Source organism: Enterobacter sp. 148H3, assembly GCF_034107425.1.
Lineage (GTDB): Bacteria > Pseudomonadota > Gammaproteobacteria > Enterobacterales > Enterobacteriaceae > Enterobacter > Enterobacter vonholyi.
In genome coordinates this window covers 1-53,436 of record NZ_JAWNEI010000002.1, presented here as the reverse complement: position 1 = coordinate 53,436, position 53,436 = coordinate 1, and the positions used below count along the sequence as shown (strand labels likewise).

At 52.1% G+C, this 53,436-nt stretch carries 69 protein-coding genes and 1 tRNA gene (1 of these 70 only partly in view); 22 read left to right on the top strand and 48 right to left on the bottom strand.

Going from position 1 to position 53,436, the window contains the following annotated elements; genetic code table 11:
* The 5 genes in view from ureC to ureG are tightly spaced (at most 9 nt apart) and all read left to right on the top strand, a layout consistent with a single transcriptional unit that may run on beyond the window.
* Positions 1–1,481 carry the 3' portion of an urease subunit alpha gene (ureC, locus tag USH94_RS02500; protein ID WP_111963301.1) on the top strand. 223 nt of this gene lie to the left of the window's left edge, so only the last 1,481 of its 1,704 coding nucleotides appear in the window; its start codon lies beyond the left edge, outside the window; its stop codon occupies positions 1,479–1,481.
* A 9-nt stretch (positions 1,482–1,490) separates the two neighbouring features.
* Positions 1,491–1,955, top strand: a complete 465-nt coding sequence (ureE, locus tag USH94_RS02495; RefSeq protein WP_111963302.1) for an urease accessory protein UreE — start codon at positions 1,491–1,493, stop codon at positions 1,953–1,955.
* Positions 1,956–1,964: 9 nt separating this feature from the next.
* A complete protein-coding gene (locus USH94_RS02490; RefSeq protein ID WP_111963303.1) occupies positions 1,965–2,504 on the top strand; it encodes a HupE/UreJ family protein in 540 nt (179 codons plus the stop codon).
* The gene (locus USH94_RS02485; RefSeq protein WP_111963304.1) at positions 2,504–3,178 is read left to right on the top strand and encodes an urease accessory protein UreF; all 675 of its coding nucleotides are present in this window, start codon (positions 2,504–2,506) and stop codon (positions 3,176–3,178) included. Before USH94_RS02490 ends, USH94_RS02485 begins: the two co-directional genes overlap by 1 nt.
* Positions 3,179–3,187: 9 nt before the next feature.
* The gene (ureG, locus tag USH94_RS02480; protein WP_014071813.1) at positions 3,188–3,805 is read left to right on the top strand and encodes an urease accessory protein UreG; all 618 of its coding nucleotides are present in this window, start codon (positions 3,188–3,190) and stop codon (positions 3,803–3,805) included.
* Between the two features lie 44 nt (positions 3,806–3,849).
* Here ureG and tsaD read toward each other — a convergent pair whose 3' ends face one another.
* The gene (gene tsaD / locus USH94_RS02475; RefSeq protein WP_111963305.1) at positions 3,850–4,863 is read right to left on the bottom strand and encodes a tRNA (adenosine(37)-N6)-threonylcarbamoyltransferase complex transferase subunit TsaD; all 1,014 of its coding nucleotides are present in this window, start codon (positions 4,861–4,863) and stop codon (positions 3,850–3,852) included.
* Between the two features lie 236 nt (positions 4,864–5,099).
* Here tsaD and rpsU point away from each other — a divergent pair, with 236 nt between their 5' ends.
* From rpsU to rpoD, 3 genes are all read left to right on the top strand, one after another.
* Positions 5,100–5,315: a 30S ribosomal protein S21 gene (gene rpsU, locus USH94_RS02470; RefSeq protein ID WP_001144069.1), complete on the top strand. Its 216-nt coding sequence runs from the start codon at positions 5,100–5,102 to the stop codon at positions 5,313–5,315.
* Between the two features lie 115 nt (positions 5,316–5,430).
* Positions 5,431–7,176 carry a DNA primase gene (dnaG, locus tag USH94_RS02465; RefSeq protein ID WP_003862574.1) on the top strand — a complete coding sequence of 582 codons (1,746 nt, stop codon included), beginning with the start codon at positions 5,431–5,433 and terminating at the stop codon, positions 7,174–7,176.
* Between the two features lie 165 nt (positions 7,177–7,341).
* Positions 7,342–9,189: an RNA polymerase sigma factor RpoD gene (gene rpoD, locus USH94_RS02460; RefSeq protein ID WP_023309228.1), complete on the top strand. Its 1,848-nt coding sequence runs from the start codon at positions 7,342–7,344 to the stop codon at positions 9,187–9,189.
* 101 nt (positions 9,190–9,290) lie between these two features.
* Here the strand turns inward: rpoD and mug are convergent, their stop codons facing one another.
* On the bottom strand, positions 9,291–9,797 hold the full coding sequence (gene mug / locus USH94_RS02455; RefSeq protein ID WP_008503183.1) for a G/U mismatch-specific DNA glycosylase: 507 nt from the start codon (positions 9,795–9,797) through the stop codon (positions 9,291–9,293).
* 124 nt (positions 9,798–9,921) lie between these two features.
* On the opposite strand from mug, the gene USH94_RS02450 reads away from it, so the two are divergent.
* Positions 9,922–9,997, top strand: a tRNA-Ile gene (locus tag USH94_RS02450).
* Between the two features lie 120 nt (positions 9,998–10,117).
* Here the strand turns inward: USH94_RS02450 and USH94_RS02445 are convergent.
* The 8 genes from USH94_RS02445 to USH94_RS02410 all read right to left on the bottom strand — a co-directional run bounded on the left by USH94_RS02445 (position 10,118) and on the right by USH94_RS02410 (position 16,965).
* Positions 10,118–10,333, bottom strand: coding sequence for an ogr/Delta-like zinc finger family protein (locus USH94_RS02445; protein ID WP_032681944.1), 216 nt, complete (start codon positions 10,331–10,333; stop codon positions 10,118–10,120).
* A gap of 68 nt (positions 10,334–10,401) precedes the next feature.
* A complete protein-coding gene (locus tag USH94_RS02440; protein WP_111963306.1) occupies positions 10,402–11,502 on the bottom strand; it encodes a phage late control D family protein in 1,101 nt (366 codons plus the stop codon).
* On the bottom strand, positions 11,499–11,984 hold the full coding sequence (locus USH94_RS02435; RefSeq protein WP_111963307.1) for a phage tail protein: 486 nt from the start codon (positions 11,982–11,984) through the stop codon (positions 11,499–11,501). The genes USH94_RS02440 and USH94_RS02435 overlap by 4 nt, the downstream gene beginning before the upstream one ends.
* Positions 11,981–14,785 carry a phage tail tape measure protein gene (locus USH94_RS02430; protein ID WP_111963308.1) on the bottom strand — a complete coding sequence of 935 codons (2,805 nt, stop codon included), beginning with the start codon at positions 14,783–14,785 and terminating at the stop codon, positions 11,981–11,983. The genes USH94_RS02435 and USH94_RS02430 overlap by 4 nt, the downstream gene beginning before the upstream one ends.
* Positions 14,778–14,897 (bottom strand): GpE family phage tail protein, encoded by a 120-nt coding sequence (locus USH94_RS02425; protein WP_071842818.1) that lies wholly within the window; start codon positions 14,895–14,897, stop codon positions 14,778–14,780. The genes USH94_RS02430 and USH94_RS02425 overlap by 8 nt, the downstream gene beginning before the upstream one ends.
* Positions 14,898–14,911: 14 nt before the next feature.
* The gene (locus USH94_RS02420; RefSeq protein ID WP_007848877.1) at positions 14,912–15,214 is read right to left on the bottom strand and encodes a phage tail assembly protein; all 303 of its coding nucleotides are present in this window, start codon (positions 15,212–15,214) and stop codon (positions 14,912–14,914) included.
* Positions 15,215–15,267: 53 nt separating this feature from the next.
* A complete protein-coding gene (locus USH94_RS02415) occupies positions 15,268–15,783 on the bottom strand; it encodes a phage major tail tube protein (RefSeq protein WP_111963309.1) in 516 nt (171 codons plus the stop codon).
* A gap of 9 nt (positions 15,784–15,792) precedes the next feature.
* The gene (locus USH94_RS02410) at positions 15,793–16,965 is read right to left on the bottom strand and encodes a phage tail sheath protein (protein ID WP_111963310.1); all 1,173 of its coding nucleotides are present in this window, start codon (positions 16,963–16,965) and stop codon (positions 15,793–15,795) included.
* Between the two features lie 181 nt (positions 16,966–17,146).
* Here USH94_RS02410 and USH94_RS02405 point away from each other — a divergent pair, with 181 nt between their 5' ends.
* A complete protein-coding gene (locus USH94_RS02405; protein WP_111963311.1) occupies positions 17,147–18,136 on the top strand; it encodes an acyltransferase family protein in 990 nt (329 codons plus the stop codon).
* Between the two features lie 23 nt (positions 18,137–18,159).
* Here USH94_RS02405 and USH94_RS02400 read toward each other — a convergent pair whose 3' ends face one another.
* The 6 genes from USH94_RS02400 to USH94_RS02375 are packed head-to-tail and all read right to left on the bottom strand — an operon-like array spanning position 18,160 to position 22,469.
* Positions 18,160–18,756, bottom strand: a complete 597-nt coding sequence (locus USH94_RS02400) for a tail fiber assembly protein (RefSeq protein WP_111963312.1) — start codon at positions 18,754–18,756, stop codon at positions 18,160–18,162.
* Positions 18,756–20,045, bottom strand: coding sequence for a phage tail protein (locus USH94_RS02395; RefSeq protein WP_111963313.1), 1,290 nt, complete (start codon positions 20,043–20,045; stop codon positions 18,756–18,758). The genes USH94_RS02400 and USH94_RS02395 overlap by 1 nt, the downstream gene beginning before the upstream one ends.
* Positions 20,042–20,647: a phage tail protein I gene (locus tag USH94_RS02390; RefSeq protein ID WP_111963314.1), complete on the bottom strand. Its 606-nt coding sequence runs from the start codon at positions 20,645–20,647 to the stop codon at positions 20,042–20,044. The genes USH94_RS02395 and USH94_RS02390 overlap by 4 nt, the downstream gene beginning before the upstream one ends.
* Entirely contained in the window at positions 20,640–21,548 is a 909-nt protein-coding gene (locus USH94_RS02385) for a baseplate assembly protein (RefSeq protein ID WP_111963315.1), read from the bottom strand. Before USH94_RS02385 ends, USH94_RS02390 begins: the two co-directional genes overlap by 8 nt.
* Positions 21,535–21,894: a GPW/gp25 family protein gene (locus USH94_RS02380; RefSeq protein ID WP_029741006.1), complete on the bottom strand. Its 360-nt coding sequence runs from the start codon at positions 21,892–21,894 to the stop codon at positions 21,535–21,537. Before USH94_RS02380 ends, USH94_RS02385 begins: the two co-directional genes overlap by 14 nt.
* A complete protein-coding gene (locus USH94_RS02375) occupies positions 21,891–22,469 on the bottom strand; it encodes a phage baseplate assembly protein V (protein WP_111963347.1) in 579 nt (192 codons plus the stop codon). The genes USH94_RS02380 and USH94_RS02375 overlap by 4 nt, the downstream gene beginning before the upstream one ends.
* Positions 22,470–22,569: 100 nt before the next feature.
* Here USH94_RS02375 and USH94_RS02370 point away from each other — a divergent pair, with 100 nt between their 5' ends.
* On the top strand, positions 22,570–23,265 hold the full coding sequence (locus tag USH94_RS02370) for a DUF6216 family protein (protein WP_111963316.1): 696 nt from the start codon (positions 22,570–22,572) through the stop codon (positions 23,263–23,265).
* A gap of 1 nt (position 23,266) precedes the next feature.
* Here the strand turns inward: USH94_RS02370 and USH94_RS02365 are convergent, their stop codons facing one another.
* The 11 genes from USH94_RS02365 to USH94_RS02315 form a co-directional block, all read right to left on the bottom strand.
* Complete coding sequence (locus tag USH94_RS02365; RefSeq protein ID WP_111963317.1) at positions 23,267–23,716, bottom strand: phage virion morphogenesis protein; 450 nt, start codon at positions 23,714–23,716, stop codon at positions 23,267–23,269.
* On the bottom strand, positions 23,709–24,140 hold the full coding sequence (locus tag USH94_RS02360) for a phage tail protein (RefSeq protein ID WP_111963318.1): 432 nt from the start codon (positions 24,138–24,140) through the stop codon (positions 23,709–23,711). Before USH94_RS02360 ends, USH94_RS02365 begins: the two co-directional genes overlap by 8 nt.
* Positions 24,103–24,351 (bottom strand): Rz1-like lysis system protein LysC, encoded by a 249-nt coding sequence (gene lysC, locus USH94_RS02355; RefSeq protein ID WP_258525014.1) that lies wholly within the window; start codon positions 24,349–24,351, stop codon positions 24,103–24,105. Before lysC ends, USH94_RS02360 begins: the two co-directional genes overlap by 38 nt.
* Positions 24,236–24,664, bottom strand: coding sequence for an Rz-like lysis system protein LysB (gene lysB / locus USH94_RS02350; protein ID WP_111963320.1), 429 nt, complete (start codon positions 24,662–24,664; stop codon positions 24,236–24,238). Before lysB ends, lysC begins: the two co-directional genes overlap by 116 nt.
* Complete coding sequence (locus USH94_RS02345) at positions 24,661–25,176, bottom strand: lysozyme (protein ID WP_014884901.1); 516 nt, start codon at positions 25,174–25,176, stop codon at positions 24,661–24,663. Before USH94_RS02345 ends, lysB begins: the two co-directional genes overlap by 4 nt.
* On the bottom strand, positions 25,157–25,372 hold the full coding sequence (locus USH94_RS02340; RefSeq protein WP_014884902.1) for a hypothetical protein: 216 nt from the start codon (positions 25,370–25,372) through the stop codon (positions 25,157–25,159). Before USH94_RS02340 ends, USH94_RS02345 begins: the two co-directional genes overlap by 20 nt.
* 3 nt (positions 25,373–25,375) lie before the next feature.
* A complete protein-coding gene (locus USH94_RS02335) occupies positions 25,376–25,579 on the bottom strand; it encodes a tail protein X (RefSeq protein WP_000868184.1) in 204 nt (67 codons plus the stop codon).
* The gene (locus USH94_RS02330; protein ID WP_014884903.1) at positions 25,579–26,046 is read right to left on the bottom strand and encodes a head completion/stabilization protein; all 468 of its coding nucleotides are present in this window, start codon (positions 26,044–26,046) and stop codon (positions 25,579–25,581) included. The genes USH94_RS02335 and USH94_RS02330 overlap by 1 nt, the downstream gene beginning before the upstream one ends.
* A 98-nt stretch (positions 26,047–26,144) precedes the next feature.
* A complete protein-coding gene (gene gpM, locus USH94_RS02325) occupies positions 26,145–26,798 on the bottom strand; it encodes a phage terminase small subunit (RefSeq protein ID WP_111963321.1) in 654 nt (217 codons plus the stop codon).
* A 3-nt stretch (positions 26,799–26,801) separates the two neighbouring features.
* Positions 26,802–27,950: a phage major capsid protein, P2 family gene (locus tag USH94_RS02320; RefSeq protein ID WP_111963322.1), complete on the bottom strand. Its 1,149-nt coding sequence runs from the start codon at positions 27,948–27,950 to the stop codon at positions 26,802–26,804.
* A 15-nt stretch (positions 27,951–27,965) separates the two neighbouring features.
* Positions 27,966–28,793 (bottom strand): GPO family capsid scaffolding protein, encoded by an 828-nt coding sequence (locus USH94_RS02315; protein ID WP_059446323.1) that lies wholly within the window; start codon positions 28,791–28,793, stop codon positions 27,966–27,968.
* 149 nt (positions 28,794–28,942) lie between these two features.
* Here USH94_RS02315 and USH94_RS02310 point away from each other — a divergent pair, with 149 nt between their 5' ends.
* The 5 genes from USH94_RS02310 (at position 28,943) to USH94_RS02290 (ending at position 34,990) form a co-directional block, all read left to right on the top strand.
* On the top strand, positions 28,943–30,706 hold the full coding sequence (locus USH94_RS02310; protein ID WP_017382378.1) for a terminase ATPase subunit family protein: 1,764 nt from the start codon (positions 28,943–28,945) through the stop codon (positions 30,704–30,706).
* Complete coding sequence (locus USH94_RS02305) at positions 30,706–31,755, top strand: phage portal protein (RefSeq protein ID WP_111963323.1); 1,050 nt, start codon at positions 30,706–30,708, stop codon at positions 31,753–31,755. The genes USH94_RS02310 and USH94_RS02305 overlap by 1 nt, the downstream gene beginning before the upstream one ends.
* Positions 31,756–32,239: 484 nt before the next feature.
* Positions 32,240–33,241 (top strand): hypothetical protein, encoded by a 1,002-nt coding sequence (locus USH94_RS02300; RefSeq protein ID WP_111963324.1) that lies wholly within the window; start codon positions 32,240–32,242, stop codon positions 33,239–33,241.
* On the top strand, positions 33,241–34,320 hold the full coding sequence (locus tag USH94_RS02295; protein WP_063843684.1) for a hypothetical protein: 1,080 nt from the start codon (positions 33,241–33,243) through the stop codon (positions 34,318–34,320). The genes USH94_RS02300 and USH94_RS02295 overlap by 1 nt, the downstream gene beginning before the upstream one ends.
* Positions 34,307–34,990 carry a hypothetical protein gene (locus USH94_RS02290; RefSeq protein ID WP_111963325.1) on the top strand — a complete coding sequence of 228 codons (684 nt, stop codon included), beginning with the start codon at positions 34,307–34,309 and terminating at the stop codon, positions 34,988–34,990. Before USH94_RS02295 ends, USH94_RS02290 begins: the two co-directional genes overlap by 14 nt.
* 95 nt (positions 34,991–35,085) lie before the next feature.
* Here the strand turns inward: USH94_RS02290 and USH94_RS02285 are convergent, their stop codons facing one another.
* The 10 genes from USH94_RS02285 to USH94_RS02240 form a co-directional block, all read right to left on the bottom strand.
* Positions 35,086–35,319: a DinI-like family protein gene (locus USH94_RS02285; protein WP_111963326.1), complete on the bottom strand. Its 234-nt coding sequence runs from the start codon at positions 35,317–35,319 to the stop codon at positions 35,086–35,088.
* Between the two features lie 11 nt (positions 35,320–35,330).
* Positions 35,331–35,519 (bottom strand): hypothetical protein, encoded by a 189-nt coding sequence (locus USH94_RS02280; RefSeq protein ID WP_047352651.1) that lies wholly within the window; start codon positions 35,517–35,519, stop codon positions 35,331–35,333.
* Between the two features lie 216 nt (positions 35,520–35,735).
* Positions 35,736–38,039, bottom strand: coding sequence for a replication endonuclease (locus USH94_RS02275; protein WP_111963327.1), 2,304 nt, complete (start codon positions 38,037–38,039; stop codon positions 35,736–35,738).
* Between the two features lie 42 nt (positions 38,040–38,081).
* Positions 38,082–38,939: a DNA adenine methylase gene (locus tag USH94_RS02270; protein ID WP_111963328.1), complete on the bottom strand. Its 858-nt coding sequence runs from the start codon at positions 38,937–38,939 to the stop codon at positions 38,082–38,084.
* Positions 38,936–39,163 carry a TraR/DksA family transcriptional regulator gene (locus USH94_RS02265; protein WP_111963329.1) on the bottom strand — a complete coding sequence of 76 codons (228 nt, stop codon included), beginning with the start codon at positions 39,161–39,163 and terminating at the stop codon, positions 38,936–38,938. Before USH94_RS02265 ends, USH94_RS02270 begins: the two co-directional genes overlap by 4 nt.
* On the bottom strand, positions 39,163–39,396 hold the full coding sequence (locus USH94_RS02260) for a DUF2732 family protein (protein WP_111963330.1): 234 nt from the start codon (positions 39,394–39,396) through the stop codon (positions 39,163–39,165). The genes USH94_RS02265 and USH94_RS02260 overlap by 1 nt, the downstream gene beginning before the upstream one ends.
* Before the next feature lie 69 nt (positions 39,397–39,465).
* On the bottom strand, positions 39,466–39,666 hold the full coding sequence (locus USH94_RS02255) for a hypothetical protein (RefSeq protein ID WP_044704107.1): 201 nt from the start codon (positions 39,664–39,666) through the stop codon (positions 39,466–39,468).
* Positions 39,656–39,880: a phage filamentation protein Fil family protein gene (locus tag USH94_RS02250; protein ID WP_111963331.1), complete on the bottom strand. Its 225-nt coding sequence runs from the start codon at positions 39,878–39,880 to the stop codon at positions 39,656–39,658. The genes USH94_RS02255 and USH94_RS02250 overlap by 11 nt, the downstream gene beginning before the upstream one ends.
* 7 nt (positions 39,881–39,887) lie before the next feature.
* Positions 39,888–40,397: a phage regulatory CII family protein gene (locus USH94_RS02245; protein WP_111963332.1), complete on the bottom strand. Its 510-nt coding sequence runs from the start codon at positions 40,395–40,397 to the stop codon at positions 39,888–39,890.
* Between the two features lie 34 nt (positions 40,398–40,431).
* Positions 40,432–40,668 (bottom strand): hypothetical protein, encoded by a 237-nt coding sequence (locus USH94_RS02240; RefSeq protein WP_044865394.1) that lies wholly within the window; start codon positions 40,666–40,668, stop codon positions 40,432–40,434.
* Between the two features lie 129 nt (positions 40,669–40,797).
* On the opposite strand from USH94_RS02240, the gene USH94_RS02235 reads away from it, so the two are divergent.
* The 4 genes from USH94_RS02235 to USH94_RS02220 are packed head-to-tail and all read left to right on the top strand — an operon-like array spanning position 40,798 to position 44,525.
* Positions 40,798–41,391 (top strand): phage repressor protein CI, encoded by a 594-nt coding sequence (locus tag USH94_RS02235; RefSeq protein WP_258525013.1) that lies wholly within the window; start codon positions 40,798–40,800, stop codon positions 41,389–41,391.
* Positions 41,392–41,400: 9 nt separating this feature from the next.
* Positions 41,401–42,267, top strand: coding sequence for a hypothetical protein (locus USH94_RS02230; RefSeq protein ID WP_111963334.1), 867 nt, complete (start codon positions 41,401–41,403; stop codon positions 42,265–42,267).
* A 13-nt stretch (positions 42,268–42,280) separates the two neighbouring features.
* On the top strand, positions 42,281–43,300 hold the full coding sequence (locus USH94_RS02225) for a tyrosine-type recombinase/integrase (protein WP_111963335.1): 1,020 nt from the start codon (positions 42,281–42,283) through the stop codon (positions 43,298–43,300).
* A gap of 19 nt (positions 43,301–43,319) precedes the next feature.
* Positions 43,320–44,525: a hypothetical protein gene (locus tag USH94_RS02220; protein WP_111963336.1), complete on the top strand. Its 1,206-nt coding sequence runs from the start codon at positions 43,320–43,322 to the stop codon at positions 44,523–44,525.
* 254 nt (positions 44,526–44,779) lie between these two features.
* On the opposite strand, the gene USH94_RS02215 is transcribed toward USH94_RS02220, so the two are convergent.
* From USH94_RS02215 to USH94_RS02175, 9 genes are all read right to left on the bottom strand, one after another.
* Positions 44,780–44,980, bottom strand: a complete 201-nt coding sequence (locus USH94_RS02215) for an ogr/Delta-like zinc finger family protein (protein ID WP_029741756.1) — start codon at positions 44,978–44,980, stop codon at positions 44,780–44,782.
* Positions 44,981–45,047: 67 nt separating this feature from the next.
* Positions 45,048–46,202, bottom strand: a complete 1,155-nt coding sequence (locus USH94_RS02210) for a phage late control D family protein (protein ID WP_111963337.1) — start codon at positions 46,200–46,202, stop codon at positions 45,048–45,050.
* Positions 46,199–46,663, bottom strand: coding sequence for a phage tail protein (locus tag USH94_RS02205; RefSeq protein WP_023309232.1), 465 nt, complete (start codon positions 46,661–46,663; stop codon positions 46,199–46,201). The genes USH94_RS02210 and USH94_RS02205 overlap by 4 nt, the downstream gene beginning before the upstream one ends.
* An 11-nt stretch (positions 46,664–46,674) precedes the next feature.
* Positions 46,675–48,954, bottom strand: a complete 2,280-nt coding sequence (locus USH94_RS02200; protein ID WP_111963338.1) for a phage tail tape measure protein — start codon at positions 48,952–48,954, stop codon at positions 46,675–46,677.
* A complete protein-coding gene (locus USH94_RS02195; protein ID WP_023616176.1) occupies positions 48,947–49,066 on the bottom strand; it encodes a GpE family phage tail protein in 120 nt (39 codons plus the stop codon). Before USH94_RS02195 ends, USH94_RS02200 begins: the two co-directional genes overlap by 8 nt.
* A gap of 32 nt (positions 49,067–49,098) precedes the next feature.
* A complete protein-coding gene (locus USH94_RS02190; protein WP_033146681.1) occupies positions 49,099–49,407 on the bottom strand; it encodes a phage tail assembly protein in 309 nt (102 codons plus the stop codon).
* Between the two features lie 56 nt (positions 49,408–49,463).
* Entirely contained in the window at positions 49,464–49,982 is a 519-nt protein-coding gene (locus tag USH94_RS02185; protein WP_023309235.1) for a phage major tail tube protein, read from the bottom strand.
* An 11-nt stretch (positions 49,983–49,993) separates the two neighbouring features.
* On the bottom strand, positions 49,994–51,181 hold the full coding sequence (locus tag USH94_RS02180) for a phage tail sheath protein (protein ID WP_111963339.1): 1,188 nt from the start codon (positions 51,179–51,181) through the stop codon (positions 49,994–49,996).
* Between the two features lie 58 nt (positions 51,182–51,239).
* Positions 51,240–51,833, bottom strand: coding sequence for a recombinase family protein (locus USH94_RS02175; protein WP_111963340.1), 594 nt, complete (start codon positions 51,831–51,833; stop codon positions 51,240–51,242).
* Positions 51,834–51,958: 125 nt separating this feature from the next.
* Here USH94_RS02175 and USH94_RS02170 point away from each other — a divergent pair, with 125 nt between their 5' ends.
* The gene (locus tag USH94_RS02170) at positions 51,959–52,252 is read left to right on the top strand and encodes a hypothetical protein (protein WP_181574032.1); all 294 of its coding nucleotides are present in this window, start codon (positions 51,959–51,961) and stop codon (positions 52,250–52,252) included.
* 1 nt (position 52,253) lies between these two features.
* On the top strand, positions 52,254–52,697 hold the full coding sequence (locus USH94_RS02165; RefSeq protein WP_258525044.1) for a tail fiber assembly protein: 444 nt from the start codon (positions 52,254–52,256) through the stop codon (positions 52,695–52,697).
* On the opposite strand, the gene USH94_RS02160 is transcribed toward USH94_RS02165, so the two are convergent.
* Both USH94_RS02160 and USH94_RS02155 read right to left on the bottom strand, forming a co-directional pair.
* Complete coding sequence (locus USH94_RS02160; RefSeq protein WP_181574031.1) at positions 52,669–53,094, bottom strand: tail fiber assembly protein; 426 nt, start codon at positions 53,092–53,094, stop codon at positions 52,669–52,671. The genes USH94_RS02165 and USH94_RS02160 overlap by 29 nt on opposite strands.
* Before the next feature lie 13 nt (positions 53,095–53,107).
* On the bottom strand, positions 53,108–53,436 hold a 329-nt coding region (locus USH94_RS02155), incomplete at its 5' end, for a hypothetical protein (RefSeq protein ID WP_220123736.1).

Below are 53,436 nucleotides of genomic sequence, written 5' to 3'. Positions count from 1 at the left end.
TCGTCGATCACTGGGGGATCGTAAAAGCCGATATCGGCGTAAAGAACGGGCGGATCTTCGCCGTCGGCAAAGCCGGTAATCCGGACATTCAGCCCGGCGTGACGATCCCGATTGGCGCGGCAACGGAAGTGATTGCCGCCGAGGGGAAGATCGTCACCGCGGGCGGGATCGACACCCACATCCACTGGATCTGCCCGCAGCAGGCGGAAGAGGCGCTGGTCTCCGGCGTCACGACCATGATCGGCGGCGGCACCGGCCCCGCGGCGGGAACCAACGCCACCACCTGCACGCCGGGGCCGTGGTATATCGCCCGCATGCTGCAGGCAGCCGATACGCTGCCGGTGAATATAGGCCTGCTCGGTAAAGGTAACGGCTCCAACCCGGACGCCCTGCGCGAGCAGATTGCCGCCGGCGCTATCGGGCTGAAGATCCACGAAGACTGGGGCGCGACGCCTGCGGCGATCAACTGCTCGCTGGAGGTGGCCGAAGAGATGGATATTCAGGTGGCGCTGCACAGCGACACGCTGAACGAGTCCGGGTTTGTCGAAGACACGCTGGCGGCCATCGCAGGGCGCACCATCCACACTTTCCATACCGAAGGCGCAGGCGGCGGCCACGCACCGGATATCATCACCGCCTGCGCGCACCCGAATATTCTGCCCTCCTCCACCAACCCGACCCTGCCCTACACGGTGAATACCATCGACGAGCATCTCGACATGCTGATGGTTTGCCATCACCTCGATCCGGATATCGCCGAGGACGTAGCGTTTGCCGAATCCCGCATTCGCCGGGAGACCATCGCAGCCGAAGATGTCCTGCACGATATCGGCGCGTTCTCGCTAACCTCGTCAGACTCGCAGGCCATGGGCCGCGTCGGGGAAGTGATTATCCGCACCTGGCAGGTCGCGCACCGCATGAAGGTCCAGCGCGGCGCGCTGCCGGAAGAGACTGGCGATAACGACAACTTCCGCGTGAAGCGCTACGTCGCCAAATACACCATAAACCCGGCGCTGACCCACGGTATCGCCCATGAGGTCGGTTCGATTGAGGCGGGCAAGCTGGCGGATCTGGTGGTCTGGTCCCCGGCGTTCTTCGGCGTCAAACCCGCCACCATCGTCAAGGGCGGGATGATCGCCTGCGCGCCGATGGGCGATATCAACGCCTCGATCCCCACGCCGCAGCCGGTGCATTACCGCCCGATGTTTGGCGCGTTGGGCGCCGCGCGCCACGCCACCCGGCTGACGTTTATCTCGCAGGCCGCCAGTGAGAACGGCATCCCGCAGCAGCTCAGCCTGCAGAGCGCCACGGCGGTGGTAAAAGGCTGCCGGACGGTGAAAAAGGCCGACATGATCCACAACGGCCTGCAGCCCAATATCACCGTCGACTCGCAAACCTACGAGGTGCGCGTCGACGGCGAACTGATTACCAGCGAACCGGCTGACGTTCTGCCGATGGCGCAACGCTATTTCCTGTTTTAAGGAGTGATGATGATTTATTTGACCCAACGTCTGGACCACGCGCACCCGACTACCGCCAGCGTCACGCTGCCGATTGACGTGCGGGTGAAAAGCCGCGCCCGCGTGGCGCTTAACGACGGTCGTGAAGCCGGGTTGATGCTGCCGCGCGGTCTGCTGCTGCGCGGGGGCGACCTGCTGACCACCGACGACGGTAGCGAAGTCATCGAAGTGATCGCCGCTCCGGAGTCGGTCTCCGTGGTGCGCTGTGCCGATCCGTTCCTGCTCGCCCGCGCCTGCTACCACCTGGGCAACCGCCACGTGCCGCTGCAGGTTATGCCCGGCGAGCTGCGCTATCACCACGATCACGTTCTCGACGACATGCTGCGCCAGTTCGGGCTGGACGTGACCTACGCCAGCCTGCCGTTTGAACCGGAAGCGGGCGCTTACACCAGCGGTGCCCACAGCCACGGCCATTCTCACGCTCATTCACATTAAGGATTAATCATGCGCAAGTTACTCCCTCTGTTACTGCTGGCTTTTTCCGTTCCCGCGCTCGCGCATCCCGGCCACGGCGCCGACAGCTTCCAGGCCGGTTTTCTCCATCCGCTGACCGGACTCGATCACCTGCTGATGCTGGCGGGTGCAGGCGTGCTCTCGGCACTGAGCGGCCGCAAGCTCCTGCTGCCGTTTGCCACCCTCGGCATGATGCTCGTTGGCGCTATTGCGGGCAGCCTGCTCGGCGGCTTCAGCGGCATGGAGATGCTGATTATCGCCTCGCTGGCGGTCTGCGGCGTGATGATGTTTAAAACTGAAAATCGCTTGCTGCTGGCAGTGCCTGCCCTGGCGATGTTCCACGGCTGGGCGCACGGCGTGGAGATGTCCGGCCACAGCTTCTGGCTCTTCACCAGCGGCTTTATGCTCGCCAGCGCCACGGTGCTGTGCGCCAGCTTTGCCGCAGGGCTGCTGCTGCGCCGTCACGACGGCCTGCGTAAAACCTTCGGCGGCGGGCTGATCGTCTCCGCCCTGCTGGCACTGATGAGCTGATGGATCATTCCCGCCAGTTGCTGCGCCTGATGCAGCTCTCCAGCAGCAGCCTGCCGGTCGGGTCGTTTACCTGGTCACAGGGGCTGGAGTGGGCCGTTGAGGCGGGCTGGGTCACGGACGCCAACGCCTTTAAACGCTGGCAAATCCAGCAGATGGAGCAGAGCTTTTTCTGCGTCGACCTGCCGCTGTTTATCCGTATTTATCAGGCCTGTGAGCAACGCTCGCTTACAAATGCAAAACGCTGGACGGCATACCTGCTCGCATGTCGGGAAACGCGCGAGCTACGAGAAGAAGAGCGCAACCGCGGGGCGGCCTTTACGCGGCTGATTAAGAGCTGGGAACCTGACTGTCCGCCCGAATGGCTGCCGCTGTTTATGCAAAGCCAGCTCTGCGGCATGGCCTGGCTCGGCGTTCGCTGGGGCATTAGCGCGCGCGAACTGGCGCTGAGTCTGGGCTACAGCTGGATGGAGAGCGCGGTCATGGCGGGCGTCAAGCTGGTGCCGTTTGGGCAACAGGCCGCGCAGCAGCTGATTATCGAACTGAGCGACCACTACGCCGCAGGTTTTGAACAGGCATTTTTACGTAGCGACGACGCGCTGGGGGCAGCAACGCCGCTGTCCGCCATCGCCTCGGCGCGCCACGAAACCCAATATTCACGACTATTCCGTTCCTGAGGAGTCAACATGGCTGATTACAAACATCCCCTGCGCGTGGGCGTGGGCGGCCCGGTAGGGTCGGGCAAAACCGCGCTGCTGGAAGCGCTCTGCAAGGCGATGCGCGATACCTATCATCTTGCGGTGGTCACCAACGATATCTACACCAAAGAGGATCAGCGCATCCTGACCGAAGCGGGCGCGCTGGAGCCAGAGCGCATCGTGGGCGTGGAGACGGGCGGCTGCCCGCATACCGCTATCCGGGAAGATGCTTCGATGAACCTGGCGGCGGTGGAAGCGTTGAGCGAGAAGTTCGGCAATCTGGACCTGATCTTCGTTGAAAGCGGCGGAGACAACCTTAGCGCGACGTTCAGCCCTGAGCTGGCGGATCTGACCATTTACGTGATTGACGTGGCCGAAGGGGAAAAAATCCCGCGCAAGGGCGGGCCGGGGATCACCAAATCCGATTTTCTGGTCATCAACAAAACCGATCTCGCGCCGTACGTGGGTGCCTCACTGGAGGTGATGGAGCGCGATACCAACCGCATGCGCGGCGAGCGTCCATGGACCTTTACCAACCTGAAGGCGGGTGACGGTCTTGCGACGATTATTGCATTTCTGGAAGAGAAAGGGATGTTGCGGGTGTAGTCAAACGATCCCCTCTCCCTGTGGGAGAGGGTTAGGGTGATGGATTACGCCTCCGGCAGTTCCGCCAGCGGCCAGCGCGGACGCACGGACACGCTCAGGTCGGACGTTGCCCCCGCATTAAGGCGCACCATCCCGGCGTAGGCGATCATCGCCCCGTTATCGGTACAGAATTCCGGACGGGCATAGAACACTTCCCCGCGACGCTTTTGCATCATCTCGGCGAGCTTCGCGCGAAGCGTGCGGTTAGCGCTCACGCCGCCCGCCATCACCAGACGCTTAAAGCCGGTCTGTTCCAGCGCGCGCTTGCACTTGATCATCAGCGTGTCCACTACCGCATCTTCGAACGCGCGGGCGATATCGGCGCGGGTTTGCTCGCAGTCATCGTTATTACGGATCGTATTCGCCGCGAAGGTTTTCAGCCCGGAGAAGCTGAAGTCCAGCCCCGGACGGTCGGTCATTGGGCGCGGGAAGACAAAGCGCCCTTCCGTTCCCTGCGCCGCCATTTTGGACAGCATCGGGCCGCCCGGGTAATCCAGACCCAGCAGCTTGGCGGTTTTATCGAACGCTTCACCGGCGGCGTCGTCGATCGACTCGCCCAGCAGCTCGTACTTGCCAATGCCCGTTACGCTAATCAGCTGCGTATGGCCGCCGGAAACCAGCAGCGCAACAAACGGGAATTCAGGCGGATTCTCTTCCAGCATCGGCGCCAGAAGATGCCCTTCCATATGGTGAACCGGGATGGCCGGCACGTCCCACGCGAAGGCCAGCGAACGACCAACGGTTGCGCCAACCAGCAGCGCACCGACCAGGCCCGGGCCTGCGGTATAGGCCACGGCATCAATATCGGTTGAGCTCAACCCGGCCTCTTTCAGCGCCGCCTGAATCAGGGGAACCGTTTTACGCACGTGGTCACGAGAGGCCAGTTCAGGTACGACGCCGCCGTAGTCAGCGTGCAATTTCACCTGACTATACAGCTGGTTGGCCAGAAGTCCTTTTTCGTCGTCGTAAATGGCGATGCCGGTTTCATCGCAGGATGTTTCAATACCCAGTACACGCATGACTTGTTTTACCTCGTTTCAATACCGCGCAGTGTAGAGCCTGGGCGGGTTGATGTAAAACTTTGTTCGCCCCAGGAAGAAGGCTCGTGTATACTCCTCACCCTTATTAAAGTCCCTTTCAAAATCGCATCGGTGCTTTACAAAGCAGCAGCATTTGCAGTAAAATTCCGCACCATTTTGAAATAAGCTGGCGTTGATGCCAGCGGCAAACCGAATTTATTAAAGGTGAGAGTTACATGCCGGTAATTAAAGTACGTGAAAACGAGCCGTTCGACGTAGCACTGCGTCGCTTCAAACGTTCATGCGAGAAAGCAGGTGTTCTGGCTGAAGTTCGTCGTCGTGAGTTTTATGAAAAACCAACGACCGAACGTAAGCGCGCTAAAGCTTCCGCTGTGAAACGTCACGCGAAGAAACTGGCTCGCGAAAACGCACGCCGTACTCGTCTGTACTAATTGGTTGAGGGCCTCAGCCCTCAATTGACAGACAGAGTAATAGTCGTAAGGCCGTGCTTCCGGAAGGAATGCGCGGCTTGTTTTCGTTTATAAGTCGCTTAAATTTTTGGGGCATATGGCCGGAAGAATCCCACGCGTTTTCATCAATGACCTGCTTGCCAGAACCGACATCGTCGATCTCATCGACGCGCGGGTAAAGCTGAAAAAACAGGGCAAGAATTACCATGCGTGCTGTCCGTTCCATAACGAAAAAACCCCCTCCTTCACCGTAAACGGTGAAAAGCAGTTTTACCATTGCTTCGGCTGTGGTGCTCACGGTAATGCCGTTGATTTTTTAATGAACTACGACAAGCTCGAGTTCGTTGAAACCGTCGAAGAGCTGGCGGCAATGCATAACCTTGAAGTGCCGTATGAAGCAGGCAGTGGGCCAAGTCAGATCGAGCGCCATCAACGGCAAACGCTGTATCAACTGATGGATGGCCTGAATTCGTTTTACCAACAGTCTCTTAAGCACTCTGCGGCTGAGCCTGCGCGTCAGTATCTGAACAAGCGCGGACTGAGCGACGATGTCATTGCGCGTTTCGCTATTGGTTACGCCCCGCCCGGCTGGGACAACGTGTTAAAGCGTTTTGGCGGCAATAGCGAAGATCGTAAATCTCTCATCGATGCAGGCATGCTGGTCACCAACGACCAGGGGCGAAGCTACGACCGCTTCCGCGAACGGGTGATGTTTCCGATCCGCGACAAGCGAGGCCGGGTAATTGGTTTTGGTGGTCGCGTGCTGGGTGATGCCCTGCCGAAATACCTTAACTCCCCGGAAACCGATATTTTCCATAAGGGCCGCCAGCTTTACGGTCTTTATGAGGCGCAGCAGGATAACGCGGAACCTCCGCGTCTTCTGGTCGTCGAAGGCTATATGGACGTCGTTGCGCTGGCGCAGTACGACATTAACTACGCGGTTGCGTCGTTAGGTACGTCCACCACCGCCGATCATATTCAACTGCTGTTCAGGGTGACCAATAACGTCATCTGCTGTTATGACGGTGACCGTGCAGGACGCGACGCCGCCTGGCGTGCGCTGGAAACCGCGCTACCCTATATGACCGACGGGCGTCAGCTACGCTTTATGTTCCTGCCCGACGGTGAAGACCCGGATACGCTGGTGCGTAAAGAGGGCAAAGCGGCGTTTGAAGCGCGGATGGAGCAGGCTCAGCCGCTCTCCACGTTTTTGTTTAACAGCCTGATGCCGCAGGTCGATTTGAGTACCCCTGACGGGCGCGCGCAGCTCAGCACGCTGGCGCTGCCGTTAATCAGTCAGGTGCCCGGCGAAACGCTGCGCATCTATCTTCGTCAGGAGTTAGGCAACAAGCTCGGCATTCTGGATGACAGCCAGCTTGAACGTTTAATGCCTAAACAGGCTGAAAACGGCACGGTTCGCCCCGCGCCTCAGCTAAAACGCACAACCATGCGTATACTGATAGGGTTACTGGTCCAAAACCCCGAGCTTGCGCCGCAGGTGCCGTCGCTGGCGGGTTTGAACCACGAAAAATTGCCCGGACTTGGCTTATTTTCAGAACTGGTCAACACGTGTTTGTCTCAGCCAGGTCTGACCACCGGACAACTTTTAGAGCATTATCGCGGCACAAAAGAGGCCGCTACCCTTGAAAAATTGTCGATGTGGGACGATATAGCAGATAAGGACATTGCAGAAAAAACGTTCACCGACTCACTCAACCATATGTTTGATTCGATGCTTGAGCTGCGCCAGGAAGAGTTGATAGCTCGCGAGCGCACACACGGTTTGAGCAGCGAAGAACGCCGGGAGCTCTGGATGATTAACCAGGAACTGGCGAAGAAATAAGTCAAAGACAAAAGTATTTAACGGCTTAAGTGCCGAATATCGATCGGGAAGCCCCCGGCAGCCGCACTGAGAGGCAGCGGCAAAAATATAAGTACGCCCTCGCTTTAAAGGTTGGCAGCCCCATCGCCGACACCAATCAAACGAATTAAGTGTGGATACCGTCTTATGGAGCAAAACCCGCAGTCACAGCTGAAACTTCTTGTCCAACGTGGTAAGGAGCAAGGCTATCTGACCTATGCCGAGGTCAATGACCATCTGCCGGAAGATATCGTCGATTCAGATCAAATCGAAGACATCATCCAAATGATCAATGACATGGGCATTCAGGTGATGGAAGAAGCACCGGATGCCGATGATCTGTTGCTGGCTGAAACCTCCAACAACACTGACGAAGATGCGGAAGAAGCTGCTGCACAGGTACTGTCCAGCGTGGAATCTGAAATCGGGCGTACCACTGACCCGGTCCGCATGTACATGCGCGAAATGGGTACCGTTGAACTGTTGACCCGCGAAGGCGAAATTGACATCGCAAAACGCATCGAAGACGGGATCAACCAGGTTCAGTGCTCTGTCGCCGAGTACCCGGAAGCGATCACCTATCTGCTGGAGCAGTACGATCGCGTTGAAGCGGAAGAAGCGCGCCTGTCTGACCTGATCACCGGTTTTGTCGACCCGAACGCTGAAGAAGATATGGCGCCTACCGCCACTCACGTCGGTTCTGAACTGTCTCAGGAAGAGATGGATGATGACGAAGACGAAGATGAGGAAGAGAGCGACGACGACACCGCGGACGATGACAACAGCATCGACCCGGAGCTGGCACGTGAGAAGTTTGCCGAGCTGCGTACCCAGTACGAAGTGACGCGTGACACCATCAAAGCGAAAGGCCGCAGCCACGCTGCCGCTCAGGAAGAGATCCTGAAGCTGTCTGAAGTATTCAAACAGTTCCGCCTGGTGCCAAAACAGTTCGACTACCTGGTAAACAGCATGCGCGTGATGATGGATCGCGTACGCACCCAGGAACGCATCATCATGAAGCTGTGCGTTGAGCAGTGCAAAATGCCGAAGAAGAACTTCATCACCCTCTTCACCGGTAACGAAACCAGCGAAACCTGGTTCAACGCGGCTATCGCGATGAACAAGCCGTGGTCTGAAAAACTGCACGACGTGAAGGACGATGTGCATCGCGGCCTGCAGAAACTGCATCAGATTGAAGAAGAGACCGGCCTGACCATCGAGCAGGTTAAAGACATCAACCGTCGTATGTCCATCGGTGAAGCGAAAGCTCGCCGTGCGAAGAAAGAGATGGTTGAAGCGAACTTGCGTCTGGTTATCTCTATCGCCAAGAAATACACCAACCGTGGCCTGCAGTTCCTGGATCTGATTCAGGAAGGCAACATCGGTCTGATGAAAGCGGTAGATAAGTTTGAATACCGTCGTGGTTACAAGTTCTCCACCTATGCAACCTGGTGGATCCGTCAGGCGATCACCCGCTCTATCGCGGATCAGGCGCGTACCATCCGTATTCCGGTGCATATGATTGAGACCATCAACAAGCTCAACCGTATTTCCCGCCAGATGCTGCAGGAGATGGGCCGCGAGCCGACGCCGGAAGAGCTGGCCGAGCGCATGCTGATGCCGGAAGACAAGATCCGTAAAGTTCTGAAGATCGCCAAAGAGCCAATCTCCATGGAAACACCAATCGGTGATGATGAAGATTCGCATCTGGGTGATTTCATCGAGGATACCACCCTCGAGCTGCCGCTGGACTCTGCCACCACCGAGAGCCTGCGTGCTGCGACACACGACGTTCTGGCTGGCCTGACCGCTCGTGAAGCGAAAGTCCTGCGTATGCGTTTCGGTATCGATATGAACACCGACCACACGCTGGAAGAAGTGGGTAAACAGTTCGACGTTACCCGCGAACGTATCCGTCAGATCGAAGCGAAGGCGCTGCGTAAGCTGCGTCATCCAAGCCGCTCTGAAGTGCTGCGTAGCTTCCTGGACGACTAATCCGTCCTGACCGTGAAAAAGCTCCCTTCGGGGAGCTTTTTTTGTTTATTCCCTCTCCCTGTGGAAGAAAGTCAGGGGTGAGAGCATCAGGCAGCAGGGGATTAAAGCCCCCGCACCATCAGCGCCTCATCAAGCTCCCTGTAGGCCTCCACCAGCTTATCCAGCGTCGCCCTGTTGAGCCCGCTCGGGTTCGGCAACACCCACACCTGCGTAACGCCAATCATGATGCTCTGCTTACCCCACTTAGCCCCGCGCTGGCTGAAAGCCTGCTCGTAGGCCTGCTTACCGAGGATCGCCAGCGCGGCCGGCTGATAGTCTTCTATTTTCTTCACCAGCTCACGCCCGCCGCTTCGCAGCTCATGGAGGTTGACCTCACTTGCCTGTACAGTCGGACGTTCGACCAGCATGGTAATTCCGCAGCGCGTGTCCAGCAGGTGCTGCTCCTCTTCGGGCTTGAGTAACCTGTCGGTAAACCCGGCCTGGTAGATCACCTTCCAGAAGCGATTCCCCGGATGGGCGAAGTGAAAACCGGTGTGCGCCGAGGACTTGCCCGGGTTAATTCCGCAGAACACCACTCGCAGGCCAGGGGCCAGAATATCGTTGATCATCTTTACTCCCGCTGATACATCGTTATGGAAGTATAAAGGATTGATTATGCGTTGTTTATAAAAACAGCAGGCAGGTGCGAATGGCTGGATTGCTGCGGGGAGTTACTTTATAATTCACCGCCACGGCCCCTTAGCTCAGTGGTTAGAGCAGGCGACTCATAATCGCTTGGTCGCTGGTTCAAGTCCAGCAGGGGCCACCAAATTCAAGTAGTAAATACATATACTTAGGCCACTCTCGCGAGTGGCCTTTTTGTTTATTCAAATCCCATTGGCAGCAAAATGGCAGCAGTAGTTTCATTAAAAAACCCGCCAGCGGCGGGTTAGTACGAAAGTTGTTGCTGCAAACCCTTCGGATGCGGAGGTGCAGAACTGATTTTTTGAGGACGACAAACAGACCTGACGAACGTTTCATGAGTAACAAAAGTGTGCCCGCATTCAATATTTGTGCACTGGTTATAACGTTCTTTAGTTTGGCGGGAAACTTCAAAGCTGCTGCGTGTATGTGCGGCCTGGCCACACAACGGACAATTCATCATTTTAGTCTTATCCCCACTTTTGCTGTAATCGCAATAATGATACAACATAATTCCATTTTGTGAAGTAATCATTCCATTTCTAAATCATCAATTCTCACCTCAAGCTCTAGAGTGGTCGTGAAACCGCTATCTGCACTGACACTATGCGTCAGCGTGGTAATGGTCCATTCGCCATCATCAATGGGCTGTTTAAACCCGCTAACCTTCACCGGCATTTCGGTATACAGATCAGCCCTTCCCTCTGCGAGCTGCAGTGAAAATGTTGCTACCCCGCGCTGCAGGCGCTCCCACTGCATCTTTGCCGCTCGCTCTGCATTGCTGCGGTTTGCATAAGTTCTGTTGAGTACCAGCACGTTTTCATCCGTTCCCACCAGGTAATCGCCCTGTTTTGCTTCCGGCTCCTTTGCCGTGGTGGTTTTCTTTCGACGGCGCTTAACCTTTGCTGTCTCTTTTTTCTTTGGCTCACGGGTATAAAGCCAGCTGGCAATTACCCCCGTATAGGCATCGCGATCGGCCAGGGTAAAACGATGACCGTCACCGGCCTGGCGGGTTATGGTGATAACCGGCAGCGGCTTACCGCTCGCCGTTCTGCCCTGTCCCTGACGGATAAACAACAGATTGCCGTCCTTAACGGAGGCTATCGCACCATACTGCCGCGCTAGCTTCATCAGGAAACTCGCATCGCTCTCGTTGGTCTGGTCAAGATGATCCACAGGCTTGTCCATCAGGTCCTGCCCCAGCGCCATCTTTAATTTATGCCTGGCAGCTATTTCCTTCACCACTTCACCCACCGTTGTCTGGTGCCATGATTTTTCACGCCGCGTGTTCAGGGTTTCACGGAAATCTGCGCTACGTGCGCGAATTGTGAGACGGTCAGGCGCGCCGCTGTGCTCAATCTCATCGACAGTAAATCCCCCTTTCGGAAAAAGCGGCTGGCCTTTCCACCCCAGCGCAAACTGAATAATGGCCCCACGACGCGGCAGAACGATTTGCCCGTCCGAGTCGTCCAGCTCCAGCTCAAGCTGGTCAGCTTCAAAGCCCCTGTTATCCGTAAGCGTCAGACTCATCAGGCGCGAATCCAGTACGGTTGTGACATCCTTACCTTCAATAATGACGCTGAAACCCGGCGTTTTACTGTTCAGGTTCGTGAGATCAGAGGTGAAATTCACTGCAGTAACCCTCCCACCGTATTTTTAATATTCCCTATCACAGAGGTGGCGGTGTCCTGCAAATTGCTGAGCTGATCACTGAGGCTGCCGAACATATCAGACAGCGACTCATCCACCCGCTTCAGCGTCAGCGTGAATTCAATACGCCGCGGCATCCCGCTTTCAAAAAATTCAGTTTTGGTCTGACTCAGGCTCTCGATCACAAACATGCCGTAAATCGTCCCGCTCCCCTCAATCAAAGGCCACGATTTACCCAGCTCCGCCATCTGCTCAAGGGCCAGCAATGACAGCCTGCCGCCGGTGATTTCCGGTAGCAGGACGCCGGACAGCGTCAACGAATCGTTATCCGGCCCAAGAAACTGTGTAGACGGGCGCCGGTTTACCCGGCTGTTAGTGGCATGCCGCCAGCTGCGCTGATACTGCAGCTCCTGATACGGCACGGTGCGCAGCATGAATACATACAACCCCAGCACCATCATCATGATTCATACCCCCCTCGATCACTGAAATTACTTCGCGCTTTTGCCCTGGCCCTGCGCTCACGCTCATCAAGCTGCCTCGCCACTTCGCGGGCAATATCCTGTGCGCTCTGCCCCGGCTGAGCGGTGATATGAATAGGCGCGTTAATTTCATAACGAATTGCCTGCGGCGCACTGGCGGATTTTGCTGACTGGCTTTGTTTGTACTCTTTAGCTGGCAGGCTATATGGATGCATCGGCGAGGCTTCAGCAGGAGCCGCTGCCACACCCATGACGCCCGCAACAACGGAAGCCAGCGCAGCAGTCCGGCGCCTGCTGGTCACATTAGCCGGACCGTTCACAATCTCCGGGCCATTCTCCCCGACTATGCCAAACTGACCGCGCGGAATAACACCACCACTGTCATACAGTCCTGCAAACGGAACAGAAGCAGCTGCGGCACCACCAACCACCTGAACCTGAGTATTACCCGGCGCTTTATTTTTCCCTGTCATCCAGTCAGGCAGATAATCGGTAACGGATGACAGCTTGCTCTTGAGCGTTTCCCACTTCGCATTGATACCATTGAGAATGTTGTCAATTATGGCGCTGCCCATATCCTGGAATTTAGCTGGTAGCGCACCGACATCTGAAAGAATGGCGTTCCACTTGTCACTGATCGTCTGCCTGACACTGGCCCACGCCTCAGACACACCGGCCTTAATAGCCTCCCAATTTTTGGCTATAAGGCCCGGTAAGGTGTAATTGAAAAACAGAGATTTAATAGCTTCCCAGGCATTACTTACGGCCTGTTTAATCCACTCCCACGCCGCCGTGGTGGCCGCGCAAACCGCATCCCAAACGGCTTTGAACTTTGGCCCAAGCGTGTCCCAGTTTTGCCAGATATAAAGCGCACCTGCGGCTATCAGACCAATAACGGCCAGAATGGGGTTAGCAAACATCAGGCGCCCCAGCCACAATATCCCGCCGCCTACCCCCCTGAGGGCTTTAGTGATAAGCCCAAATGCACCACCACCTTTAATACCAAGAATAGAAAACTGCAGGCGCATCAGCGCCAGCGGGCCAAGCACAGCTGATACTGCCAGCATGACCGTACCCATAACTCCTGTAATCGACGCCAGTGCTGCCATGACTTTCAGCAATGAGCCAGCCAGCTTCGGGTTTTCCTCCACCCAGCGACGCAGCGCCCCCGTTACATTTTTCACGTAACTCATAATATCCATCAGCGGCTGGCGCAGGGTTTCACCCAGGCTACTGAACGCGTTCTGCGCGCCCGTCTTTACCAGCAACCACTGCGCGGAAAGTGAGTCCTTATTAATATCGGATTCTTTCTGCATGGAGCCGTTTGCCGCAGTGCCTGAGGTGAGTTTCAGCTGTCGCTGCAGCTCCGGCAGGTTGTTCGCAAGCTTCGCCGCATCATCGCCAAACTCCTTGCCGAATATCATCGTCATGGCGGACAGGCGTTTATCCTGCGGCAGCTTGTTGACCTTCTCCAGCACGCGCTGAATGGTCCCCATTGCGTCCTTTGTCATCTGCTTTTCAATCTCTTCTGGATTGAGTTTCAGCAGATCCATGCCTTCCATAAACCGCTTGCTTTGCATGGTCGCAATCGACAGTTCGCGCACCATGGCATTCGATGCACTGGCAGCAATTTCTGGCGCAGCGCCAAGAGACAGGAACGTTGAACCCAGCGCAGCCGCCTTGCGGAAATCAAGCCTGTCAGCCACGCCTCCCATTCGCTGCAGCACATTGATAATATCGCCGCCCTTAGACATGGCGTTATCGTCCAGGTAGTTCAGGGCATCGCCAAGCTGTTCAATATTGCGGGTCGGCACTTTATACAGCTGCGCGATTTTCCCCAGCCCTTCCGCCAGCTCATCAGCTGGCAGCTCGAATGCCGTTGCGGCCTTTGCTGCAGTGGATGCAAAGGCCAGCAGGTCACGCTTCTGGTCTTCGTAAGGATCATTCTGATTTGTCACACCCATACGCGCGCCACCTTCAACCAGCGCCGCATAGTCAATAGCGCCATTCTCCATCGGCAGCTGTTCACTGGCGGCCTTGATGGCATCCTGCATATTGTAATACTGTTTTGTCCGGTTGCCGTTGTCGTCCCGCAGACCGTTCATCTGCTTTGCCACCCCTTTCATGGCATCTTCCATGCTGGCATAGCTTTTCACGGCGGCCATAACCGGCGCCCCTATTGCCAGCCCTGCTGCTGAGGTAGTTGCTCCGGCGCCCGCAATACGATCCCGCACCTCAAGGCGCCGGGAATACTGATCGCGGACAGCGTGCATTCGCGCCTGCTGCGCACCCAGACGTTTAAGGGATTTCTGCTGTCGGTCCAGTGCCTGCCTGGTTTCTTCAGCATTCTTCCGCAGCTCCCTCTGGGCACTACTTAACTGTTTAGTATCGATCCCGGACTCTTTCAGCGCCTGTCGCTGCCTTTGAACTGAACCTAACAGACCGTTGTAAGTATGCTGCAGTTCCTGCACACGCGTTTTCGCCTGGCTAAATAGCTTAGCCTGCGCAGCTGTTGGACGGTTTGTTGCAGCAAACTGAGTGGCAAGCCTTGCAGCTTCTTCGCGGGCAGCGCTGAGATTTGTTGCAGTAATAGCAAGCTGCGACCTGGTTTTACGGAAATCATCAATGCGCCCGGCCTGTTTATTCAGTTCTTTCAAACTGTTCCGAGTGGTCTGAAGAGCAGTAGCCAGCTCTTTAGAGCTGGCCTGCGCGGATCGGAATGGGCGGGTGATCTTATCAACCGCATTTAGAATTACCTGCAAACGCAGGTTAGTGTCACTCATCGCTGGCCCCGCTTCTCTGAATCGCTTTATACCGCCACTCCAGCACTTCGGTCAGCGGCATAACGTCAGTGACGGACGGCGGCCAGTGAAAAATGGTGGCGATATCAGCCACCAGGTCTTCTACCGTCAGGCTGTCGGCAAACCGGCAAGCACCGATTTCTTCAACAAAAAAGTGACCACCTCAACCGACAGCGCGGTGAGATCGGCTGGGTCCATTTCAGCCATTTCCTGAGCGGTCAGCGCTGGCGTGGAGATGCGGGGAATAATCGTCATCATCGCGCCGACGTCCATATCCATGATCGCCTGTAGGCGGGTGCCTCGCAGCGCGCCAGACTGCGGCTTACGCAGCACAATTTCGGCAATTTCTGTTTTACCGCGTTTGATTGGGGTGTCCAGCTGTACGGTTTTTTCAGTCAGTTGTTCGCTCATCGTCATTTCCTGTTAATAGGTACTGGCGCGGCTGCCCGCGCCTTTAAAGTAGATCAGAGGCCCAGGGCGTTGCGGTGCTCTTCCATCAGATCCACGCCATCAACGATTTCAATCATGTTGATCACATCAACCTCGTAGAGCACCTCGCCGTTGATGGTCAGCTTCGCGTAGCTGTTGACGCTGCTGACTTTTGTTGTGTTGCTCTCGCCGGTTTTCCATTCGCCGGAATCGACTTCTTTATGTCGACCGCGCACAACCAGCTCAACGGCCTGCACTTCGCCGGTATCGTCACGCTGAATGGAGCCAGTGAAACGCAGCTGGATGCCGTCAACGGTGGCTTTACCCATCTGCTTGAATAACAGCAGTTCGGTGCCACCGATTGAAAATTCCGTGTCCAGCGCGCCATCATCCAGCCCCAGATCAACATCAGCCGAACCGGGCATTCCGCCGCCGCGATACTTTTCAAACTTGCGGGTGAATTTAGGCAGGGTCAGGGACTCAACGATCCCCTGATAGTTATTCCCGTCGTTAAAAAGGTTCAGGTGTTTTAACTTGCGTGGTAAAGCCATATTGTCCCCTTACGCGCTGACCTGGCTGGAGAAATCCAGCAGATACTGATCGGTGATGCGCTGGCGCAGCATCAGGTTTTCCAGTGGCGGTACCGGCGTATAGTCGTAATCGATAGTGAGCTTCCCGGCTTTCAGGGAATCTTTATCGTTTACGGACTCATCCAGCCAGCAGTCGGCGCCGATGATGTAGCCCTGCGTTTTCAGGTTGCGCAGTTTGGCGCGAATACCTTCGATAATGTCGCGGGCCAGCGACGGGTTAAGCACGCCATCAACCGCCCACATGTGCGCTTCGGCGATGGTGTCAGCCAGTACCTGCGCGGTTCGGGTGTAGTTTTCAAAGGCAAACAGAGGATCGTCACTGAGGCAGCGGGAGCCCCAGAAGCGGAAACCGTCTTTGCGGATCAGCGTGGTGACATCGTTCTGGTTCAGCAGCCCCGCATCGGTTGCCTGGTCCTGCAAATCCCAGAACACATCGGCAGAAATGCCGGTGACGCCGTTCACGCCCACGTTGGACAGGGATTTATGCCAGCCGGTCTGCTCGTCAATTTTGGCACGCAGACCAAGCGCACGGGCCGAGGCGTAAGCCGTTGCGTCAGCATTCAGCACGGTGTCAAAACTGATGAAATCAGGCCAGATCAGCATCCCCTCGCGCTGGCTGAAATTAGCGCGATAGGCAATAGCCTCTTCCACTGTTTTGCAGCCGTAGGCGGACAGATAAGCAAACCCGCGCAGACTCTGCGCCACGCTCAGCAGCTCAGTAGCTACCGCCTGCGTGTCATGCCCCGGCACGCCAAGAATGCGCGGCTTAACGCCGAGCTGGGACTGCGCAGATAACAGCGCTTTCATGCCCGTTTTTTTACCGTCAGCTGTCACGCCGCCGATAATGTTGGAGGTTGTCTCCGCTTCGGTTTCACCCTGCGCAACGCGCACAACGACGGTTACGGGTTTAGCCTGGTCGGCAATGGCATCCAGCGAACGGGCCAGCGTGCCGGACTCGCCCGCTTTACCGCTGGCGGTCAGCACGTCGGTAAGCAGGACCGGTTTATTGAGGGGGAACACGGACGCATCTGCATCATCTCCGGTACAGACCATACCGACAATTGCCGTGCTTACTGTTGAAATAGGGCGGGTGCCATCGTTGACCTCAACGACGCGCACACCGTGGTGATAATCCTGAGCCATAAGGCATTCTCTCCGGTTTAAAGGGATAATGCCTACTATGGAAACCAAACCGTATCAGGTCACGTTACGGACATTGTTTGATGAACAGCACAATTCCATGACGTTAATTTAATACCTTTAATTTAACCTTTATCCCAGATACTATCTCAACCAACCAGTTAGATGAACTGAAGGATTCTCCGTGGTATTACAAACTGATCATCGTAACAACACTATTGATACTCTCAAAGGAGCATTGATTTTTTTGGTGGTTATGGCGCACCTACTTGGTGGAAGCGCTGAACAAGGACAAGTGAAAAATATTTATAATTTCATTTATACATTTCACATGCCAGCCTTTGCATTAATCTCTGGCTTCCTGGGCAAAGGCCGAAACAATCTTGAACCGTACAAACTAACCAAGCAGATATTAATACCATTAATAACATTCAACATTATATATGAAATAATCAACTTCTTTTTAACTGGTGATATTTCCGGATATCTTAAAATTGGTGCACCATATTGGATAATGTGGTTTCTCTTAAGTTTATTATGCTGGCATGTGATCGCATCCATCCTTTTCTCTCTGCGCCACCCACTCATGATCTCAATAATATTAAGCTTAGGATTTCAATTTATTGACTTCAGCACGCAAACACTATCCATAATGAGAACCGTTAATTTCCTGCCCTACTTCATCATGGGAGGAGTCATATTTAAAAAAAACATCCACAACAATTCACACAACAGAAAAATATTAATACTCTCTTTATGTACTTCAATTCTTACATTGATAGCCCTATCAAAGCTTACACCTACCATCTTTTTATATGGCGCATTCCCTTTTTCTCACTTTGAAACTCCAACAGCAGAGCTCATTATATTCAAATTAATAAATTATATCGCCGTGCCATTTTTGGTATTGCCTTTAATTTTTTTAAAACCCACATGTAAAACCCTAGAACGCTTTGGCAGGAAAAGCATGAACATTTATTTAATTCATGGACTTTTCATACTCTACGCGTCTTCTTACTTGAATCAGCATGGATCTTTGCTCTTCATTTTAGCAGGCTCAGTTGCAATTAGCTTCGTAACATGCCATGTATTAAGCTCTACATTTATATCTGTTTTTGTTGATAGATTTTTCTCAGCCGTACAAAAAAATATGCTATCTAAAGCTAGCCATTAGTTGGCTAGCTCCTCATTATGCTATCATTCTGGTTTAGAAGGAAATGACTTAGATTCATCAGGAATAAAAGTCATTTTCTTTAACTCATTAATGTAGGCCAACCAATTCTGCAAATTTTCTTTGCCTTCCTCGGAAAGAACCCCCAAGAGAAGCTCACTCTGCAATGGTGAAATATAATTTAGCGCTTCACTAATCGCCGATTTTTTCTCCATTAAAAAAGCACATTCCAGAGCATTGTTTTTAGCCTGAATGTCAACAACCCATTTCTCCCCGTCCCATATATCATATGGTGAAGTTGGAGCCAATGGCGTCACCCCCTCTCCAACCCCACCAATAGTGTGAATTTCAATCGGTTTCGCATCGTATTTTTGATAATATAGCTCACCTCTATGGTCCTCCATTTTAACCCACTCCTTACTTTTCGAGTCACGACAAAAAACGAAACCTATTTCATAATCACCAGGAGGATCGATACAAGAATTAGCAGGTATACCGACTCCTTCGGCCAAAAACTCTACAGATGAGCAGGTATACTCACCCGTTTCGCCATCGAAATTATGAATCGTAACTATTCCCGCTGATGTTGCAATTCCGTACTCATTAAGTAATGCTTTATTCATTATGCCGCTCTCACTATGTAGTTAAATGCAGTGTTGCGAGGCCGAGTTTCAGATGCGGTTCTTGTCACGGTGCTCGAATCCAACCTAGCGCGACTAAATTGGGCTAAATCACTATTCACAGTAACTAGTCCATCAGAACCTGACCGTTTGATTCCTGAGAAAGCCCCATCTACATACGTAAACATCCCATTGCCACCATAGCCAACCTCACCTACTATTGGCTGCATTGCATCTGTTTGTGAGCTCAATAACTGCCTAGCATTATCAACTCCGCGCCCATCATCCCAACCACGAATAAATTCGCCGCGTAGATCCGGTAATTTTAAAGAAGGATAAACTTGCGCCAGTTTTGGATATTGCGAAGAACTGAATGATGCTCCATTACATTTTAACCAACCTTCTGGCGGTGTTGCTGCTGGCCATGGAACAGGGACCCCGACAGGTAGCGCACTCCCCTCCCCAAGGCGAAGATTTTTTACAAAAGCAGGAACATCAGCGATATCAGCGCCGTTGGCTGATTTATCCATCTTTCCCGCAAGCGCATTTGCCATGGTAGTGGCAAAGTTCGGGTCATTACCTAACGCCGCCGCCAGTTCGTTCAATGTATCAAGCGCTGCAGGTGAGGAACCAACAAGCCCTGCAATAGCGGCCTGCACAAAAGCAGTATTGGCAAGCTGAGTGGAATTGTTACCAGCTGCCGCCGTCGGGGCTTTTGGGGTGCCGGTAAACGTCGGGCTGGCTTTTTGTGCATATTGCGTATGCGGATCAGCGGCCGCAAGATGTGCCGCCATAAGCTCATCCACATACACCTTAAGCTCCAGCACCTTATCATCCACGTATTTACGGGTAGCGAGCACCACGGAAGGATCAATTTTCAGCGTAATATTATCGGTGCTGCTGGTAATTAACACCATGCGCACTGTCTGCGTGCGCCCGCTACCCTCTGCCAGCTGCGGCTTGTAGCTCTCCGGGCAGTTACCGACAGCAATCAGCGCTCCGGTTTCATCAAACAACCCAACTTCACGAATCCACCAACCGCCCTCTGTTTCGGGTATCACCTGCTCAGCGATCACCTGGCTGCTGTTCTGCGGATCGATATACAGCATATTCAGAGCTGCACGGCGTTTTTCACCGACCAGCTTTGTCTGTTGTGCGTTTGGCGTTGGCAGCACGCCGCCGCCATCCCCCACCGCCATCTGTGTAATTTTCAGCGGAACACCGAGCGCGGCGGCATTTGCCAGTTTCGCCGCGCCGATATCCGTCAGCAGGGTATAAAATTTTGCGCTCATGGGTTCACTCTCATTGTGTCAATAACATGGACGGCGCCGCCCTCGTAGGCAGAACCGCCGGAAATGATGGTTTCGTTGATATACGGGTAAATCGTGATTTCTTCGCCGCTATAGGTGGCAGCCCCCACGAAATATGGCCCGCTCGTCTGCAGATTTATGGACATGCCGATCAGATGCCTGCTGCAGGGTTTGGCGTCACCGATGAGGCGCTCCAGCTCCAGATAGGTTTCCTCTGTTATGCCCTGGTCCTGCACCCCAATATCCAGGCGAAACGTGCCCGGCGCCTCACCGGTCTGCCACCATTCAATGATGCGGATCAGAAAGCCGAACGGCTCCACCACACGCCGCACAGCGCTGGTTGTGCCCTTGTGCTGATGGATATAGAACGCATCCTGCACCACGCGGCGCTTCACGCTCTCCGCCCATCCTTCGTCCCAGCGATCAACCGAAAAGGCCCACGCCAGATACGGCAGAAACTTGACCGGGCATGTTGCCGGATTCCATAAATCGCGCAGCGGCACCGGCAGATCGGAAATTCCGCTGCAGGTCTGCGCCAGGCGGCGCTCAAGCGGCGATGAACCAGGAGGAAGCAGACTATTCATCCGTCCCCCCGTTGGTTACGCTCCATTCCGTACATGAAGCGGCTTGTGTCTTATCCAGCACCACATCAGCGAGCGGCGAGGCCAGTTCAACACGCTGCACACCTTCCACATGCAGCGCGGCATAAATAGCACTGCGGCGGATATCGCGCCCCAGCCTCGTCTGGCTGGCGATATATTTCTGCAGGCTGGCCTTTGCCGCCTCCATCACCGGCTCAGCTTCTGGCCCCGGGTAAAGAAAGATCGTTGCATCCACGCTGTACGGAATAATTTCAGCGCTGCGCACCGTCAGACGGTCAGCAACCGGCCGCACGTTCTCACTGTTAAGCGCCTGTTCAACCACCGCCAGCAGGTCCGCCGCCGCTGTTCCGTCGCCCTCACGGCTCAGTACGGTAAGCACCACCTCCGCCGGTGCAGGGCTGGTTGCGCTGGCGTCAGCTACTCGCCCGTCCGTGCTTTTAGCGTGAAACTCATAAGCCGCCGTTGGTCCCGCAACGGACAGCCCCTCAAATGCAGCAGGAACACGCAGGCGCAACGCCTCGTCACTTTCCATTACCGCTGCGACCGGAGGCACCGCGTCGTTATCGGCAGGTGTAACTGTCAGCCGCTTCACGTTGTAGTTGGCCGCCATCTGATCGAGATCTCCGCCCATGGCATAAGCCACCATGACCGCCTGTGCCGCCTCATTGATACGCTGGCGCAGCAGGATTTCCCGGTACGTGTTTTCCTGCAGTTGTTTGGTGATGGGTTCAGATTCCAGCTCAAGCGTGCGCCGCACCGCGTCCTGTTCGTTTGCCGGATACAGGGCCACAAAGGCGGCCTTACGCTCAGCCAGCAGGGATTCAAAGTCCGGCACGTCAACGATTTGCGGCGCGGGGAGCTGGGAAAGGTCAATGACTGCCATTGTCTGCTCCTGTTGATACCGAAAGAGAAACAGGCGCGCCGTTATTGCGCTTCCCGGTTAGCTCAACCACCATGGAGCCGTCAAAGCTGCTGTTGATGGTGATGGAATCCAGCGTAAGCCGAGGCTCCCAGCGACTCAGCGATACGTAAACAGCCGCCATAATCTGCAGGCGCAGCGCCGGGTTCTGGGGCTGGTCAATCAATGCTGACAGCAGGGAACCATATTCCCGGCGGGCTATACGGCTTCCCTGGGGAGTCAGCAGAATATCCCTGACCGACTGCCGCAAATGGTCTGCATCAGAAATGGCTTTGCCATTGTCCTGATTCATACCGATATACAGCGTCATACCGGGCCTCCTGATGTATCGCCGCCGGACTTAACGCCTGTATGACCGTGTTTATCGACTACGATCCCGTTAGAACTCATGGCGCCGCCGCCCTGGGTGACGCCACCATTGATCACCACCTCGCTGTTTATGCGCGTGTTACTTGCTTCCACCACAAACTCCCCCGTTTTCAGGGTTATGTTATCTGCCGCCTCGATCACCATGGATTTAATACCCCGGACGTGCCACCGCCCGGTGGCGGGTTCATACTCAAACCAGCCCCCGTCCGGGTACTCCGTCACGCAACCGTCCACGGAATCCGAGGGCGGCGCAAACTGATTGGAGTAGATGGCAGGCAACGCAAAAGCAGTTTCCAGATTGCCGCCCATGCTCAGCAGCACCACCTGCTCATCTGGCGACGGACACCACCATGTACGGGCACCACCGGCACGCAGCGTCAGCCAGTTAATCCAGTTGGTTTCAAGCTCGCCCACTCTCACCCGGCACAGCCAGTTTTCCCGGTCCACTTCGGTCACGGTGCCGGTGCGGATCAGGTTGGTGATAAGACGCATGATTTCGGTCAGTTGTGCGTTCATGTTGTCAGATTGCATGTGATGTCATTTTTTAAAAACAATGCTTCATTGTCTGGTCTTTGATACAAATACTCATGGACATTAAACTGTGAGGGAACTTGGAATGGAGTTTGATAAAATAAATGCATTCTTAGCCACAGCTATAGGTGGACTAATATTTAAATGGCTTGCGGGTGGAGTATCCTCTTTTTGGGCATGGCTAAATAAGTCCCATCCAGAAGAAGATTTTTTGGTGTCCAAAATCGGCATCCCAAAACCAGTTATCAGGCTTAGTTTTTGCAAGTACAAACGAAACACTAAACCGCACACTAAGAACAATAAAATATTTCTCACAATATTTGGTTCTATAGTCATAGCCCTATCCGCTGTTGGTTTTTATCAATTCACGAAACTTGTTATTCAAGGACCAGTACAGTGGATCGATTTTAAATATAAAGAAACAGGTGATTCGTTATGGATTAGACAGGATGAAGCAAGAAACAAGCCAAATAGTCCAAAATGGAATATATCTCCTGACACCTGCCTTAACCAAAAGGCATTAGATAAAATCACATCAATAAAGCCCAAAACCATTGAATTCATTTGCGGTTACATGCTAGATCCCAAAAGGCGAGAAGAATTAGGTGTAGCAGCCAATAAAAACTCTCTCGGTCTAATGGTTATGATTCCTATAGCTTATTTATCTCTTCTATTTTTCTTCATGCTTGGCACAGCCATGTTTATTGATTTATATATAAACGCAAAAATCACCTTATTCAATAAATCAGAAGCAGAGAAAAGTTATCAATACCTAACATGAACTAAAGCCTAACCAGCCAGCGCAGCAGAGTGTCACGGGTGATGGTTTCCACCTCATCATTCACGCCCAACAGGCGGCGCTCTGCGTAGCGGACCGCCGGGCCTTTTCGGCTGACGCGATCCCGCAGACCATAATGGTGAACACGGGCAATGCGCTGCACCTTGCCATCAAACTGCACGCTGGCGGAGTCCGCACTGGCGGCGGTTTTCAGGTATTTTGTGGTGCGCAATTTGGCGAACATCTGGCGCTTGATGCGCCCCTTTTTACTTCTGGCCGTCACCCGGCGTGGCTCAAAGGTGGTGCCGTCTGGATTGCGCTGCAGCCTGATATTTTGCTGTTGCGACCGGCGCAGCTCCTGCGCCAGTTGTCGCATCATACGGTTGCGGGCTGCCGCTTCCAGATTCGCCAGCAGGGCCGCCAGCCAGTCATCCACCCTCTGCAGGTCATCCACGTTTCACCGTCCACATTTCTTCTGGTACGTCGGGTTCCGGCACCGCTTCAACGCTCGATACGGTGCCGTCTGTGCTGACAATCACGCGCTCCGTGAGCTGCAGATTGAGGCTGATATCACACAGATCGTTGCTCAGGATATCGACGTCAAAGGTAAAAAGTTTTTCGCGCAGATCCGGGTTGTTAATAGCGTCCGGTTGATTGGTCATTAACCAGAGCAGCACGGGCGCCATCACTAAATTCTGGTTGCCGCTAAAATCTTCAATCACCACGTTCAGGGTGTAGCGGTATTCCCATGACATTGAACGGGCGCCGGTTGCAACCAGTGAACCGTTATCAACAAAAAGGTGCAGTTTGTCCGGGTTGTCACGGACATACGCCACCGATTTATTCAGGGCGTTGCGTAAGGATTGCGGCTTGTTCACTGTCTCGCTCCTGACATGCAATGATCGTGTCCACTTTGTCGGCACATGCCGCCCAGGCGGCCTCAGTCTCATCCAGCACCTGATTCAGATCCCCATTACTGCGCGGCGCTGACCTGTCCAGGCGGCACTGCGTCACTTTTGGACAACCACTCACGGTAAGCTGCACCTCCGGCGAGGGCCGGGCGGTCCCGCAGCCGGATAATGTCAGCAGGCAAAGGAATGTCAGCCCAGCGGCGTAAATCCTCGTTTTCACGTTTTAGCTCCTCGATCCGGCGCTGGCGACTCCGCAACAGCGCGGAAATCTCCTCCGCTGCAGCATAAAGTTGCATCTGAGCCCGGCTGTTGGTTTCGGTAAGAATGGACAGGCTGATGAGCTGGCTGTTTTTCTTCGCCAGCTCCTGCTTGTTCTTTTTAAGCGCCTCTGCCTGCGTCCCGATGGTGTGACCGGCATTGTTAAGCCGCCATGACTGCCAGCCCAGCAGTGCCAGCACCAGAGCCAGGATCACCGCCAGCGCGCGCGTCATGCCCCTGCCCCTTTAAGACACCAGGCAAGCTCACGGGCGCGCCGGTTTTCAAGCCCTTTATTCCGTTGACCATTTACATAAACCCAGCGGGGGAGCTGGTTGCACGCCTGCCACCATTGCTGGCGATTGATGTAAGAAACCATTGTTGACCGGCAGATTGCCCCCGTTCCGACATTGAAACCGATGCTGATCAGGGCATCGTAAACATGCTGAGGTGGCTTAACCTGCAGGCAGGCTTCAATCCTTTTTTCCGTCAGCAACACGTTATTAATCAGCCCCTGCGCAGCCTGTCGCTCCGTTATGGTTTTGCCCGGCACTACCCCGGACGTATTGCCGATCCCGTCAGTCCAGACCCCGGCGCTACACTGGTATGGCTGCAGGCGGCACCCTTCGAAATCAGCAATCAGTTTCAGCCCCTCGACGGAGGTATGAAGCGACTGAAAACCCGGCAGCGTGGCGGCAATCGCCAGCACCGCGCCGACCAGGCAACGCTTAACGATTGAAGGACTCATATTCCCCCCTGGATATTCTGCCGTCCCGCAGCAGCTGGTAGGCTTTCCAGCGTAAATAACAGGTCACCGCTGCAGTAATAATGCCCAGCGCAAGACCGGTGATAGTCGATACATCTTTAAGAGACAAATCGCCGAGCCATGCCAGAAGCAGGGCAACGCAGTAAGTGATAAAGGCGCTGATTCGTTCAAGCGTCATAGTTCAGTCCCATAACTGGACAGTCTGCGCAGTGGTTGATGCCGTGATATCCGGCAGCTCCACCTGCAGCCCGTGCGGTAAAAAGGGGCCATATTCAGCCAGCCCCGGATTCGCCTGCAGCACCTGCTCAGTGACTCCCTGCGTGCGCCCGTAATGGCGCCAGCAGAGTGCGTCCACCGTGTCATACTGATGCGCACGCACTTTCATCAAATCAGCTCCACCGTCATATGTGGCATATCGCGCAGGCGGGACTCCGCCCAGCGCACATCGCGCCACAGCTCGCCTAAGGTTGTTTCGATATCTTCGGCTTTCTTGCTTCCGTCACCGGTTGCGTCAAAATCGCGATAGCGCTCAACCAGGTTTGCTTTTGCCCAGCAAAACACCGCACGGCGATACAGCATGAGCCGCTGGCTTTCGCCGTCGATCACATCAGCAGGGACGTCGGCCAGGCTTGCATACCCCTGCGCCCGTTGTTTCTCGCGGAACTCATAAAGATCGGCGTTAACTTCAGCAATCGCTGTCAGCAACGCCAGACGCAGGCGCGGATCGGTGACACTCCCATCCATGCGCATATCACGGCGGAACTCTGAAACCCTGACATCAGGCCAGAAACTGGTGTTTTTAATAACGTCCTGGGTACTTTCCCCGGCCTGTTCCGGCGAAACGAATTGCATATTTCTGGCACTCCCAAATAGTTGGGCGGTGGACGGGGTTTTGACGCGGCATAAAGCCTGTCGCCACCCCGTGCCGCCCCGCGCGTTGGCACGATTCGTTAAGCCGACATTGCCTGTCGCAATCGGCTTTCAAGCTTGTTGATTTCGGTTTTGACGCCAGAACTGTTATCCAGTTGCAGGGCACGCTTCAGATGATTAAGTGCTGCCACTGCCTGATCGTTATCCCGCAGCGCATAGCCCATCGCCTTATGGAGTCGGGCGCGGGACTGATCCGGCATATCCTGACCTTCAACGATATCGAGCACCTGGGTAAGAATGGCGGCACTGAATGATTCACCGGCAGAAAAAGCACGCATTGCCGCGTCGGCAAACTCTTCCGCAACTGCGGTCCCGCAGGTCCGGTTGAAGCGTTGCGGCAGGACCCAGCTGTGTTTAATGGCATGGCGGGCAATGTCCAGCGCGCCGGTATAGTCTCCGGCATCAATGCGCCAGATCATGACGTACATCGCCACGTCGTCCTGGCCTGACGCGTCAGCATCCAGTAAACCGGCAATCCATGAGGCATAAGCGGGAAGAAACTCACGTTTGAGCTGAGCCTTGCGCTCATTTGACTGGACTGTTTTAAGGCGCCTGCGGTGTTCTGTCAGCTGTAACAGCATCTGGTTATAACCCGTCATACTGGCTTTACTGCCGCCCTGCCGGGCGGCATCCTGTGCCTGTACATACTGAGTGTGAGCACGGAACGGATTCATTTATCACGCTCCGGCGCCAGTGCCGCCCGTATTCTGAGCATCAAGCGCGCCCTGCACTGCTGCAGCAACGATGGTCTGAATATTTTCAGCCGTCAGCGCCGCGCCCGGATTGCCGTCTGCCTGCGCTGGTAACATCTCGATGTTCTCAACCAGGCAAACGCCATCGTAATCTTCGACAACATACGCCTCGTTAACGGATTCGTAGTTCTCCACGCGGTCACGCTTCGGATTGTCGATAACTGAACGACGACGGGTACCGGCTTGCCAGTAAATAGACAGGTTATCCAGACGGGTGATCAGCATGGCGTTAGCCGGGAAGAACGGCGCGCGAACGGCCGGGAGGTTGCCGATACGCTTCTGGCTGATGATGAGATCGGCCGCCATCGCTTCGCTGTTTGGCTGGTCGCGGTTGACGATCGGGAAATATTTATCCGCCAGCAACTGGCGCCCGACGATAACCACAAGCTCTGTATCTTCCTGATACCACGGCGCGATTTTCTCATTCACGGCGCCCATAACCAGCGCGTCCAGATTCAGGAAATCACCGCCTTTACCAACACGGATAGTCTGAGAAACCACCTCGCCTTCGGACACGATCTTATCCATTACCTGGACGGGTTTCTCCTGGCGGATTTTCTCCAGCCAGCCGATATTCACATCCTGCAGCAGTGGATAGGTCGCGCGGTCTGACGTTTTCTCACGCTTCACGCCGTTGAATCCGATCATGATGCGGTCAAGCGCCTGGCGGGTAATGATGGCGTCACGGATGCGCGTCTGGAAGTCTTGGAATTTGGCCCATAAATCCAGCTTCGCATAAGGCAGCGCCGTATCAGAGTTAGTCTGGGTACACTTGTACCCTTCACCGTCGATGTAAGTCGGATCAACGGGTTCACGGTCTTTTTGAGTGGTATCAGTATTTCCGGCAATACTGGAACCAATACCCAGCCCCAGACGCTCGCCGGACTGTTCATCAACCGGGATGATGTTGATTTTCTGCAGGAACGAGGAAGACTCCTGGATTTTCGTTTCCAGCGTCTGCGCAACGGACGGCTCAGCCGTATATTTCGAGGCGATATCGCTCACAGATACGCCGTTGAGTTTGGCGAGCTGCGTCAGATAGCCGTTGAATTTAAAACGTGTCTCTTTTTTCATTGTGCTTTTGCTCCGTCAGCAATCGGTGGTTTGTTCTGCGCCGTTATTGCCGGTCGCATTAGGGCGGCGTTCGCTGCGGCTGTCCTGGGTGGAAAGCTGCTCACGCAGGGTGGAGAGTGCGCTGGTTGTCTCATCAACAACCTTTTGCATATCGCTCAGCTTGTTACTGAAATCGGTCTGATGGGTGCCGACCTGCTCCGCCAGCGCCTGATGCTCACGCGCGATGGTTTCAACAGCCTGATTCACATCAGCAAAGCGGGCGTTATCATCGGCGCCTTTGCGGGACAGCAGCTCTTTCACGCGGGTAAACAGGCTGGTTTTTTCCGGCACGTCCTCAAACTCGATTAGCGTTTCAAGAGCAGCGGTAAACAGGTTGTCTTTGTCCAGCTTGCGGCGCGCCAGGGGGTTATGTTCTGCGCTGGCGCTGAACTGCAGCATTTCAGTGCCGAGGCTTGCCGGATCGTCAGTAACCGCCAGACCAACCAGATAAGCGGAGCCGGTATCGGCAAAGCTGGTGTTAACTTCCATTGAGGTGAAAAGCTTCTGCCAGTTACCGGTCATGGTTACCAGATCGTCCGTCGGGGCAATCCAGCCATACAGCGCCATCTTCCCGGACAAAGCCCCTTCGGTGATTTCTTCCGCTTCCAGTTTTTCCACCATGCCAAAACGACGGAAAGGCCCATCAGGGGTAAAACCCTTGATGTGTTCCATATTGATCAGCGCGGTGTATACCTGCGGGTTATAGCTCGCCGCCATCTGGGTGATCCAGTCACGTTCAATAACGCGCCCGTCAGTGGTGGCCCCTTCGACCCCAATACGAAAACGCTTAGATTTTTTTGCCATCGGTCCGGCTCCGGTTAGTTAGTTCGTAACACGTTCAGAGCCTTATGTTTGCGGTGATAGGCGCGTGTAAACAACGCGTTGGGCTTGTGCGAACTCCCACACAATGCGAAGCCGGGGAAAGTGCTGATTTGAGGCCGTATGTTTGTGCCATGACAACACTGACCCCCGCAGACCTCGATCCCCGTCGTCAGGCAATGCTGATGTACTTTCAGGGATACCGCGTAGCCCGCATTGCTGAAATGCTGGGCGAGAAAGTTGCAACTGTTCACAGCTGGAAAAAACGCGATAAGTGGGGCGAATATGGCCCACTGGATCAGATGCAGCTCACCACCGCCGCACGTTACTGCCAGCTCGTCATGAAGGAGCAGAAGGAAGGAAAGGATTTTAAAGAAATTGACCTGCTGGCGCGTCAGTCCGAACGACAGGCCAGGATCGGCAAATTTAACAATGGCGGGAATGAAGCAGACCTGAACCCCAACGTGGCCAACCGCAATAAAGGCCCGCGCAAACCGCCGGAAAAAAACCTGTTTACCGACGAACAGATCGAAAAGCTGGAAGAGATTTTCCGCGCCGGTATGTTCGAATACCAGCGCCACTGGTGGGACGCTGGTATCAAACACCGTATCCGCAACCTCTTAAAGTCACGCCAGATCGGTGCAACCTACTATTTCGCCCGTGAAGCGTTGATAGACGCCCTGACCACGGGCCGAAATCAAATCTTTCTGTCAGCGAGTAAAGCCCAGGCACACGTTTTTAAACAGTACATCATCGACTTCGCAAAAGAGGTGGATGTTGAGCTGAAAGGCGATCCGATGGTGCTGCCTAACGGCGCCTGTCTTTACTTCCTCGGTACAAATGCCCGTACCGCGCAGAGCTATCACGGCAATCTGTATCTTGATGAGTATTTCTGGATACCGAAATTCCAGGAGCTGCGCAAGGTGGCCTCCGGTATGGCGCTGCACAAAAAATGGCGCCAGACCTATTTCTCTACACCTTCCAGCCTGACGCACAGCGCCTACCCGTTCTGGTCTGGCGCCCTGTTCAATAAAGGGCGCCCGAAAGCCGACAGGGTAGAATTTGACCTTTCTCACAGTAGCCTGGCGCACGGCGTTTTATGCCCTGACGGCCAGTACCGCCAGATAGTCACCATTGAGGATGCCGTAAACGGCGGGTGTAACCTTTTCGACCTGGACCAGCTGCGCCTGGAGTACAGCCCGGACGAATACAACAACCTGCTGATGTGTCAGTTCGTTGACGACCTGGCGTCCGTGTTCCCGCTGGCGTTGCTGCAGTCCTGCATGGTTGACAGCTGGGATGTGTGGGACGATTTCGAACCGCTTTTACTGCGTCCGTTTGCATACCACCCTGTCTGGATCGGCTATGACCCGGCAAAAGGAACGCAGAACGGTGACAGCGCCGGTTGCGTGGTCATTGCGCCTCCCGTCGTCCCCGGCGGTAAATTCCGTATCCTTGAGCGTCACCAGTGGCGCGGGATGGACTTCCGCGCCCAGGCCTCAGCAATTGAGGAAATCACCAGACGCTACAACGTGACCTACATCGGTATTGACTCGACCGGCGTTGGCGATGGCGTTTACAAAACGGTTAAGCAGTTCTTCCCTGCCGCGCGCGAGTTTGTCTACAACCCGACCGTAAAAAATGCCCTGGTGCTTAAAGCCTACGACATCATCAGCGGGCGCCGTCTGGAGTTTGACGCGGGGATGCTGGATATCGCGCAGTCCTTTATGTCCATTCGCCGCTCAACCACCGCCAGCGGCAACCGGCCAACCTACGAAGCAGCCCGCACAGAAGAAGCCAGCCATGCGGATTTAGCCTGGGCAACCATGCACGCACTTTATAACGAACCACTGGCAGGAGCTTCCGCCAGTACCAGCAACATCGTGGAGATTTTTTAATGGCTAACCGCAAAAACCGCAGCAAGGCACCGCGCGGCAAGACCGCAGCCGATACGGCCAACATGGTGAGCAATGCAAATGCCGAAGCGTTTGCGTTTGGCGATCCGATCCCCGTAATGGACCGACGGGAGTTATTTGATTACCTGGAGTGTGTACAGCTGGACCGCTGGTATGAACCGCCAATCAGCATGGATGGTCTGGCGCGAACCTACCGGTCAGCGGTTCATCATTCAAGCGCCATACAGGTTAAACGCAATATTCTTACCAGTACCTATATCCCACACCAGTTGCTGTCAAAGCAGGCCTTTTCCCGGTTCGCCCAGGACTTTCTGGTATTCGGCAATGCCTACCTTGAAAAACGCATGAACCGCTTAGGGCAGATCATGGAACTGCGCGCCTCGCTTGCCAAATACACCCGTCGCGGCATTGAACCGGACACATACTGGTTTGCGCAGTATGGCTACAATTCGCAGCCCTATCAGTTCGATGAGGGGAGCGTGTTTCACCTGATGGAACCGGACGTTAACCAGGAGCTTTACGGGATGCCGGAATACCTCTCCGCCATTCCATCCGCCCTGCTGAATGAATCGGCCACGCTGTTTCGCCGCAAGTATTATCAAAATGGTAGCCATGCTGGTTTTATCATGTACATGAGCGACCCCGCAGCCAATCAGAATGAAGTGGACAGCATACGCGAAGCACTGAAAAAATCGAAAGGGCCTGGCAACTTCCGCAACCTGTTTATGTACAGCCCGAACGGGAAGAAGGACGGCATTCAGATCATCCCACTGTCAGAAGTCGCCGCGAAAGATGAATTTCTTAACATCAAAAACGTGAGTCGTGATGACATGCTGGCCGCTCACCGCGTGCCGCCGCAGCTGATGGGGATTATTCCAACCAATACCGGCGGGTTTGGCGATGTGGAAAAAGCGGCGCGCGTTTTCGTTCGCAACGAACTTACCCCCCTGCAGGGCCGCATCAAAGAAGTTAACGAGTGGCTGGGTGATGAGGTGATACGCTTTGACCCCTACCTGACCGATGAAGACTGACGCCCACCTGGCCAACCTTTGATATCAACCGCCCTTCCCCGGGCGGTTTTTTTATTCCCTTATGCCCTGCCTCGCCATCAGAGCGCCTCAGCGCCTCGCTGAGCGGTCCTGCGCTTTCGCCACCTGGCAGCTCACGACGAAACGCAGCGCCTCACCACGACGCAGGCGCGCACGACCAGCCCCAAAAAATGACCATGCCCGCCCGACATTGAGGGCCCAAAACCGCGATTAACCCCAAAACCGCGCGCTCGTAGCCCCGCCACGCCTGCCCGCTTTATGTAGTGGTTTTCATGCACCTGCATGACATGAGCAAAAGCCCGTCAGAACTGGCGGGCCTGAGCAAAAACGATCCTTTTGCGATCATTCATTTTCATGCGCTATAGTCATGCAACAAACGCATACGAACCATATGGTTAGATTACCCATCAAGTCAGATGGATTTTCAGGCAGATTGCCACAGCAATTGTAAAGGAGCGAGATTGAAATGGGTGGAGAGACTTCGGCTATACAACGAGTAGCGGGTAAGATTTCTGATGATATTTTCTCAGTGTTCAAATGGGAGCGTGCCGCTAGAGCGGACATGAATTGGGATTGTTGCCAAGAGGCTCATTCCAAGAAAACGCATCCAAGCGATGTTGTTTTTTTCTACATAGATCCATATGAGGAGGAAATGGTCTATCTCAACACAGACCTCAAAAGCTATGCGGAAGGTACTATTGGAAAAAAAATAGTCGAGGGAGCTTTAACATCGCTTGCTTTAGCTACCGAGTGTGCAAATGTGAGTGAAGAATGGCGATTAAAATATGTTCATGATGATTCTTTAGGTTATAACGTAAGAGGGTTATTGTTCTTATATAACCATTATAATTTATATGACAAAGACTTCTATGAAAATATTACAAAAAAACTAGACCACTCTTCTATAAATTGCCCCCCAAACATCAAACTACATTTGCTGGACCCTTATAAAATATCAGATTTGATAAATATATCTTCTGACATCACCAAATTAATTGGTTCAGGCAAGCTTCCTCAACCTGATAAGTTCACATATTATTACCCAGATCTTTCCCTAACAAGGATAAAACACCCTATTAATCAGACAACACCTGCAACAATTGAATTATTAACATCACCATACATCATAATAAAGCATGAGGCTTTTAGTTGGCTCAGAGATAAAAACCCTGAGGGATATGTTGTTTATTACAATCAACCAGGTGATTCAGTAGACGAATTTGTTTACTTCTTTGATATGTTATCAACTTATCAGATACTAACCGAAGGTAAACCAATTGTATTACGCCATTGTCACATTCATCCAAATGAAAATGCCATTCATCACTTCGAAAGAGCGAAAAAGAAATACAGTACAGACTGGCTTTTGGGCGAGGATGAAAGACTTTTCCTTAAAATTGACTTCGACAAGACGGACAAAATTGTTGTTGAATATAACCTTGAACAAATCGGCATGGAGCAACGATAATGGCTAAAAAACTATACTTCGCAACTGACAAAAATATTTATGATGCATTACATCATAAAAGGATAACCGCTGCAAAGTTGCATGAATTATTATTGAATAGAGGTGTGTTTTTATCCCCAGAACTCGACAAGGAAATACTAATTGAGGAAATATCCAAACTTCCTCACGGATTTAATGAATTAGAACACATAAAAAAACTGGTCAAAACATATGATCCTAGAGAAAGCACTACTAGTGTAAGCTTCCAAACATCAACAAATCAGGCCGAATTAAAAAGTGCTGCTGAAGCACTAAAAAAAACATGCTCCCCTAGTAAAGGTCAAAGCCTGAATATTGTAGCTAAAAAAGATGGTTCGCTTACAGTAGAATATAAGTATGAAGAAATAGACCTATCTAAAACTGCATTACGTCAGATCGACAAGCGGAATATTATAATTGAACTTCGCCCTGGAACTGACAAAGTTGAAGTACGTATGCCTCAAAACCCCGAGGCAAAAAAAGTTATTGAGAGCCTGCAAAACGAGCTATCTAAAATCAAGTCCGAGCCTATCGAACGCTTCGAGATCTCATTACTAGCAATAACTGACCCTACATTGCGAAGTCAGTTCTTTCAAGAATTAATGAATGGCCTACGTGGTTATGAGACTGATGACGTTACAAAAGTCGAATTAAACCGCAGCACTGATGCTAGTGAGGATGAAGACAAGGAAGAAACTATTGATACCGGATTTGTTAAGAAAGCAGTCCTTAATGGTGAAGGGGTAAATAGTTCGGCTATATTTTCTCAACTACATGAGAAAGGTTATTATATAGGTCGTATTGCGTGGTCTTCAAAGCCAACAAGTGGAATTGGAGATAGAATCAACGTCGAAGCATTTTTTAAAGACTCAGAAAAATGCTGTGACTTTGCCTATCAAATTAAAGGTATAAATAATCAAAAAGAAGACGGTTTCAATGTAACCATTCGCGCGGCAACGGCACAAGAGAAAAAACATATTAGTGAATTAATTGAGTCCGCCGCTGAAAATGCCTATAATATAATAATAGGATCAGAGGTGAACGAAGATGAAAAAGGTTAAATGGCTTAAGTTAAACATACGGCTTGAGTTTGAAACAGCCGTTAGACGTCTTTCTCTTGATTCTTTTACAGAGGAAAAAGGGAAAGGTTTCATTTTTGATAAAATACGCCATGATTTTGCAAGTGGGCGTTTTATCGAGCGTATTGTTTATCATGACAAAATATCAAGCTTTGACGGGAGTGAAACTACCGTTGAAAGAATCGAATATCGCACGACAAATTTTAGCGTGGCTTTAGACTCTCTTCCTGTAATGCAGATTACTAACCCACCCAGAACATTAAAGCCTTTTTCTCAGGCCTTGGTTAAAAATCTTGGCTTAGGTGTTAGTTTGGAAGAAATAGACATAAACCCTATAAACTGGCTTAATGAAATATCTTCAAGTGTAAATATTAATTTAACTCAACTTGATATTTCAAGGGTTAGAGTCTCTGATTACGCCACGGCTAAAATGCAAATAATTGGCAGCAGCGATCTTAGGAAATATTACAAAGAAGAGTTAGAGGGTAAAAAAATACGAATTGACAGGCTTGTATGCTCTGTTAATACATTAGAGTACTCCGGTAAGCTCAAGATCACTAATAGCGGCCTTGCTTATATTGATGTTAGAAATGAAAATGAGTTTACGAAAATCGTTTTTGATACATTAAAAAAAGTCACCATTCAATCATAGATGGCTTATTATGAGTTACTTCACCTAACGCCTCGCCTTACTCGTTGTTCAACCTCGCAGGCGTCAGAATCAAGTTCTGACGCCTGCAACGTTTCTTAATGCAGCCAGCTGTCGTCCTCCCAGACCTGCTGCAAAATCTCCATTACCCGCTTTTTATCTTCGTAAAGTTTTAAGCCGCTCAGCTCCAGGCCGTTAGCGCTTCCCTTACGTATGCGGATAGCCGTTTTTGGACAGAGAGGGCGCAAATTTCGGTAAAGCTCGAATTCAAGGGCTTCCAGTGTTGCCTGGCTTATCTTCTGCTCTTTATCGATCATTATTTCAATGCGCATAAAGCCCCCCTTTAGTTGATAACGTCCATCGCCCGGCCGTAATCATGGTTCCGAATTTTCACCATCAGCTCGTCCGTCAGTTCCGACACCCACTGGATCGCAAGGCGTTTCTCTTCTTCGCTACACTCACTAGCCGCTACAAGCTTGATAAAGAAATCAATACGCTGGAGTTTCAACGACTCCAAAAGATAGTCCTGCATTTTCCCTCCTATCCTCACTACGGGATAAACCAGCCAGCATCCCCAGGAAGAGATGCTGATAACTGTATGCATATCCACTGTTTATATATACAGTATATGAGGATTTCGGGGTTGTAAAATATTTTCTATCAATCAATCAGATGAGTCTGTTTGCTGAGGTTAATCATTACTGGAACTCGGTACCACACCGTCAGACCTGACAATGTTGATCACGGGCTAATTCCGCCCTGAGAATGCACGCCTCATTCGGTTCAGAAGGTCATCCGCCTGCTGTTTAATCTCCACAATCTGGGACGGCAGACGTTGAACACCTGCCGCAGCACGGTTTCGGACTGTAAGGCGGCCTTCATCAACCGTTAACACCTGATCGCCAAAAGCAACCACCGCGCCAGAAATCAACGAACGGACCATTCCGGCACTGGCATCCACGCCACGCAGAGCCAGCAGCTCACTAATTTGCTTTTCCTTCTCCGTCATAGGGCTGGCTTTTGGCCTCACTTTTACGCGCTTGTTGGATGCCTTTGCCGCTTCGCTCAGCCGCTGCGCTATCACCCGTTTTTCTTTCCGGGATAAAGAGTCCATATCCGCCCAGCTGGCACAGTCATTCATGACCGTGCCGCCAGGATCGGCGCGTTTTTTAACCTCCCGCGGCTCCCGCGTACAGTTATTGACAGAACTCCGAGGGGCGGCGGGGCCGCCTGAAAAATCAAGGTCAAAACCGGAAACGCCGTCGGCCTGACGTTTCGGCACAATTTTGTATTTGGTAGTGCGCGTATGAATCAGCGATTCCGGCCCACGGATCGGAGAGTAAACGCCGGAAATTTTGGAGACGTCATCCCCGTAAAGGTTGCCGTTTTCGGTGACTTCATAGCTGAGGCGCACGCGCAGGAGATCACGGGGAACCAGCGGGCCACCCTGAGCACTCACGTACAAATCCCACGCGCTGCTGTCGGCGGCCTGACGCACTGGCTCAATTTCGGGGTGCAGGACCAACTCACGATCACCGAGGCGGCGCAATTCACGCCACACTGTTACCGGTGCGCCGCCTATCTGCTGGAACTGACGGATCGCCCAGCGAGACGCCCAGGCACTTACGCGGCGCGCCATCTCTTTCAGAGGCTTGCCGGTTTCATCATCCAGATCGTCATCAAGCTGATATCCATCAATATTTTTTGAAATGTATTTGGCGATATAGCCCGTAGCGCTGCCCTTCTCTTTCTCGATGGGTTTCATTTCGAAGCGGTTTTCAGCGGCGCCAGGCTCATTCCCATCCTCACGCATGGCGTGCTTACGAAAGATTGCTGTTGCCGGTTCGATATGCTCCGGGCGCATGAAAAGCAGGAGGTGCCAGTGCGGGGTTTCGTCGTGGTGAGGCTCAACAACGCGAAAGCCAAACACGCGAATACCATTGCGCAGCCAGGCCGCACGCGTGCGCGCCCATACTTTGCAAAGATATTTCTGCGTTTCACGCGGTGACGCGCCGCTGTATTTGTTGTTCCGGCGCCCGTCGTACTGCATTGAGTGATATTTGGATGGAGCGGTAAGCGTGAAGAACGCCCCGGCTAGCCCTGCCTCACTCGCTAAATCTTCGAACCCACGCATACGCGCCATCAGCTCACGACGACGGTTAGCTGGGTTGGCAACGCTGCCGGCCACTTTATCAATCAGCGATACACGTTCTCCGGTGTCCTCATCTTCCAGCTCCATCGCTTTCAGAAATTCGCGGTTGGCTTTCTTTTGCGCCGTCCATTCCTGTAAACATGGGTCACTGCAGTACGGTGCGGATTTTTTGTGTACATACCCGGCCGCAACCATCAGATGTTCACGCCAGCGAGCGTGCATACGGCGCATACGATTAAGCCACCACTGCGGAGACTGCAGGCGGGCCACTGCTTTCAGTGCGTCTTCCGCCTCCAGCTCTTCTTTGCAGTAGGCCGTCCAGCACGGAACCGGTGTTTTGAGGTGATTGGCAAGAAACCCCATGCGGCCATAACCTGACAGGGTGGCGAAATGAGGATCGGACGTGCGGGCCATCTGGAAATCAAACTCGCGGTTAAACTCGCTACCCAACAGGTCAGCAAGATTATGCGCCAGCCGTTTCAGCTCTTTTTTTCCAGCCCAAAGCAGGCGCCAGAATTGTTCACGCAAAGGCAACAAAGCCGCAGGCATCACCCCCTGCGGCAGATACTGCTCATTGACCTGATCTATACGACTCAGAACAAATCGCTCAAAGGTATTGATAAGCCAGGCATCAGCCGCTTGCTTGCCTTTACGGTCTACCTGTTCAAGTTTTTGAGCATACATACGGCGGACAAAATGAGGCAGCGAAGCCAGACGACGACGAACCGCCCGGCCCCGGTCTGGTGCTTCATCCGCTTCTGCCAGTTCGGCAATCGACAAACGCTTGCGATTACCGTCCGGCGTCAGATACATGATCCCCGGCGCCGCATCGGCTTGCTTAAAACAGCCGATTGCAGGACGCGGGGCATTCCATGCGTAGGGGAAAACGGTGTCAGACATTCTGACACCCCATAATGTAAGCACGAATAAACTCCGTTGCCCTCACGCCTGCACCTCATACTTCACGCTGCAGTCAGGACCGGTTGCAGGATCAAATCCAAGCCAGTGACACGATTTTGAGGTAGCAATGATTTCCACGGCAGACTTACCGTCACCAGCCGCAACACCCATACTGCGGTTTGCGGTAAGGCGGTGATGGGTGAAATTCCGATAAAGGGAGCGAGTAAGTGAGGTGTCACTGTTTGAAACGATGACCGGATGGCCTTCTGACGAGCGGCGCTCAAGAATAGACGCTAGGCGATACTGATCGTCCTCTGTAAAACCGGCAGTGTGGTAATTACTAAAAGTCCCGTCATAAGGAGGGTCGCAATAAATCACATCGCCCGTCTGCAACAAAGACAACGTTTCTTCGTAGTTAGCGCAAACAAAGGTGGCTCGCTTCGCTTTCTCAGCAAATGCGCGGATTTCACTCTCAGGAAAATACGGCTTTTTATAATTACCGAAAGGGACATTGAATACACCGCTTAGGTTGTAGCGGCATAACCCACGATAACAATGGCGGTTTAGATACAGAAAATATACAGCGCGGTGCAGTCGGTCTAATTGCGGATCGTGGTTAAACGCTTCACGCACACGATAATAATTTTCAGCAACAATAAAACTTTCAAAGACCGCCTTAGCAAGATTAATAAAGTTTTCTGTATCTTCTGCAATAGTACGGTACAGATTAATTAAATCTGGATTGATATCTGCGACAAGATAATGAAGATAGTCTGTTGCCATCATCACAGCGCAGGAACCCGCGAAAGGTTCAACCAATCGCGGGCCAGCGGGAAGGTGTTTTTTCAGTTCGGACATAATGGCGGTTTTGTTTCCCGCCCATTTCAGGATAGTGCTCATACAACGCCTCCGTTGTAGTGCTTACCTTTAAGCTCTGCGATTTCCTGACAGGTCACACAGCACTGCACGCCCGGAATGGCGCGGTGGTGAGCTGGCGGGATTGGAGCATCACACTCCACACAAAGAACACGGGAAACGCCCGGCACTTTGGCGCGGGCATTGTTAATATGGCGCTCACGATCTTCCTGTTCGCGCAGCTGGGCGAGGTCCATTGAATCAGCCATTAATGCAGCTCCTGCGCTTCGTTCTGGATGCGAACCGCTTCAACGCGAAGCAGTTCGGCCGCCTCGATATGGCTCAACTGACGGGAAACGATGCGCACGGCCAGACTGTCCAGACGAGCGGCCATTGCATCAGCGCGGCAACGGCGCTCATCCAGGCGCGTTTCATTTAACAAAGCGAACAGGCCAGCATCGTCTGGGCCTATTTTCGTTGAGTGGGTTTTAGTATTTTTCATATTCATTTCCTCAGAATTCGGGCAAAAAAATGCCCGGCGGGTTTACGCCATAAAAAACGGGTTAGTTACTTAGATATAGCCAGAAACAGGGACAGGCATACTTTTAAGCTGGGTAATGATTTCAGTCTGCAATCCTTCTTTAAATTCCTTGCAGCAATCCCATTCAGGATCAACACGCAAAACAGCACCATCACGGGTTTTAATTTCAAAACCGTCTGCCATATTTGGAATGATCACACCCAGAATAATTCTCAACTCATTACGAGACATTTTTCACTCCTTTAAGAATCAAGCGAACAATGCGAATAATTAAAAAAGCTGACGGCTTAGCCATTTTAGATTTCAGCCCGTTTAATAATTCGGACTGATCACGGCACGGGTGCCAGCGTTTACCGTTTTCCCCAATAATCCATCCATGACCGTAGTGCATTGCCGGGCTTTGCTTTACCAGCAGCGAAGCGAATGAAGGTTCTTTATTAAGCATAAGCACCTCAGATCAGACCAAATGAAGCGCTGAGGCCCGTCACTGTATCAACAGCGCTTGCCATAGCTGGGTTGTACTGTAGGCGCGCGTGCATGGAAACAGCTGTAAGTGCCATCAAACGAGTGACAGAATTAATGCTTTCGATAACCTGACGGCGCTCCGTTGTTGTCTGGTGTTCGCCAGAAACAGCGCTTGCTGCAACACGACCAATCTCTGCTGTAGCATTCAAAACGTAATGAGGCATTTTCTCGCTGGCTACTTCGTTCAGCGGCACACATGGCAGGCAATGGATTTGCGCCAGAAAACCATCAACTAATGTTGAATCCTCTGTAATATCGGTAAGCATCCAAATTTCCGGCGCCGTGAGTTGATGCGGTTGCTCCGGGTTCAGTTTGTTGCGCAGAGTCTGGACATTCATTCCTGCGCGGTCTGCCAGCTTCGCCATATTGTGACGAAGTGCAAAAGTGCGGCAGGCTTCATCAAAGTGAGGATGTTTGGAAATGCGAAAATCAAACATGTTCTAAATCCTTATTCATCCCAAAATGGAACTATCAGGCTTGCATTGCGATTTCGCAGCCTTGAGCCGCTTCCATCGTCAATGCAAACATGTTTACTTCGATGAGGCTGTTTACCCCTTCTTTTTTGCGGATAGGTAAACGACCTTCACGGATCATCTGACGGGCATAGCTAAGCTTGTAGCCGGTACGACGACAGAACTCATCAAGGGTTATGAATGGCTCAGACACCACAAGATTGATGCTGGGACGCATTGAAAGTTGACGATGCATGATGCAATATTCCTCAGTTTGGGTTGTCTCAACACTATTCGAGACTGTTAATCACTATTCGTTGCTTCACACAACGGAGAATAGGATCACAAAACGCCAATGTCAACACGAAACATCACAAATCGCCACATGCCACAAAAATTGCAAAGTAACATCATGCAAAATACTGGCGGCCAGCCGGTCATTGAGCGAATTCTGAAAGCCTACGGTTTTACAACTCGACAGTCCCTATGCAACCACTTGGGGATTTCTCAAAGTACGATGGCGAACAGATATGCCCGCAATACCTTCCCTTCAGACTGGACAATCATTTGTAGTATCGAAACGGGTGCCTCTCTGCAGTGGTTAATCTCAGGGGAAGGAGCGATGTACCAAGATGAGGTCGAGCATCAAGCTTTATCTTTAAAACACTACAAAATTACAGATGGGGTTTTGTCATCACATAACGACATCTACTATGACGGTAGTCTGCTCCCCTCCGGTCTATCGAATCCTTCTCTCGTCGCCAATGAAAACTCTCTATACCTTATTGATGAACATGAAGGGGAGATAAATGATGGTTGGTGGGTCATAGAGATTGATGGGTTATATAGCATTAGGGAAGTATTTAGGTTTCCTGGGGGCCGTATACGCGTAGAAAATGGTAAAGCATCTTTTGAATGTCAAGCTCAGGACATAAAGGTATTTGGGAAAGTCATCCTCAAAACAGAACAACTTATTTAAGGATATACTATGACCTCTTCAACTAAAGCAACAAAAGAGCAAGAAACTGAAAAGCTTGAGCGCTCTTGCTTTGTCATAATGCCTATCGCTGATATGGCTGGTTATGATCCACGTCATTTTGACAGAGTTTATAGCCATTTGATAAAGCCAGCATGTCTTGCTTCTGGCTTTCAACCAGTAAGAGCCGATGAAGTTAATAACTCAAATTTGATTGTTTTAGATATTTTAAAAAGAATTGTTGAGTCAGATATTGCTATATGCGACTTGAGCGGACGAAATCCCAATGTAATGTATGAATTAGGACTTAGACAGGCCTTTAATAAAAAGACAGTATTGATAAAGGATGACAGGACAATTAGTCCGTTTGATGTTCAAGCTTTCAGATATTGTGAATATGATAGTTCACTGCGCATTGACAACGCTTTCAACAATATTAAATCTTTAGAAAAAGCCATATCTAGCACCTTTGAAGCAGATTCAAACGATGTTAACTCTATTGTTCAACTTCTGAGTATTGAACCAGCGAAAGTAGGCGAAAAAACACAGTTAAGCAAACAAGACACTTTGATTTTTGAAGCGTTGAATCAGATATTAAACAAAATCGATCAACCCCAAAAAGTTTACAGCAGCAGCAAAACCATTTCATTTAAGCCTCGTTCATCTTATTTAATTGAGCAAATTAAAACTATCCAACCGAACGATCTAATCGGCAGAACTTACATGAATCAGCGGACATTAGTAATGCTCGGTCAGCTTGATTCTATAGAAAATGCAAATGGGGAACTGCTCTTTATCTTTAAATATGGCAAGAGTGCTTTCTTCAAATACCCTGAAAGTCATCCTGAGTTAGATGAAATTGTAGAAGTCGGCGTATAGGATAGAGCACAATATGTCTGTTAGTAAGTTGTCGAATGGAAAGTGGCAGGCGCAAGTTTTCCCAAATGGGCGCGATGGAAAACGCATCCGGCGCCAGTTTGCCACGAAGGGCGAGGCCCTTGCATTCGAGCGTCATGTAAAGGAACAAGCCCAAAATAAGCCGTGGCTGGGTGAGAAAACTGACAAACGCCGCGTTCGGGATTTGGTTACAGCCTGGTATAACGCACATGGCGTCACTCTATCTGATGGAGTGAAACGCAAGGGGGCGATGGAGTTTGCCTGCTTGGCTATGGGCAACCCTTTAGCGACTGAGTTTAACGCAAAGCTTTTTGCAACCTATCGCGAACAACGGTTAAGCGGAAAAATCACCCGTTCAGATCGTGTGAAGTCCGTTACCCCGCGCACAGTGAATCTTGAGCTTGCCTATTTTCGGGCCATGTTTAACGAACTGAAAAGGCTTGATGATTGGATAGCACCGAACCCTCTGGAGAATGTTCGGGAGTTTAAAATTGACGAGGCGGAGCTGGCCTGGTTAACCGTTGATGAAGTTAAACTCTTGCTTGCAGAATGTGAGAACAGCAGAGCGCAGGACCTGGTGACCATCGTAAAAATCTGTCTCGCTACTGGCGCAAGATGGGGCGAAGCTGAATCAATCACCGGCAAACAGATTAGCCCAGGCAAGATCACGTACATCAAAACGAAAGGCAAAAAAAACCGAGCCGTTCCAATCAGTGAAGAACTATACGAGATCCTCCCCAAATTGAGAACATCAAAACCAGTGTTTACTGGATGCTATTCTGCGTTCCGGGGTGCCATTAAACGCGCAGGGATTGAGTTACCTGACGGTCAGCTTTCACATGTTCTGCGCCATACATTTGCGAGCCATTTTATGATGCGTGGCGGGAACATTCTTGTGCTACAGCGCATCCTAGGTCACACAGATATTAAGGTTACAATGCGCTATGCTCATTTCGCTCCAGACCATCTTGCAGAAGCAATCAAATTGAATCCACTTAATATGATTAGCAAATAATTTTTAACGGGGTATTAACATGGACATTTATAGAAAATTTTTCAAAGGTGAGTGCCCATCTTGCCAAAACATTATTAGTTACATGGAAATAAAGTATGTAGCAGAGAATGACCGGGGTGAAATGATATGTCAATGTGCAGAATGTGAAAATTACTTTACAATCCGATGTAAGAACCCTGCCGACTCCGCAATAATAGATGGTGCATTTAAAACAGAATGTGTTGATTATTCGGTAAAACTACCATCTGAACATCTAATACTTAATGCTGCCTTTCAATATGACGGAGATCTATTTCGAAAAAGTCCAAAGTTTGATTTTAAGACTATTAATCTTTATAAGTGCACAAACTGTGAGGAGAACATTGAAGAATTAGCTCAAAGTAAATTTGAGAATGAATTTAAAGAATGGAGACAGGAAGTAGGTCAGTATATCTGTATGGATATATCAGGGTATGGTTTTAACGCTGAAAAATCAATAGTTAAAATTGATTTAACTTGTTCTTGCGGAACACCTCACTCAGCATTATTTTATAAAGATCACAACCACTTGGACTTCTCTGATTCAGATTATCTTCTTGGACACATAACTAATTGCATAGATTTTGACGAAAGACTGGATGGCACTATATCCAAATCTGATTTTATTGAAATAATTAGAAAGTTGATAATTAGATGGGAACTTTTTTTTGAGAAAGTATATTTAATTTTCCCTTACGTTGGACATACAAGATCTGAAAACTCTGATTTAATTGACTTATGGACTGACATTATTTCGCAATCTCATTCAGACAAACTAAAAATAATAACAAAGACTCAAACATTAAATTCTTTCGAAAAAGCAGTAAGTGCAAATCTTCATGATTATAATATACTTAAAAAATATAAATTCACTCCGCAATCGATTGAAAACGCGATTAGAAACTCGCGCTTCCATTCCAAAATATATTGTGGTGTTAATTTAGATTATATCGAGTGTCTTAGTGGTTCTGCAAATATTGCACGCGGCCCTACAACTGAACAGTTAACGTTCAAGAAATATGATAATTACAACATTTTTTACAACCGATTCCTGAAAGTATTCCATACTTCAAAAGTTTCAGATGAAAATTTTAGTTTCGATAAAAGTAACAAAACAAAAGATTGTCATGTTATGTTCGATCAGTCTAACCAATATAAGTACTCAAAACTTGATAAGAAGGATCTGATCGATAACTTTTGCAGATAATTTTCGGGATAATGTACTAAAACTTTGGCAGCATATTGGCAGCAGGACTACTTACTATACTGTACTATTATCTATTATACGTATAGTCAAGCTTTTGAAAAAAATACAAATTATTGTTTTATAAGCGTTTAGATTGGGACTCATAATCGCTTGGTCGCTGGTTCAAGTCCAGCAGGGGCCACCAAATTTTAGTTTTAGAATCATATGATTAAGCCACTCGACTGAGTGGCTTTTTTATTGGTTTTTTTGAGCAGCTAACCGTGGTTCAGCGAAGCCGTTCGGACACGCTCAGAGGCGCCCGGGGTTGCGATCAGGCGCTCCACGGACTCCATCGTCACGAACGTACAGCTGCAGTCCACATTGGTGCACTGGTGATAGCGCTCTTTGGTATTTTCACTTAGATAGCGACTGGTACGCGCATGCGCAGAGTGCTTGCACTTAGGACAATGAAACATGTACCCCTCCACTTAATTCACATTTTGTGAATTAATAATACCCAAAATAAAACCAATAGCAACTACATTACTCACTATCAACAGTAAATTTTTCGTCGCTGACGTTCAGCTCAAGCTTAAGCTGCGTGGTAAATCCGCTATCGTTGAGGGTATGCACCACCTCGCTGATGATCCACGCCTGCTCGTCAATGACGCGTTTAAAACCGTTTACCAGCACCGGCGTTTCGGGGAACAGATCGGCGCGTCCCAGGGCAAGCTGGATGGAAAACTCTACGGTTCCCCGCTGAAGCGCGCGCCACTTAGCCTCTGCGGCCCTGAGCGCCTGCTCTTCAGAGGCATAAACCGTGGTGAGCTCCAATACGTTTTCCGCCGATCCCACCAGCCTCTCTTGCGGTTTCTGCTCCTTGCCTTCTGTTCGCGCTACCGGTGCGGCGGCATTCGGGTGCTGCAGTGCTTCTGTCGCCTGCCCTCCAGGTTGACGAGAGATACTCAATTGAGGATTTTGCTGTTTGGGGTCGCGCGTTTGCAGCCATTTGGCCGTTACGCCGGAATAATTTTCGCGGTCAGCTATGGAAAAAAGGTGCTTATCTCCATCCCCACGTTCAATCATCATTAAGGAAAGCGGAGTGCCGCTGGCCGTCACGGCCTGGCCCGCTTTCATAAAGATAATCTTCCCGGCTTTGATTGAAACAAATGCTCCATTACGTTCAGCAAGGCGGGAGAGGAACGCCGCGTCTGTCTCCTGAGACTGGTCAATATGAGAGATGGCGATGGATGCAAGCCCCGACGCGACGCTGGCGGTCAACTGGTTACGCTGAGCGATGGTATCGACTATCGCGCCAATCGTCGTGTCATGCCACGACTGTTCGCGCCGCACGTTTAGCTTTCCACGAAAATCTGCGCTGAATCCCCGGATGGTCAGCGTGTCCGGCGCGCCCCGGAAATGAATCGCATCAATCGTAAAGTCCCCTTTCTCCTCGAGCGGGGTTCCCTCCCATCCCAGCCATAAGGACAGCCTTGCCCCCCGGGCAGGCAAGTCCAGCAGCCCGTCGGAATCATCCAGCACAATATCCAGCTGATCGGCTTCCAGCCCCCGTTTGTCGGTCATGGTCAGGCTGATAAGACGATGGCTGAAATTTTGCGTGATATCACGATCGTCAAGCTTAAGCATAAAATCAGGGGCGATTTTTCCACCCGCCCGGATATTCATTTCGGCGATCATCCCACCAGCCCTCCAATGCTATTCCGTGCGCTTTCCACCAGCTCTGAGGCCTGCGTTCGCAGGTCGCCAAACGTTGTCATCAGCGATTCGTCCACGCGTTTTAGCGACAGGGTAAACTCAATTTTTCGGGCGGTACCGTCACTGTAAAAATCCGAATGCGTGTGGGTGACTTTCTCAATGACAAACATGCCGTGAATGATGCCGGTACCGTCTATCAACGGCCATGCCCGCCCCTCATTTGCCATCAGCTCAACCGCCTTGAGCGAAAGCCGCCCTCCCGTGAGTTCCGGGTAAAGTAAGCCAGAGAGGCTAAAGGATGTCTCACCTTCGCCAAGGTACTGCCAGGCTTTGGGTTTCCCGATGCGAGCGCTGGATGCCCAGCGGTAGTCTTTTGTGAATATCATTGACTGATACGGTAAGGTTCGTCGTTCAAAGACAAACAGACCCAGCACCATTAACATTTTCTCTCTCCTCAACTATACATAAAGCTGGATTGCTGCCGTCTCGCTTTATCCTGTTCAATATTATCTATCGTCTCCCGGATTTGACGCGTCAGATCCGTTCCGGAGGCCGTGCCCCCCTGAAGCGTGATGTTATATTCGCTTTTACTCTGATCGACGTAAGAGCGTCCTCCAGTAGCGATGGTCGGCTGATACCCCAGGCTGCCGCCAGAGATCCCCGCGCCCGGAATATAAGCGCTGCTCGCCGGTGAGGATGCCGCTTCTGCTTTTGCCGCAGCGGCGTCGAGATCGCCCGACTCGTTTTTGATAATACCGAGCTTCTCCAGCAGCCAGCTGGCCTTGCCGCTCAGGCTATTAAAGAGATCAAGCGGTGCCATTAACGCATCGCCCAGCGCCTGACCAAAAATCACGCCAGCGTTTTTACAGCCATCCAGCGTTTCCTGCGTCGCCTTGATCGGCGTAATCAAGTCGGTGAACCATTGCCAGATACCGCCCAGCTTCTCCGAGATAGAGTCAAACACCGCCATCACCGGTGAGAACAGCGCACCCAGCGGTGCGAAAGCCGTCGAAAGCCCTTCCATCACCCCACCAAAGAAGGCGCTGATGGGCTCCCAGTATTTAAAAATCAGTAAGGCTCCGGCAGCAATCGCCGCGCCAAGGGCAATCACCGGCCAGCTAAGGGCACCCAGCACCGTTATGATGGCGCCGCCCACCACGCTGAATATCGTTCCCAACATCCCGGCCGCGGTAATAACCATATTGACGCCCGTCAGAACCGGGCCGATAACCGTGCCTACGCCGCCCAGTACACCAGCAAACGCCTGCGCGCCGACAACGATGCTGGCGAGGGTCTGCGTCAGCTCAGGGTTGGCATTCACCCAAAGGGAGGCCGTGCCAAGCCAGCCGGTTGCGGTTGTTATCAGGTTGCGCAGAGCGCTATCCGCTTTATCAAATACATCAATCTTCAACCCGTTCCACACGGCCTGGAATCGGTTGATATCACCGTCAAGATTATCGGTCTGCACGGAAGCCGCGAGCGCGGTACTGCCCTTTGCCCCCTGCAACTGCTGGCGTTTTTCATCAAGCGATCCATCACCCGCAGCGGAAGCCAGCGCCCCCGCGGCTTTTATGGCATCCGGAGTCTGAACATGGCGCAACATCGCGCTGAGCGCGTCCCCCGCGGCAGCGCCTTTCATTCCTTTTTCTGCCAGAACGCCAAGCAGCGCGGTGGTCTCTTCAAGCCCCATACCGGCGGCACCCGCAGCGGGCGCAGCGGAGGTGACGGCCGCCACCATCTCAGCGAGGCTGATATTCGAAGAGGTAAAACCGCGCGTAAGCACATCTGCGATGCGTCCCGCATCCATATCGCCCAGTCTATACGCGGCCTGCGTGCTGGCGATCATATCGGCGGCTTTAGCCGCGTCGACACTCCCCGCCAGGCTGAGGTTGACCGTTGGCGCGGTGGCCGCAAGCAGCCCATCGGCGTCATAGCCTGAACGAGTCAGTTCGGTTTGTGCCCGGAGGACCGTATCTGCAGGTACTCCGGTCCTGGCACTGACCTCCCGCGCCTGCTGGCGAATCGCCTCAAGCCGGAAATCCCCCTTCGCCAGGCCAAGGTTTGCCTGGATGGCCGACATCTGTTTTTCAAAACTGATGCCAGGGGCGATAAACCGGGACGTCTGGTCAAAGCCCGCTTTTGCGATGCCCACGCCCGTATTCGCAAGCTGACGCACCCGCGCGGTAACGCGTTTGCCTGACTCGTAGCGATTCTGAACGGTACTCAGCCGCTCCTGCTGCTGATTGACGCGGGCCAGCGCATCACGCTGTCGGTTAAGCTGCTGCGTTTTTTCGCTGATGTGAGTTCGTAAACGACGCTCATCCGACGAGAGCGTACGCGTGTTGACTCCCGCCTGGGCGAGTTCAGTGCGCTGGCGCTGTACCGAATAGCGTAAGCTGTTGTACTCAAGCTTAAGGTCGGCCGCCGATTTTCGGGCTGCGGACAGCGCAGCAGCCTGTGCCTGGGTAGGGTTTTGCGTGTTTTTAAGCTGCACCGCCAGCGCCGCGGCCTGCTGTTTCGCCTGTGCAAGCGACTGCTCCGTCACGGAGAGCTGGGCATTTGCTTTCCTGAAGCCGTTAATACGCCCCGCCTGCTCATCAAGCGCCCCCAGCGCCGTCTGCGAATCGTGGATATCGCTTGCGAGAGTGACGCTGGCGTTATGGAGAGCGTTAAGTGGTCGGGTTGCCCGGTCGACTGCCTTAAGCAGCTCCTGAAGACTGACATTATTACTCATGGTGGTTTCCGCTTCGCTGCAGCGCTTTTTCGCGCCATAAGAGGAGTTCGGTCACGCTAAGGGAGTACAGTTCTGACGGCGGCCAGTGAAAGATCACCGCGATATCCGCCATCAGATCGTCGACCGACAGATTTTCGGGAAATTTCAGCGAGCCGAAGCCGGTGACAAAAAACCGATCACCTTACCTGCAAAAGAGAGCAGATCGCAGGCATCCAGGCGCGCAACCTCATGCTCGGTCAGCGCCGGCGAGGTCATTCGCGGCAGCACCTTAATCAGCGCATCCACGTCAGATTGCGCCAGCGACGCCAGCGATACGCCGCGCAGGGTCCCCGCATTGGGTTTTGCGACGGTCACCTTTTCGATTTTTTGCTCGCCGCGCTGAACGGGGCTATCAAGCGTGACGATATGTGGGTTTTCACTTTCGTTCATGGCGGTCTCGTTGATATGTTCCATTTCGTTACTCTTCAGAAAGTTAACTCACCGGCCGGTAATCCCGGCCGGTTAAAGGGTTACAGGCCGATGGCCTTACGGTGTTCTGCCAGGCGATCGACGCCGTCGACTTTGAGCACCATGTTGATGATGTCGATTTCGATGATCTCTTTGCCATCAATGGTCAGCTGGTAATAAGCGCATTCGGTGGACATCTTGGTGGTGCCGCTTTCGCCCTGCTTGTTCTCGCCGCCATCGAACTCTTTATGACGGCCACGCATGACGATTTCGACGGCGGAGATTTCGCCGGTATCATCGCGCTGATAAGAGCCGGTAAAGCGCAGCGGCACGCTGTCCGCGCCCGGAGAGGCATACTGCGCCCACAGCGCGGCGTCCGGCAGACCGCCAACGGTCCACTCCAGCGCCAGGGCATCATCGTCCAGACCGAGGTCGACAGAGACCGAGCCCGGCATACCGCCGCCGCGATACTTCTCCAGCTTGCGGGTAAGCTTCGGTAGGGTCACAGACTCAACAACGCCCATATAGCTCAGGCCATCGTTGAACATATTCAGGTATTTAAGTTTGCGTGGTAACGCCATGCTGCAGCTCCTTAGCTATTAACCGAATCTGACAGGTCTGCCAGATAGGTATCGGTGATGCGCTGGCGCAGGGTCAGATTTTCCAGCGGCGGGACAGGGGTGTAGTCGTAATCGATATACAGTTTCCCCGCTTTCAGGGTTGATGCATCGTTAGACTCAGGGTCATACCAGCAGGAGCCGTCGACGATATAGCCGTTTGTTTTCAGCTCGCGGAACTTGGCATTAATACCGGAAACGATGTCGCGGATAAGCGTTGGCGTGATGGGTTTATCCATCGCCCACGCATGCGCTTCCGCCATGGTATCTGCCAACACCTGTGCGGTACGGGTGTAGTTTTCAAAGACAAATAACGGGTCGTCTGAGCAGGTACGGTTACCCCAGAATTTGAAGCCGTCGTTGCGAATCAGCGTGGTGACGCCCGCCTGGTTGAGCAGGTTCGCATCGGTAGCCTGTTCCTGCAGATCCCAGGAGACAGAGGCGCTTACGCCCGTGACGCCGTTGACGCCAACGTTTGACAGGGTTTTATGCCAGCCCATGGTCTGGTCAATTTTGGCGCGCAGGCCAAGCGCGCGAGCGGTTGCCCAGGCCGTCGTCGTTGCGTTCGTGGTGGTATCCCATGCCAGAAAATCAGGATGGATAACCATCAGCTCGCGCTGGCTGAAGTTTTTGCGGTAGTCGATCGCCTCAGAAATGGTTTTACATCCCCATGCGCTGACATAGCCGAACGCGCGCAGGCTCTGGCACATTGCGGCCAGTGCGGTCGCCACTTCCTGAGAATCCAGCCCCGGGACGCCGAGAATACGTGGCTTAACGCCGGTCACTGTTTTCGCGGTCAGAAGCGCCTTCAGACCGGTATATTTACCGTTTTCATCAGTGGTACCGATGATGTTGGAAACGGTCTGCTTGCGCGCCTCTTCCGGGGTTTCTGCGGTGCCTTCAGCCACACGAACAACAACGACAACCGGTTTACACTGGTCGGCGATCGCCTGCAGAGAAGCGGACAGCGTCCCCGCCTTGCCGGCTTTCGCAATCGCATTTTGCACGTTGGTAATGAGCACTGGCTCGTTTAAAGGAAATGTCTTGTCGTCAGCATCGCTGGCCGTACAGACCATACCGATGATTGCCGTCGAGACGGTGGAAATGGTGCGGGTGCCATCGTTGATTTCGATAACTTCCACGCCGTGGTGAAAATCACTCATCCGTTTAACTCCTTGGTTGGTTGGTGAGTGATATTGTCGCGGTTGGAGTTGTTATGGGCTAACTGTCACCGTCCAGCGGTGACTGGCACAACGATTGTCCGATTACCGTGGCGGGGAATTTTTTATAAAGCGTGGAAACACCCACATCAAAAATTAACGCAACGCGCTGCCGGGATTCTCCGGCAGCAATCAGTCTTCCAGCCTGAGCCCATTCCTCCTGCGTCAATTTAGGGCGTCTGCCACCAATACGTCCCTGTTCCCGCGCTGCGGCCAGCCCGGCGCACGTTCTCTCGACAATGAGTTCACGCTCCATTTCAGCAAGCGCTCCCATAATATGGAAGAAGAAACGCCCCATTGGCGTTGAGGTATCAATGCAGTCAGTCAAACTGCGGAAATTAATGCTTCGCTGGCGTAGTTCCTCGGTCATTGAAACAAGGTGGCGCATACTGCGCCCGAGCCGATCGAGTTTCCATACAACGAGAGTATCGCCCGCATTAAGTTGTCTGAGGGCTCGATTGAGTCCCGGTCTGTTTGTCGATTTACCGCTGATTTTATCTTCAAAAATGAGCTCACATCCTGAACGCTGCAGCGCGTCACGCTGTAAGGCGGTGTTTTGTTCATTTGTTGACACGCGTATGTACCCAATAAGCATGGTATTTCTCTCCGTCAAAACCGGAAATCATGCCATTTAATGGATAAACACGCATTTTCGAAAACCTTGGTTTGGGAGGAGCAGCGAAAAGGGATGTCGGCGTTGGTGCAGGACAGATACCTGATATGTCCAGCTTTACCAACGCGAGTGGGTGGCAAAAATTGCCAGGTGGGAAAATCTTACAGTGGGGAAAAGTAGGTTTTCCTGTAGGGCAAACTCAGATTTCGGTTCCATTTCCTATCAATTTCCCCAGTGTGGTAAGCAATATCCAGCTTACATTTGCCGATATTAACTTTTCTGGTGGAATCCCCTCGCCAACTTTAGCAGTGGTGAATAATACCGTTAACGGCGCAGGTTTTGGGGCATACATGTCCGGTGCTGGCGGTTTCAATGCATACTTTTTTGCTATTGGGAGCTAACGTGAACACATATTTTTATAGCGCTAAACACAACAGCTTTTTCCCGCTTGAGCTTATAGATGATTATATCAATGGCATCGGTTGGCCAGAGGATGCAGTCGAGGTAACTGAACAGGTATACAGCGAATTTACGGGTGAGCCTCCTCAAGGACAAAAAAGAGTAGCTGGAAAAAATGGATTACCTGAATGGAAAGACATTCCCCCTCCGACCCATGAAAAAATTGTGGCGCAAGCGGAGGTTGAAAAGCAGAGCCGAACTGATGTTGCAAACAACTACATAAACAGCAATCAGTGGCCTGGAAAAGCGGCCATGGGCCGCCTGAACGATACAGATAAGGCAAAATATAACGCCTGGCTGGATTACATTGATAATATTGAAGCCGTCGATATTTCAACGGCCCCTGATATCGAATGGCCTACGCCGCCGGAAGTTCTGGCCAGCTGATGTCTGGCGCGGTGGAGGTATCTATCGCCGTCACCGCGTCGATGTAATCCAGCACGGTATCGAGTTTAGTTTTTTCCTCATTGCCCAACCTACGGCCTGCCTGTAGTTTTAGCTGTATGACATTGACTGACTGCATTGCTGAATCTATCAGGTTCTGCCGCTGCTGGTCTGCTGCCACGATCATATCTTCATGTGTCGGCGTTGACAGATCCACCCATCCAGGCAGGCCGTCAATCACCCCACGTGTTTTCCCTTTAGGTGGTTCACCGGCATACTGATAATAATCAGAATCTTCTACAGCAATACAATCATCAGGCAATGTTCCTGCATTGCGATATTCATTCAAAAGAATCTGGGCGTAAAAAGAATTAGTCGAGGGTGAATATAAATAACTCATAAAACCTCTTTTCTCAGAAACCAATAGAGATATAGCGACACACAACAGACACCCCATCCTGATAACGCAAGCCATCAATACGGAAGGTAATACCCGTGTTACCGGCTGCTGTTACACCGACAGAATATGCGCCACCACCGCTGTCACAGCTTACGACCTGTAACATTCCGGCAGGAAATGCAATGGGTAACATAGCGACTTGACCCTGCGCTTTAATCTCAGCCTGTCCCCACTGGAGGATGAGTGTGTATCCTTTTGTCATTGGTATTTTGCACCATCCATTGGCAGATAAATTGCCACTCGCTGCAGGTAATTTTGCAGCCTCTCCCAAACCAAGGTTTT

What these genes read in the sequence shown, in the direction of transcription:
- USH94_RS02290 (WP_111963325.1), top strand. Translation starts at nt 34,307, where the DNA reads ATGAAAAAGGTTAAATGGCTTAAGTTAAACATACGGCTTGAGTTTGAA.
- USH94_RS02175 (WP_111963340.1), bottom strand. Translation starts at nt 51,833, where the DNA reads ATGCTTATTGGGTACATACGCGTGTCAACAAATGAACAAAACACCGCC.
- USH94_RS02390 (WP_111963314.1), bottom strand. Translation starts at nt 20,647, where the DNA reads ATGAATAGTCTGCTTCCTCCTGGTTCATCGCCGCTTGAGCGCCGCCTG.
- USH94_RS02395 (WP_111963313.1), bottom strand. Translation starts at nt 20,045, where the DNA reads ATGAGCGCAAAATTTTATACCCTGCTGACGGATATCGGCGCGGCGAAA.
- USH94_RS02195 (WP_023616176.1), bottom strand. Translation starts at nt 49,066, where the DNA reads ATGGCGGATATCGCGGTGATCTTTCACTGGCCGCCGTCAGAACTGTAC.
- USH94_RS02260 (WP_111963330.1), bottom strand. Translation starts at nt 39,396, where the DNA reads ATGAAAAATACTAAAACCCACTCAACGAAAATAGGCCCAGACGATGCT.
- USH94_RS02295 (WP_063843684.1), top strand. Translation starts at nt 33,241, where the DNA reads ATGGCTAAAAAACTATACTTCGCAACTGACAAAAATATTTATGATGCA.
- USH94_RS02330 (WP_014884903.1), bottom strand. Translation starts at nt 26,046, where the DNA reads ATGCAATTCGTTTCGCCGGAACAGGCCGGGGAAAGTACCCAGGACGTT.
- USH94_RS02370 (WP_111963316.1), top strand. Translation starts at nt 22,570, where the DNA reads ATGGAGTTTGATAAAATAAATGCATTCTTAGCCACAGCTATAGGTGGA.
- USH94_RS02310 (WP_017382378.1), top strand. Translation starts at nt 28,943, where the DNA reads ATGACAACACTGACCCCCGCAGACCTCGATCCCCGTCGTCAGGCAATG.
- USH94_RS02160 (WP_181574031.1), bottom strand. Translation starts at nt 53,094, where the DNA reads ATGAGTTATTTATATTCACCCTCGACTAATTCTTTTTACGCCCAGATT.
- USH94_RS02300 (WP_111963324.1), top strand. Translation starts at nt 32,240, where the DNA reads ATGGGTGGAGAGACTTCGGCTATACAACGAGTAGCGGGTAAGATTTCT.
- gpM (WP_111963321.1), bottom strand. Translation starts at nt 26,798, where the DNA reads ATGAATCCGTTCCGTGCTCACACTCAGTATGTACAGGCACAGGATGCC.
- USH94_RS02400 (WP_111963312.1), bottom strand. Translation starts at nt 18,756, where the DNA reads ATGAATAAAGCATTACTTAATGAGTACGGAATTGCAACATCAGCGGGA.
- tsaD (WP_111963305.1), bottom strand. Translation starts at nt 4,863, where the DNA reads ATGCGTGTACTGGGTATTGAAACATCCTGCGATGAAACCGGCATCGCC.
- USH94_RS02435 (WP_111963307.1), bottom strand. Translation starts at nt 11,984, where the DNA reads ATGATGATGGTGCTGGGGTTGTATGTATTCATGCTGCGCACCGTGCCG.
- USH94_RS02345 (WP_014884901.1), bottom strand. Translation starts at nt 25,176, where the DNA reads ATGAGTCCTTCAATCGTTAAGCGTTGCCTGGTCGGCGCGGTGCTGGCG.
- mug (WP_008503183.1), bottom strand. Translation starts at nt 9,797, where the DNA reads ATGATCAACGATATTCTGGCCCCTGGCCTGCGAGTGGTGTTCTGCGGA.
- USH94_RS02275 (WP_111963327.1), bottom strand. Translation starts at nt 38,039, where the DNA reads ATGTCTGACACCGTTTTCCCCTACGCATGGAATGCCCCGCGTCCTGCA.
- rpsU (WP_001144069.1), top strand. Translation starts at nt 5,100, where the DNA reads ATGCCGGTAATTAAAGTACGTGAAAACGAGCCGTTCGACGTAGCACTG.
- USH94_RS02320 (WP_111963322.1), bottom strand. Translation starts at nt 27,950, where the DNA reads ATGAAAAAAGAGACACGTTTTAAATTCAACGGCTATCTGACGCAGCTC.
- lysB (WP_111963320.1), bottom strand. Translation starts at nt 24,664, where the DNA reads ATGACGCGCGCGCTGGCGGTGATCCTGGCTCTGGTGCTGGCACTGCTG.
- USH94_RS02385 (WP_111963315.1), bottom strand. Translation starts at nt 21,548, where the DNA reads ATGGCAGTCATTGACCTTTCCCAGCTCCCCGCGCCGCAAATCGTTGAC.
- USH94_RS02375 (WP_111963347.1), bottom strand. Translation starts at nt 22,469, where the DNA reads ATGAACGCACAACTGACCGAAATCATGCGTCTTATCACCAACCTGATC.
- USH94_RS02215 (WP_029741756.1), bottom strand. Translation starts at nt 44,980, where the DNA reads ATGTTTCATTGTCCTAAGTGCAAGCACTCTGCGCATGCGCGTACCAGT.
- rpoD (WP_023309228.1), top strand. Translation starts at nt 7,342, where the DNA reads ATGGAGCAAAACCCGCAGTCACAGCTGAAACTTCTTGTCCAACGTGGT.
- USH94_RS02410 (WP_111963310.1), bottom strand. Translation starts at nt 16,965, where the DNA reads ATGGCTCAGGATTATCACCACGGTGTGCGCGTCGTTGAGGTCAACGAT.
- USH94_RS02235 (WP_258525013.1), top strand. Translation starts at nt 40,798, where the DNA reads ATGCCACAAAAATTGCAAAGTAACATCATGCAAAATACTGGCGGCCAG.
- USH94_RS02250 (WP_111963331.1), bottom strand. Translation starts at nt 39,880, where the DNA reads ATGCTTAATAAAGAACCTTCATTCGCTTCGCTGCTGGTAAAGCAAAGC.
- USH94_RS02415 (WP_111963309.1), bottom strand. Translation starts at nt 15,783, where the DNA reads ATGGCTTTACCACGCAAGTTAAAACACCTGAACCTTTTTAACGACGGG.
- USH94_RS02170 (WP_181574032.1), top strand. Translation starts at nt 51,959, where the DNA reads ATGTCCAGCTTTACCAACGCGAGTGGGTGGCAAAAATTGCCAGGTGGG.
- USH94_RS02305 (WP_111963323.1), top strand. Translation starts at nt 30,706, where the DNA reads ATGGCTAACCGCAAAAACCGCAGCAAGGCACCGCGCGGCAAGACCGCA.
- USH94_RS02185 (WP_023309235.1), bottom strand. Translation starts at nt 49,982, where the DNA reads ATGGCGTTACCACGCAAACTTAAATACCTGAATATGTTCAACGATGGC.
- USH94_RS02180 (WP_111963339.1), bottom strand. Translation starts at nt 51,181, where the DNA reads ATGAGTGATTTTCACCACGGCGTGGAAGTTATCGAAATCAACGATGGC.
- USH94_RS02245 (WP_111963332.1), bottom strand. Translation starts at nt 40,397, where the DNA reads ATGTTTGATTTTCGCATTTCCAAACATCCTCACTTTGATGAAGCCTGC.
- USH94_RS02430 (WP_111963308.1), bottom strand. Translation starts at nt 14,785, where the DNA reads ATGAGTGACACTAACCTGCGTTTGCAGGTAATTCTAAATGCGGTTGAT.
- USH94_RS02200 (WP_111963338.1), bottom strand. Translation starts at nt 48,954, where the DNA reads ATGAGTAATAATGTCAGTCTTCAGGAGCTGCTTAAGGCAGTCGACCGG.
- USH94_RS02205 (WP_023309232.1), bottom strand. Translation starts at nt 46,663, where the DNA reads ATGTTAATGGTGCTGGGTCTGTTTGTCTTTGAACGACGAACCTTACCG.
- USH94_RS02240 (WP_044865394.1), bottom strand. Translation starts at nt 40,668, where the DNA reads ATGCATCGTCAACTTTCAATGCGTCCCAGCATCAATCTTGTGGTGTCT.
- USH94_RS02420 (WP_007848877.1), bottom strand. Translation starts at nt 15,214, where the DNA reads ATGAGCGAACAACTGACTGAAAAAACCGTACAGCTGGACACCCCAATC.
- USH94_RS02445 (WP_032681944.1), bottom strand. Translation starts at nt 10,333, where the DNA reads ATGATGAATTGTCCGTTGTGTGGCCAGGCCGCACATACACGCAGCAGC.
- ureG (WP_014071813.1), top strand. Translation starts at nt 3,188, where the DNA reads ATGGCTGATTACAAACATCCCCTGCGCGTGGGCGTGGGCGGCCCGGTA.
- USH94_RS02380 (WP_029741006.1), bottom strand. Translation starts at nt 21,894, where the DNA reads ATGACGCTGTATATCGGTATGAATCAGGACAATGGCAAAGCCATTTCT.
- USH94_RS02230 (WP_111963334.1), top strand. Translation starts at nt 41,401, where the DNA reads ATGACCTCTTCAACTAAAGCAACAAAAGAGCAAGAAACTGAAAAGCTT.
- ureE (WP_111963302.1), top strand. Translation starts at nt 1,491, where the DNA reads ATGATTTATTTGACCCAACGTCTGGACCACGCGCACCCGACTACCGCC.
- USH94_RS02190 (WP_033146681.1), bottom strand. Translation starts at nt 49,407, where the DNA reads ATGGAACATATCAACGAGACCGCCATGAACGAAAGTGAAAACCCACAT.
- USH94_RS02485 (WP_111963304.1), top strand. Translation starts at nt 2,504, where the DNA reads ATGGATCATTCCCGCCAGTTGCTGCGCCTGATGCAGCTCTCCAGCAGC.
- USH94_RS02265 (WP_111963329.1), bottom strand. Translation starts at nt 39,163, where the DNA reads ATGGCTGATTCAATGGACCTCGCCCAGCTGCGCGAACAGGAAGATCGT.
- dnaG (WP_003862574.1), top strand. Translation starts at nt 5,431, where the DNA reads ATGGCCGGAAGAATCCCACGCGTTTTCATCAATGACCTGCTTGCCAGA.
- USH94_RS02335 (WP_000868184.1), bottom strand. Translation starts at nt 25,579, where the DNA reads ATGAAAGTGCGTGCGCATCAGTATGACACGGTGGACGCACTCTGCTGG.
- USH94_RS02490 (WP_111963303.1), top strand. Translation starts at nt 1,965, where the DNA reads ATGCGCAAGTTACTCCCTCTGTTACTGCTGGCTTTTTCCGTTCCCGCG.
- USH94_RS02315 (WP_059446323.1), bottom strand. Translation starts at nt 28,793, where the DNA reads ATGGCAAAAAAATCTAAGCGTTTTCGTATTGGGGTCGAAGGGGCCACC.
- USH94_RS02255 (WP_044704107.1), bottom strand. Translation starts at nt 39,666, where the DNA reads ATGTCTCGTAATGAGTTGAGAATTATTCTGGGTGTGATCATTCCAAAT.
- USH94_RS02210 (WP_111963337.1), bottom strand. Translation starts at nt 46,202, where the DNA reads ATGATCGCCGAAATGAATATCCGGGCGGGTGGAAAAATCGCCCCTGAT.
- USH94_RS02270 (WP_111963328.1), bottom strand. Translation starts at nt 38,939, where the DNA reads ATGAGCACTATCCTGAAATGGGCGGGAAACAAAACCGCCATTATGTCC.
- USH94_RS02340 (WP_014884902.1), bottom strand. Translation starts at nt 25,372, where the DNA reads ATGACGCTTGAACGAATCAGCGCCTTTATCACTTACTGCGTTGCCCTG.
- USH94_RS02285 (WP_111963326.1), bottom strand. Translation starts at nt 35,319, where the DNA reads ATGCGCATTGAAATAATGATCGATAAAGAGCAGAAGATAAGCCAGGCA.
- USH94_RS02220 (WP_111963336.1), top strand. Translation starts at nt 43,320, where the DNA reads ATGGACATTTATAGAAAATTTTTCAAAGGTGAGTGCCCATCTTGCCAA.
- USH94_RS02225 (WP_111963335.1), top strand. Translation starts at nt 42,281, where the DNA reads ATGTCTGTTAGTAAGTTGTCGAATGGAAAGTGGCAGGCGCAAGTTTTC.
- USH94_RS02280 (WP_047352651.1), bottom strand. Translation starts at nt 35,519, where the DNA reads ATGCAGGACTATCTTTTGGAGTCGTTGAAACTCCAGCGTATTGATTTC.